The organism is Streptomyces sp. NPDC038280, assembly GCF_055600045.1.
Genome location: NZ_JBVJYZ010000019.1, coordinates 57,672 through 114,479, shown reverse-complemented (window position 1 = coordinate 114,479; position 56,808 = coordinate 57,672). Strand labels below are relative to the sequence as shown.

At 71.4% G+C, this 56,808-nt stretch carries 51 protein-coding genes and 1 riboswitch (1 of these 52 cut by a window edge); of the genes, 36 read left to right on the top strand and 15 right to left on the bottom strand.

Features of this window, described 5'->3' with window-relative positions; all coding sequences use genetic code 11:
- From ACZ7J0_RS29150 to ACZ7J0_RS29090, 13 genes are all read left to right on the top strand, one after another.
- Positions 1 to 23, top strand: the final stretch of a protein-coding gene (locus ACZ7J0_RS29150) for an aspartate carbamoyltransferase catalytic subunit (RefSeq protein ID WP_468713144.1). 955 nt of this gene lie to the left of the window's left edge; the window shows 23 of its 978 coding nt (coding positions 956–978); its start codon lies off the left edge, out of view; the stop codon is at positions 21 to 23.
- 3 nt (positions 24 to 26) lie between these two features.
- A complete protein-coding gene (locus ACZ7J0_RS29145) occupies positions 27 to 1,313 on the top strand; it encodes a dihydroorotase (protein WP_470892286.1) in 1,287 nt (428 codons plus the stop codon).
- Positions 1,310 to 1,879: a PH-like domain-containing protein gene (locus tag ACZ7J0_RS29140; protein ID WP_470892284.1), complete on the top strand. Its 570-nt coding sequence runs from the start codon at positions 1,310 to 1,312 to the stop codon at positions 1,877 to 1,879. The genes ACZ7J0_RS29145 and ACZ7J0_RS29140 overlap by 4 nt, the downstream gene beginning before the upstream one ends.
- Positions 1,876 to 3,018 (top strand): glutamine-hydrolyzing carbamoyl-phosphate synthase small subunit, encoded by a 1,143-nt coding sequence (gene carA, locus ACZ7J0_RS29135; RefSeq protein WP_468713139.1) that lies wholly within the window; start codon positions 1,876 to 1,878, stop codon positions 3,016 to 3,018. Before ACZ7J0_RS29140 ends, carA begins: the two co-directional genes overlap by 4 nt.
- The gene (gene carB / locus ACZ7J0_RS29130; protein WP_470892282.1) at positions 3,011 to 6,319 is read left to right on the top strand and encodes a carbamoyl-phosphate synthase large subunit; all 3,309 of its coding nucleotides are present in this window, start codon (positions 3,011 to 3,013) and stop codon (positions 6,317 to 6,319) included. The genes carA and carB overlap by 8 nt, the downstream gene beginning before the upstream one ends.
- Before the next feature lie 54 nt (positions 6,320 to 6,373).
- A complete protein-coding gene (locus ACZ7J0_RS29125; protein ID WP_470892280.1) occupies positions 6,374 to 7,483 on the top strand; it encodes a quinone-dependent dihydroorotate dehydrogenase in 1,110 nt (369 codons plus the stop codon).
- Positions 7,480 to 8,319: an orotidine-5'-phosphate decarboxylase gene (pyrF, locus tag ACZ7J0_RS29120; protein ID WP_470892278.1), complete on the top strand. Its 840-nt coding sequence runs from the start codon at positions 7,480 to 7,482 to the stop codon at positions 8,317 to 8,319. Before ACZ7J0_RS29125 ends, pyrF begins: the two co-directional genes overlap by 4 nt.
- Before the next feature lie 289 nt (positions 8,320 to 8,608).
- The gene (locus tag ACZ7J0_RS29115; RefSeq protein WP_451487703.1) at positions 8,609 to 8,932 is read left to right on the top strand and encodes an integration host factor; all 324 of its coding nucleotides are present in this window, start codon (positions 8,609 to 8,611) and stop codon (positions 8,930 to 8,932) included.
- Between the two features lie 37 nt (positions 8,933 to 8,969).
- Positions 8,970 to 9,533: a guanylate kinase gene (gene gmk, locus ACZ7J0_RS29110; RefSeq protein ID WP_470892276.1), complete on the top strand. Its 564-nt coding sequence runs from the start codon at positions 8,970 to 8,972 to the stop codon at positions 9,531 to 9,533.
- Between the two features lie 43 nt (positions 9,534 to 9,576).
- Entirely contained in the window at positions 9,577 to 9,849 is a 273-nt protein-coding gene (gene rpoZ / locus ACZ7J0_RS29105; protein WP_005319902.1) for a DNA-directed RNA polymerase subunit omega, read from the top strand.
- A gap of 91 nt (positions 9,850 to 9,940) precedes the next feature.
- Positions 9,941 to 11,185, top strand: coding sequence for a bifunctional phosphopantothenoylcysteine decarboxylase/phosphopantothenate--cysteine ligase CoaBC (gene coaBC, locus ACZ7J0_RS29100; protein WP_470892274.1), 1,245 nt, complete (start codon positions 9,941 to 9,943; stop codon positions 11,183 to 11,185).
- Between the two features lie 301 nt (positions 11,186 to 11,486).
- Complete coding sequence (gene metK / locus ACZ7J0_RS29095) at positions 11,487 to 12,695, top strand: methionine adenosyltransferase (RefSeq protein WP_470892272.1); 1,209 nt, start codon at positions 11,487 to 11,489, stop codon at positions 12,693 to 12,695.
- Positions 12,696 to 12,807: 112 nt separating this feature from the next.
- Complete coding sequence (locus ACZ7J0_RS29090) at positions 12,808 to 14,952, top strand: primosomal protein N' (RefSeq protein WP_470892270.1); 2,145 nt, start codon at positions 12,808 to 12,810, stop codon at positions 14,950 to 14,952.
- Positions 14,953 to 15,462: 510 nt separating this feature from the next.
- Here ACZ7J0_RS29090 and ACZ7J0_RS29085 read toward each other — a convergent pair.
- The gene (locus tag ACZ7J0_RS29085) at positions 15,463 to 15,999 is read right to left on the bottom strand and encodes a hypothetical protein (protein WP_470892268.1); all 537 of its coding nucleotides are present in this window, start codon (positions 15,997 to 15,999) and stop codon (positions 15,463 to 15,465) included.
- Positions 16,000 to 16,225: 226 nt separating this feature from the next.
- Between ACZ7J0_RS29085 and fmt the strand changes: the two genes are divergently transcribed.
- The 5 genes from fmt (at position 16,226) to ACZ7J0_RS29060 (ending at position 22,231) form a co-directional block, all read left to right on the top strand.
- Positions 16,226 to 17,170: a methionyl-tRNA formyltransferase gene (gene fmt, locus ACZ7J0_RS29080; protein WP_470892266.1), complete on the top strand. Its 945-nt coding sequence runs from the start codon at positions 16,226 to 16,228 to the stop codon at positions 17,168 to 17,170.
- Positions 17,171 to 17,207: 37 nt separating this feature from the next.
- Positions 17,208 to 18,629: an RsmB/NOP family class I SAM-dependent RNA methyltransferase gene (locus tag ACZ7J0_RS29075; RefSeq protein WP_470892264.1), complete on the top strand. Its 1,422-nt coding sequence runs from the start codon at positions 17,208 to 17,210 to the stop codon at positions 18,627 to 18,629.
- 153 nt (positions 18,630 to 18,782) lie between these two features.
- Positions 18,783 to 19,466, top strand: a complete 684-nt coding sequence (gene rpe, locus ACZ7J0_RS29070; protein WP_470892262.1) for a ribulose-phosphate 3-epimerase — start codon at positions 18,783 to 18,785, stop codon at positions 19,464 to 19,466.
- Positions 19,467 to 19,572: 106 nt separating this feature from the next.
- Positions 19,573 to 20,619, top strand: a complete 1,047-nt coding sequence (locus ACZ7J0_RS29065) for a sugar-binding transcriptional regulator (protein ID WP_468713092.1) — start codon at positions 19,573 to 19,575, stop codon at positions 20,617 to 20,619.
- A 169-nt stretch (positions 20,620 to 20,788) separates the two neighbouring features.
- Complete coding sequence (locus ACZ7J0_RS29060) at positions 20,789 to 22,231, top strand: GuaB1 family IMP dehydrogenase-related protein (RefSeq protein ID WP_470892260.1); 1,443 nt, start codon at positions 20,789 to 20,791, stop codon at positions 22,229 to 22,231.
- Between the two features lie 81 nt (positions 22,232 to 22,312).
- On the opposite strand, the gene ACZ7J0_RS29055 is transcribed toward ACZ7J0_RS29060, so the two are convergent.
- The 3 genes from ACZ7J0_RS29055 to ACZ7J0_RS29045 are packed head-to-tail and all read right to left on the bottom strand — an operon-like array spanning position 22,313 to position 25,214.
- Positions 22,313 to 23,314, bottom strand: a complete 1,002-nt coding sequence (locus ACZ7J0_RS29055; protein ID WP_470892258.1) for a GDSL-type esterase/lipase family protein — start codon at positions 23,312 to 23,314, stop codon at positions 22,313 to 22,315.
- Positions 23,311 to 24,105 (bottom strand): SDR family NAD(P)-dependent oxidoreductase, encoded by a 795-nt coding sequence (locus tag ACZ7J0_RS29050; RefSeq protein WP_470892256.1) that lies wholly within the window; start codon positions 24,103 to 24,105, stop codon positions 23,311 to 23,313. Before ACZ7J0_RS29050 ends, ACZ7J0_RS29055 begins: the two co-directional genes overlap by 4 nt.
- Positions 24,105 to 25,214, bottom strand: a complete 1,110-nt coding sequence (locus tag ACZ7J0_RS29045) for an LLM class flavin-dependent oxidoreductase (RefSeq protein WP_470892254.1) — start codon at positions 25,212 to 25,214, stop codon at positions 24,105 to 24,107. Before ACZ7J0_RS29045 ends, ACZ7J0_RS29050 begins: the two co-directional genes overlap by 1 nt.
- 330 nt (positions 25,215 to 25,544) lie before the next feature.
- On the opposite strand from ACZ7J0_RS29045, the gene ACZ7J0_RS29040 reads away from it, so the two are divergent.
- Complete coding sequence (locus tag ACZ7J0_RS29040; RefSeq protein ID WP_470892252.1) at positions 25,545 to 27,020, top strand: amino acid permease; 1,476 nt, start codon at positions 25,545 to 25,547, stop codon at positions 27,018 to 27,020.
- Between the two features lie 10 nt (positions 27,021 to 27,030).
- Positions 27,031 to 27,486, top strand: coding sequence for an Lrp/AsnC family transcriptional regulator (locus tag ACZ7J0_RS29035; protein WP_015032260.1), 456 nt, complete (start codon positions 27,031 to 27,033; stop codon positions 27,484 to 27,486).
- A 6-nt stretch (positions 27,487 to 27,492) separates the two neighbouring features.
- Here the strand turns inward: ACZ7J0_RS29035 and ACZ7J0_RS29030 are convergent, their stop codons facing one another.
- On the bottom strand, positions 27,493 to 28,047 hold the full coding sequence (locus ACZ7J0_RS29030; RefSeq protein WP_470892250.1) for a Repetin: 555 nt from the start codon (positions 28,045 to 28,047) through the stop codon (positions 27,493 to 27,495).
- Between the two features lie 273 nt (positions 28,048 to 28,320).
- Between ACZ7J0_RS29030 and ACZ7J0_RS29025 the strand changes: the two genes are divergently transcribed.
- Positions 28,321 to 29,118, top strand: a complete 798-nt coding sequence (locus ACZ7J0_RS29025) for a carbon-nitrogen hydrolase family protein (protein WP_470892248.1) — start codon at positions 28,321 to 28,323, stop codon at positions 29,116 to 29,118.
- A 56-nt stretch (positions 29,119 to 29,174) separates the two neighbouring features.
- Positions 29,175 to 30,881 (top strand): flavin monoamine oxidase family protein, encoded by a 1,707-nt coding sequence (locus ACZ7J0_RS29020; RefSeq protein WP_470892246.1) that lies wholly within the window; start codon positions 29,175 to 29,177, stop codon positions 30,879 to 30,881.
- A gap of 43 nt (positions 30,882 to 30,924) precedes the next feature.
- Here ACZ7J0_RS29020 and ACZ7J0_RS29015 read toward each other — a convergent pair whose 3' ends face one another.
- The 3 genes from ACZ7J0_RS29015 to ACZ7J0_RS29005 form a co-directional block, all read right to left on the bottom strand.
- The gene (locus tag ACZ7J0_RS29015; protein WP_470892244.1) at positions 30,925 to 31,614 is read right to left on the bottom strand and encodes a DUF5995 family protein; all 690 of its coding nucleotides are present in this window, start codon (positions 31,612 to 31,614) and stop codon (positions 30,925 to 30,927) included.
- A gap of 74 nt (positions 31,615 to 31,688) precedes the next feature.
- Positions 31,689 to 33,092, bottom strand: a complete 1,404-nt coding sequence (locus tag ACZ7J0_RS29010; RefSeq protein WP_470892242.1) for a uracil-xanthine permease family protein — start codon at positions 33,090 to 33,092, stop codon at positions 31,689 to 31,691.
- Positions 33,093 to 33,209: 117 nt separating this feature from the next.
- On the bottom strand, positions 33,210 to 34,424 hold the full coding sequence (locus tag ACZ7J0_RS29005; RefSeq protein ID WP_470892240.1) for an MFS transporter: 1,215 nt from the start codon (positions 34,422 to 34,424) through the stop codon (positions 33,210 to 33,212).
- Between the two features lie 67 nt (positions 34,425 to 34,491).
- Here ACZ7J0_RS29005 and ACZ7J0_RS29000 point away from each other — a divergent pair, with 67 nt between their 5' ends.
- Entirely contained in the window at positions 34,492 to 35,676 is a 1,185-nt protein-coding gene (locus ACZ7J0_RS29000; protein WP_470892238.1) for an ROK family transcriptional regulator, read from the top strand.
- Positions 35,677 to 35,853: 177 nt separating this feature from the next.
- On the opposite strand, the gene ACZ7J0_RS28995 is transcribed toward ACZ7J0_RS29000, so the two are convergent.
- Positions 35,854 to 38,226, bottom strand: a complete 2,373-nt coding sequence (locus tag ACZ7J0_RS28995; protein WP_470892309.1) for a chitinase C-terminal domain-containing protein — start codon at positions 38,224 to 38,226, stop codon at positions 35,854 to 35,856.
- A gap of 239 nt (positions 38,227 to 38,465) precedes the next feature.
- Positions 38,466 to 38,595, top strand: a riboswitch (FMN riboswitch).
- A 157-nt stretch (positions 38,596 to 38,752) separates the two neighbouring features.
- Here ACZ7J0_RS28995 and ribD point away from each other — a divergent pair.
- The 10 genes from ribD (at position 38,753) to ACZ7J0_RS28945 (ending at position 47,300) form a co-directional block, all read left to right on the top strand.
- Entirely contained in the window at positions 38,753 to 39,826 is a 1,074-nt protein-coding gene (ribD, locus tag ACZ7J0_RS28990; RefSeq protein ID WP_470892236.1) for a bifunctional diaminohydroxyphosphoribosylaminopyrimidine deaminase/5-amino-6-(5-phosphoribosylamino)uracil reductase RibD, read from the top strand.
- Between the two features lie 2 nt (positions 39,827 to 39,828).
- Positions 39,829 to 40,437, top strand: a complete 609-nt coding sequence (locus ACZ7J0_RS28985; protein WP_470892234.1) for a riboflavin synthase — start codon at positions 39,829 to 39,831, stop codon at positions 40,435 to 40,437.
- A 44-nt stretch (positions 40,438 to 40,481) separates the two neighbouring features.
- Positions 40,482 to 41,072, top strand: coding sequence for a nicotinamide mononucleotide transporter family protein (locus ACZ7J0_RS28980; RefSeq protein ID WP_470892307.1), 591 nt, complete (start codon positions 40,482 to 40,484; stop codon positions 41,070 to 41,072).
- On the top strand, positions 41,069 to 42,337 hold the full coding sequence (locus tag ACZ7J0_RS28975) for a bifunctional 3,4-dihydroxy-2-butanone-4-phosphate synthase/GTP cyclohydrolase II (RefSeq protein WP_470892232.1): 1,269 nt from the start codon (positions 41,069 to 41,071) through the stop codon (positions 42,335 to 42,337). The genes ACZ7J0_RS28980 and ACZ7J0_RS28975 overlap by 4 nt, the downstream gene beginning before the upstream one ends.
- Positions 42,338 to 42,374: 37 nt before the next feature.
- Positions 42,375 to 42,860 carry a 6,7-dimethyl-8-ribityllumazine synthase gene (gene ribH / locus ACZ7J0_RS28970; protein ID WP_469122891.1) on the top strand — a complete coding sequence of 162 codons (486 nt, stop codon included), beginning with the start codon at positions 42,375 to 42,377 and terminating at the stop codon, positions 42,858 to 42,860.
- 34 nt (positions 42,861 to 42,894) lie between these two features.
- Complete coding sequence (locus ACZ7J0_RS28965; RefSeq protein WP_468713056.1) at positions 42,895 to 43,167, top strand: phosphoribosyl-ATP diphosphatase; 273 nt, start codon at positions 42,895 to 42,897, stop codon at positions 43,165 to 43,167.
- A gap of 67 nt (positions 43,168 to 43,234) precedes the next feature.
- Positions 43,235 to 44,083, top strand: a complete 849-nt coding sequence (hisG, locus tag ACZ7J0_RS28960; RefSeq protein ID WP_470892230.1) for an ATP phosphoribosyltransferase — start codon at positions 43,235 to 43,237, stop codon at positions 44,081 to 44,083.
- Between the two features lie 16 nt (positions 44,084 to 44,099).
- Positions 44,100 to 44,552 carry a PH domain-containing protein gene (locus ACZ7J0_RS28955; protein ID WP_470892228.1) on the top strand — a complete coding sequence of 151 codons (453 nt, stop codon included), beginning with the start codon at positions 44,100 to 44,102 and terminating at the stop codon, positions 44,550 to 44,552.
- A 256-nt stretch (positions 44,553 to 44,808) separates the two neighbouring features.
- The gene (locus ACZ7J0_RS28950) at positions 44,809 to 46,212 is read left to right on the top strand and encodes a hemolysin family protein (protein WP_470892226.1); all 1,404 of its coding nucleotides are present in this window, start codon (positions 44,809 to 44,811) and stop codon (positions 46,210 to 46,212) included.
- Entirely contained in the window at positions 46,209 to 47,300 is a 1,092-nt protein-coding gene (locus ACZ7J0_RS28945; RefSeq protein ID WP_470892224.1) for a hemolysin family protein, read from the top strand. Before ACZ7J0_RS28950 ends, ACZ7J0_RS28945 begins: the two co-directional genes overlap by 4 nt.
- 4 nt (positions 47,301 to 47,304) lie before the next feature.
- Here ACZ7J0_RS28945 and ACZ7J0_RS28940 read toward each other — a convergent pair whose 3' ends face one another.
- On the bottom strand, positions 47,305 to 49,209 hold the full coding sequence (locus ACZ7J0_RS28940) for an AAA family ATPase (RefSeq protein WP_470892222.1): 1,905 nt from the start codon (positions 49,207 to 49,209) through the stop codon (positions 47,305 to 47,307).
- A gap of 373 nt (positions 49,210 to 49,582) precedes the next feature.
- Complete coding sequence (locus tag ACZ7J0_RS28935) at positions 49,583 to 50,212, bottom strand: uridine kinase family protein (protein ID WP_470892220.1); 630 nt, start codon at positions 50,210 to 50,212, stop codon at positions 49,583 to 49,585.
- 186 nt (positions 50,213 to 50,398) lie between these two features.
- On the opposite strand from ACZ7J0_RS28935, the gene ACZ7J0_RS28930 reads away from it, so the two are divergent.
- Both ACZ7J0_RS28930 and ACZ7J0_RS28925 read left to right on the top strand, forming a co-directional pair.
- Positions 50,399 to 51,787, top strand: a complete 1,389-nt coding sequence (locus ACZ7J0_RS28930; protein ID WP_470892219.1) for a peptidase C39 family protein — start codon at positions 50,399 to 50,401, stop codon at positions 51,785 to 51,787.
- A gap of 74 nt (positions 51,788 to 51,861) precedes the next feature.
- Complete coding sequence (locus tag ACZ7J0_RS28925) at positions 51,862 to 52,002, top strand: SCO1431 family membrane protein (RefSeq protein ID WP_470892218.1); 141 nt, start codon at positions 51,862 to 51,864, stop codon at positions 52,000 to 52,002.
- A gap of 34 nt (positions 52,003 to 52,036) precedes the next feature.
- On the opposite strand, the gene ACZ7J0_RS28920 is transcribed toward ACZ7J0_RS28925, so the two are convergent.
- The 3 genes from ACZ7J0_RS28920 to ACZ7J0_RS28910 are packed head-to-tail and all read right to left on the bottom strand — an operon-like array spanning position 52,037 to position 54,355.
- Positions 52,037 to 52,909, bottom strand: coding sequence for a hypothetical protein (locus tag ACZ7J0_RS28920; protein WP_470892217.1), 873 nt, complete (start codon positions 52,907 to 52,909; stop codon positions 52,037 to 52,039).
- A 10-nt stretch (positions 52,910 to 52,919) separates the two neighbouring features.
- Positions 52,920 to 53,843, bottom strand: a complete 924-nt coding sequence (locus ACZ7J0_RS28915) for a DUF6114 domain-containing protein (RefSeq protein ID WP_470892216.1) — start codon at positions 53,841 to 53,843, stop codon at positions 52,920 to 52,922.
- Entirely contained in the window at positions 53,834 to 54,355 is a 522-nt protein-coding gene (locus ACZ7J0_RS28910) for a DUF6230 family protein (RefSeq protein ID WP_470892305.1), read from the bottom strand. Before ACZ7J0_RS28910 ends, ACZ7J0_RS28915 begins: the two co-directional genes overlap by 10 nt.
- A gap of 170 nt (positions 54,356 to 54,525) precedes the next feature.
- Here ACZ7J0_RS28910 and ACZ7J0_RS28905 point away from each other — a divergent pair, with 170 nt between their 5' ends.
- On the top strand, positions 54,526 to 55,158 hold the full coding sequence (locus ACZ7J0_RS28905) for a TetR/AcrR family transcriptional regulator (RefSeq protein WP_470892215.1): 633 nt from the start codon (positions 54,526 to 54,528) through the stop codon (positions 55,156 to 55,158).
- 49 nt (positions 55,159 to 55,207) lie between these two features.
- Here the strand turns inward: ACZ7J0_RS28905 and ACZ7J0_RS28900 are convergent, their stop codons facing one another.
- Positions 55,208 to 56,491 carry a glycoside hydrolase family 18 protein gene (locus tag ACZ7J0_RS28900; protein WP_470892214.1) on the bottom strand — a complete coding sequence of 428 codons (1,284 nt, stop codon included), beginning with the start codon at positions 56,489 to 56,491 and terminating at the stop codon, positions 55,208 to 55,210.
- Positions 56,492 to 56,808 lie beyond the last annotated feature (317 nt).

Below are 56,808 nucleotides of genomic sequence, written 5' to 3'. Positions count from 1 at the left end.
ACGCGCGTACCGAGGAGAAGTAAGACATGAGCAAGATCCTGATTCGTGGCGCGAAGGTGCTCGGCGGCGAGGTGCGGGACGTCCTGATCGACGGCGAGACCATCGCCCTGGTCGGCACGGACCTCGACGCGGCCGACGCCCAGGTCGTCGACGCCGGGGGCCAGATCCTCCTCCCCGGCCTCGTCGACCTCCACACCCACCTGCGCGAGCCGGGCCGCGAGGACTCCGAGACCGTCCTGACCGGCACCAAGGCCGCCGCCAAGGGCGGCTACACCGCCGTGCACGCCATGGCCAACACCTTCCCCGTCGCCGACACCGCCGGCGTCGTCGAGCAGGTCTGGCGGCTCGGCCGGCAGTCCGGCTACTGCGATGTGCAGCCCGTCGGGGCCGTCACCGTCGGCCTGGAGGGCAAGCAGCTCGCCGAGCTCGGTGCCATGCACGACTCCGCCGCCGGAGTGAAGGTCTTCTCCGACGACGGCAAGTGCGTCGACGACGCGGTGATCATGCGCCGCGCCCTGGAGTACGTGAAGGCCTTCGACGGCGTCGTCGCCCAGCACGCCCAGGAGCCGCGCCTGACCGAGGGCGCCCAGATGAACGAGGGCGTCGTCTCCGCCGAGCTCGGTCTCGGCGGCTGGCCCGCCGTCGCCGAGGAGTCGATCATCGCCCGCGATGTCCTCCTCGCCGCCCACGTCGGCTCCCGCGTGCACATCTGTCACCTCTCCACCGCCGGATCCGTCGAGATCGTCCGCTGGGCCAAGTCCAAGGGCTGGAACGTCACCGCCGAGGTCACCCCGCACCACCTGCTCCTCACCGACGAGCTGGTCCGGACGTACAACCCCGTCTACAAGGTCAACCCGCCGCTGCGCACCGAGGCCGACGTCATGGCCCTGCGCGAGGCGCTCGCCGACGGCACCATCGACTGCGTCGCCACCGACCACGCCCCGCACCCGCACGAGGACAAGGACTGCGAGTGGGCCGCGGCCGCCATGGGCATGGTCGGCCTGGAGACCGCGCTCTCGGTCGTCCAGCAGACGATGGTCGACACCGGTCTCATCGACTGGGCCGGCGTCGCCGACCGGATGTCCTTCCGCCCGGCGCAGATCGGCCGCCTCGAGGGCCACGGCCGTCCCGTCTCGGCAGGTGAGCCCGCCAACCTGACCCTGGTCGATCCGGCATACCGTGGAGCCGTGGACCCCGCGGGCTTCGCCTCCCGCAGCCGCAACACCCCCTACGAGGGCCGCGAGCTGCCGGGTCGCGTCACCCACACCTTCCTGCGGGGCCGCGCCACGGTCGTCGACGGGAAGCTCGCGTGACATCTCTCCTCATCCTCGCCGCCGAAGAGCGCTCGGCGGAGGTGACCAACTGGGCCGGACGCATCGGCTGGGTGGTCGGCCTCGCGCTCTTCGTCGCTCTCGTCTACTGGCTGATGCGCCAGGGCTGGAAGTGGCGGGAAAGTCTCCAGTCGGGGCTTCCCGAGCTCCCCACCGCGCCCGAGGCGCCCGGCGCGGCGAAACTGAGCATGAGCGGCCGATACCACGGCTCCACGACCGCCGGGCAGTGGCTCGACCGGATCGTCGCCCACGGTCTCGGCAGCCGCAGCCGCGTCGAGCTGACCCTCACGGACGCGGGCGTGGAGGTCGTACGCCCCGGGGCGAGCGATTTCTTCATCCCCGCCGCGGCGCTCCGCGAGGCCCGCCTCGACAAGGGCATCGCGGGCAAGGTCCTCGCCGAGGGCGGCCTGCTGATCGTCACCTGGGCGCACGGCGACCAGCTGCTCGACTCCGGCTTCCGCTCCGACAGCGCGGCCGAGCACGCCGACTGGGTCGAGGCGATCAACTCCATGAACCAAGCAATCACGACGGAAGGCACCGCACGATGACGACCTCCACCCGGGGAGCTGCCGAAGCTCCCGCCGTACTCGTCCTGGAGGACGGCCGCACCTTCCGCGGCCGCGCCTACGGGGCCGTGGGGGAGACCTTCGGCGAGGCCGTGTTCTCCACCGGCATGACCGGCTACCAGGAGACCCTCACCGACCCGTCGTACCACCGCCAGGTGGTCGTCATGACGGCCCCGCACGTCGGCAACACCGGCATCAACGACGAGGACTACGAGTCGCAGCGGATCTGGGTCGCCGGTTACGTCGTGCGCGACCCCGCCCGCGTCCCCTCGAACTGGCGCTCCCGGCGCTCGCTCGACGAGGAGCTCGAGCGCCAGGGCGTCGTCGGCATCAGCGGCATCGACACCCGCGCCCTCACCCGCCATCTGCGGGAGCGCGGCGCGATGCGGGTCGGCATCTTCTCCGGCGCCTCCCTCGCCGACGACGCGGCGCTGCTGGCCCGCGTCAAGGAAGCCCCGCAGATGAAGGGCGCCGACCTCTCCGCTGAGGTCGCCACCAAGGAGACGTACGTCGTCCCCGCCATCGGCACCAAGCGCTTCACCGTCGCCGCCGTCGACCTCGGCATCAAGGGCATGACCCCGCACCGGATGGCCGAGCGCGGCATCGAGGTGCACGTGCTGCCCGCCACCGCCACCGTCGAGGACGTGTACGCGGTGAACCCGGACGGAGTCTTCTTCTCCAACGGCCCCGGCGACCCGGCCACCGCCGACGGCCCCGTCTCCGTCATGCAGGGCGTGCTGGAGCGCAAGACCCCGCTCTTCGGCATCTGCTTCGGCAACCAGATCCTCGGCCGCGCGCTCGGCTTCGGCACCTACAAGCTGAAGTACGGCCACCGCGGCATCAACCAGCCGGTGCAGGACCGTACGACCGGCAAGGTCGAGGTCACCGCGCACAACCACGGCTTCGCCGTCGACGCCCCGCTCGACAAGGTCTCCCAGACCCCCTACGGGCGCGCCGAGGTCTCCCACGTCTGTCTGAACGACCAGGTCGTCGAAGGCCTCCAGCTGCTCGACCAGCCGGCCTTCAGCGTCCAGTACCACCCCGAGGCGGCCGCGGGCCCGCACGACGCCGCGTACCTCTTCGACCGCTTCGTTTCCCTGATGGAGGGCCAGCGTGCCTAAGCGCTCCGATATCCAGTCCGTCCTGGTCATCGGCTCCGGTCCGATCGTCATCGGTCAGGCCGCCGAGTTCGACTACTCCGGCACCCAGGCCTGCCGCGTCCTCAAGTCCGAGGGTCTGCGCGTCATCCTGGTCAACTCCAACCCGGCCACGATCATGACCGACCCGGAGATCGCCGACGCCACGTACGTCGAGCCGATCACCCCCGAGTTCGTCGAGAAGATCATCGCCAAGGAGCGCCCCGACGCGCTGCTGCCCACCCTCGGCGGCCAGACCGCGCTCAACACCGCCATCTCCATGCACGAGCAGGGTGTGCTGGAGAAGTACAACGTCGAGCTGATCGGCGCCAACGTCGAGGCCATCAACAAGGGCGAGGACCGCGACCTCTTCAAGGGTGTCGTCGAGGCCGTCCGCGAGAAGATCGGCCACGGCGAGTCCGCCCGCTCGGTCATCTGCCACTCGATGGACGACGTCCTCAAGGGCGTCGACACCCTCGGCGGCTACCCCGTCGTCGTCCGCCCCTCCTTCACCATGGGCGGCGCCGGCTCCGGCTTCGCCCACAACGAGGACGAGCTCCGCCGCATCGCCGGCCAGGGCCTCACGCTCTCCCCGACCACCGAGGTGCTCCTGGAGGAGTCCATCCTCGGCTGGAAGGAGTACGAGCTGGAGCTGATGCGCGACAAGCACGACAACGTCGTGGTCGTCTGCTCCATCGAGAACTTCGACCCGATGGGCGTGCACACCGGCGACTCGATCACCGTCGCCCCGGCGATGACCCTCACGGACCGCGAGTACCAGCGGCTGCGCGACATCGGCATCGCGATCATCCGCGAGGTCGGCGTCGACACCGGCGGCTGCAACATCCAGTTCGCGGTCAACCCGGACGACGGCCGGATCATCGTCATCGAGATGAACCCGCGTGTCTCGCGCTCCTCGGCGCTCGCCTCCAAGGCCACCGGCTTCCCGATCGCCAAGATCGCGGCCCGTCTCGCCGTCGGCTACACGCTCGACGAGATCCCCAACGACATCACCGAGAAGACCCCGGCCTCCTTCGAGCCGACGCTCGACTACGTCGTGGTCAAGGCCCCGCGCTTCGCCTTCGAGAAGTTCCCCTCCGCCGACTCCACGCTGACCACGACCATGAAGTCGGTCGGCGAGGCCATGGCGATCGGCCGGAACTTCACCGAGGCGCTGCAGAAGGCCCTGCGCTCCCTGGAGAAGAAGGGCTCGCAGTTCACCTTCGTCGGTGAGCCCGGTGACAAGGCCGAGCTGCTGCGCGAGGCGGTCCGCCCGACCGACGGACGCATCAACACCGTCATGCAGGCCATCCGCGCCGGCGCCACCCAGGAAGAGGTCTTCGACGCCACGAAGATCGACCCCTGGTTCGTCGACCAGCTCTTCCTGATCAAGGAGATCGCGGACGAGCTGGGCGCCGCCGAGAAGCTCGAGCCCCAGCTGCTCGCCGAGGCCAAGCGCCATGGATTCTCCGACGCCCAGATCGCCGAGTTGCGCGGACTGCGCGAGGACGTCGTCCGCGAGGTGCGCCACGCGCTCGGCGTCCGCCCGGTCTACAAGACGGTCGACACCTGCGCCGCCGAGTTCGCGGCGAAGACGCCGTACTTCTACTCCTCGTACGACGAGGAGTCGGAGGTCGCCACCCGCGAGAAGCCCGCGGTGATCATCCTGGGCTCCGGCCCGAACCGCATCGGCCAGGGCATCGAGTTCGACTACTCCTGCGTCCACGCCTCCTTCGCGCTCAGCGACGCGGGCTACGAGACCGTGATGGTCAACTGCAACCCGGAGACCGTCTCCACCGACTACGACACCTCCGACCGGCTCTACTTCGAGCCGCTCACCCTGGAGGACGTCCTGGAGATCGTCCACGCCGAGTCGCTGGCCGGCCCGATCGCCGGCGTCGTCGTCCAGCTCGGCGGCCAGACCCCGCTGGGTCTCGCCCAGGCGCTCAAGGACAACGGCGTCCCGGTCGTCGGCACCTCGCCCGAGGCGATCCACGCCGCCGAGGACCGCGGCGCCTTCGGCCAGGTCCTCGCCGAGGCGGGCCTCCCGGCCCCCAAGCACGGCACCGCGACCACCTTCTCCGGCGCCAAGGCCATCGCCGACGAGATCGGCTACCCCGTCCTCGTACGCCCCTCGTACGTGCTCGGCGGCCGCGGCATGGAGATCGTGTACGACGAGGCCCGCCTGGAGTCGTACATCGCCGAGTCCACCGAGATCAGCCCCACCCGGCCGGTCCTGGTCGACCGCTTCCTCGACGACGCCATCGAGATCGACGTCGACGCGCTCTACGACGGCACCGAGCTCTACCTCGGCGGCGTCATGGAGCACATCGAGGAGGCCGGTATCCACTCCGGCGACTCGGCCTGCGCCCTGCCCCCGATCACGCTCGGCGGCTTCGACATCAAGCGCCTGCGCGCCTCCACCGAGGCCATCGCCAAGGGCGTGGGCGTGCGCGGACTGATCAACATCCAGTTCGCGATGGCCGGCGACATCCTCTACGTCCTCGAGGCCAACCCCCGTGCCTCCCGGACCGTCCCCTTCACCTCGAAGGCGACCGCCGTGCCGCTGGCCAAGGCCGCCGCCCGGATCTCGCTGGGCGCCACCATCGCCGAGCTCCGCGCCGAGGGCCTGCTGCCGAAGAACGGCGACGGCGGCACCCTGCCGCTCGACGCGCCGATCTCCGTCAAGGAGGCCGTGATGCCGTGGAGCCGCTTCCGCGACATCCACGGCCGCGGTGTGGACACCGTCCTCGGCCCGGAGATGCGCTCCACCGGTGAGGTCATGGGCATCGACTCGGTCTTCGGCACGGCGTACGCCAAGTCGCAGGCCGGCGCCTACGGCCCGCTGCCCACCAAGGGCCGCGCCTTCATCTCGGTCGCCAACCGCGACAAGCGCTCGATGATCTTCCCGGCGCGCGAGCTGGTCGCGCACGGCTTCGAGCTGCTCGCCACCTCCGGCACGGCCGAGGTCCTCAAGCGCAACGGCATCAACGCCACGGTCGTGCGCAAGCAGTCCGAGGGCGAGGGGCCGAACGGCGAGAAGACCATCGTCGGCCTGATCCACGACGGCGAGGTCGACCTCATCGTCAACACCCCCTACGGCACCGGGGGCCGCCTCGACGGCTATGACATCCGGACCGCCGCGGTCTCGCGCGGCGTCCCGTGCCTGACGACGGTCCAGGCGCTCGCCGCCGCCGTCCAGGGCATCGACGCCCTCAACCACGGGGGCGTGGGAGTGCGCTCGCTCCAGGAACACGCGCAGCATCTGATCGCGGCCCGCGACTAGCAGCCCACGAGGGGGACACCGGAAACGGTGTCCCCCTCCTCATGAGGACACCACATGTACACGTTCTTCTTCCGGCTGGTCTTCAAGCACATGGACCCCGAGCAGGCCCACCACCTGGCCTTCCGGTGGATCCGCCTCGCGGCCCGCGTCCCGGTGCTGCGGACCTTCCTCGCCGCCGTACTCGCCCCCCGCCACAAGGAACTGCGCACCGAGGCGTTCGGCCTGCGCATGCACGGCCCCTTCGGGCTCGCGGCCGGCTTCGACAAGAACGCCGTCGCCATCGACGGCATGTCGATGCTCGGCTTCGACCACGTCGAGATCGGCACCGTCACCGGCGAGGCCCAGCCCGGCAACCCCAAGAAGCGCCTCTTCCGGCTCGTGCCGGACCGCGCCCTGATCAACCGCATGGGCTTCAACAACGAGGGCTCCGCCGCCGTCGCCGCACGGCTCGCCGCACGCGTTCCGGTCTTCAGGACCGTCGTGGGCGTCAACATCGGCAAGACCAAGGCCGTCCCGGAGGACGAGGCGGCCGCCGACTACGTGAAGTCGACCGAGCGTCTCGCCCGCCACGCGGACTACCTGGTCGTCAACGTCTCCTCCCCGAACACGCCCGGTCTGCGCAACCTCCAGGCCACCGAGTCGCTCCGACCGCTGCTCACGGCCGTCCGCGAGGCCGCGGACCGCACGGTCACCGACCGCCGGGTCCCGCTCCTCGTCAAGATCGCACCGGACCTCGCGGACGAGGACGTCGACGCCGTCGCCGACCTCGCTCTGGAGCTGGGCCTGGACGGCATCATCGCCACCAACACCACCATCGCCCGCGAGGGCCTGGCCCTGAAGTCCTCGCCGTCCCTGGTCAAGGAGACCGGCGGACTGTCGGGGGCCCCGGTCAAGGCGCGCTCCCTGGAGGTCCTCAGGCGCCTCTACGCGCGCGTGGGGGACCGGATCACCCTCGTGGGCGTCGGCGGCATCGAGAACGCCGAGGACGCCTGGCAGCGCATCCTCGCCGGCGCCACGCTCGTCCAGGGGTACAGCGCCTTCATCTACGAGGGCCCCTTCTACGCCCGCGCGATCCACAAGGGCCTCGCCGCCCGCCTCGAGGCCAGCCCCTACGCCACCCTCGCCGACGCGGTCGGTGCCGAGACCCGAAAGGCCTCCCTGTGACCCTCGACTCCTTCGGCGCCCGTCTGCGCCATGCCATGGACACCCGGGGCCCGCTCTGCGTCGGCATCGACCCGCACGCCTCGCTGCTGAACGCCTGGGGCCTGAACGACGACATCCAGGGCCTCGAGACCTTCACGCGGACCGTGGTGGACGCGCTCGCCGACCGGGTCGCCGTCTTCAAGCCGCAGTCCGCGTTCTTCGAGCGCTTCGGCTCGAAGGGCATCGCCGTCCTCGAGCGGGCCGTCGCCGACCTGCGCGCCGCGGGGGGTCTGGTCGTCATGGACGCCAAGCGCGGTGACATCGGCTCGACCATGGCCGCCTACGCCGAGACCTTCCTGCGCAAGGACTCGCCGCTCTTCTCGGACGCGCTGACGGTCTCCCCGTACCTGGGCTACGGCTCGCTGCGCCCCGCCGTCGACCTGGCGCGGGAGAGCGGCGCGGGGCTCTTCGTCCTCGCGCTCACCTCCAACCCCGAGGGCGCCGAGGTCCAGCGGGCCGTCCGGGAGGACGGCCGCACGGTCGGGGCGACGATGCTCGCCCACCTCGCGGAGGAGAACGCCGGCGAGAGCCCCATGGGCTCCTTCGGAGCAGTCGTGGGCGCCACCCTCGGCGACCTGTCCTCCTTCGACCTGGACATCAACGGACCGCTCCTGGCCCCCGGCATCGGCGCCCAGGGCGCCACCCCCGCCGACCTCCCGGCGGTCTTCGGCGCCGCCGTGCGCAACGTGGTGCCCAATGTCAGCCGCGGTGTGCTGAAGCACGGTCCGGACGCGGCCGCGCTGCGGGACTCCGCCGCCCGGTACGCCGACGAGGTCAGGACGGCCGTGAACGGCTGAAGGTGACCGGATGCCGGACCCCGCCGGGACCGGTGGGTGGACAACCGGAAGATCGCTTGACGGAAACTTGGCTCAAATCCCGGTCTTTATGACCTAATTGTCCTGGTCGGTCGATGCTGACCAGGACTTTTAGTCTTTTCTCGCTGACTGGAGCGGCCATGGCCGCTAGTCTCCGTCGAGAGTCGGCGTTGCAACAGTCACTGGGTTGCCGCGTCGCTCCCCTGGTGTGGGGCGACCTCGTTCCTCACCGGTCCGTATCCGACAGTTCGACATCCGAGGTGACGTAGGCGTGGCTCTTCCGCCCCTTACCCCTGAACAGCGCGCAGCCGCGCTCGAAAAGGCCGCCGCGGCTCGCCGGGAGCGGGCCGAGGTCAAGAATCGACTCAAGCACTCCGGCGCCTCCCTGCAGGAGGTCATCAAGCAGGGCCAGGAGAACGACGTCATCGGCAAGATGAAGGTCTCCGCGCTCCTGGAGTCCCTGCCGGGCGTGGGCAAGGTCCGCGCCAAGCAGATCATGGAGCGCCTCGGCATCTCCGAGAGCCGCCGTGTGCGGGGTCTCGGCTCCAACCAGATCGCCTCCTTGGAGCGCGAGTTCGGCAGCACCGGCGCCTGAGTCCCGGGCACACCCGGGAAGCTGGAATAATCGCCGCATGGCTGCACACGTACGACCGCGGCTGACCGTGCTCTCCGGCCCCTCCGGGGTCGGCAAGAGCACGGTCGTCGCTCATATGCGCAAGGTCCACCCAGAGGTCTGGCTGTCGGTCTCCGCCACCACCCGCAAGCCGCGCCCCGGCGAGCGGGAGGGCGTCCAGTACTACTTCGTATCGGACGAGGACTTCGACAAGCTGGTCGCCAATGGCGAGCTGCTGGAGTGGGCCGAGTTCGCGGGCAACCGCTACGGCACGCCGCGCGGCGCCGTACTGGAGCGGCTGGACCGGGGTGAGCCCGTCCTCCTGGAGATCGACCTCCAGGGAGCGCGGCTGGTCCGCGAGTCGATGCCGGAGGCCCAGCTGGTCTTCCTGGCACCGCCGAGCTGGGACGAGCTGGTCCGTCGGCTGACCGGCCGGGGGACCGAGTCGCCCGAGGTCATCGAGCGCCGGCTCGGGGCCGCCAAGATCGAGCTGGCGGCCGAGTCGGAGTTCGACACCACCCTGGTCAACACCTCCGTCGAGGACGTGGCGCGTGAGCTGCTAGCCTTGATGGAAGTTGTTTGATCTTTTTCTGATCACCCCAGTAGTTTCTTCGGAAGGCTAGAGCGTGTCCTCTTCCATCACCGCGCCCGAGGGCATCATCAACCCGCCGATCGACGAGTTGCTCGAGGCCACTGACTCGAAGTACAGCCTCGTGATCTACGCGGCCAAGCGTGCACGCCAGATCAACGCGTACTACTCGCAGCTCGGTGAGGGCCTGCTCGAGTACGTGGGTCCGCTCGTGGACACCCACGTCCACGAGAAGCCGCTCTCGATCGCCCTGCGGGAGATCAACGCGGGACTGCTGACCTCCGAGGCCATCGAGGGCCCGGCCCAGTAGCGCATATCGCTTTTCACCACAGGCCCGGCGGAACATCCGCCGGGCCTGTGGTGTCTGATGGAGGGTGTCCGATGGAGGCGTACGAATCCGAATGCGGGGAGGCGCAGTGAGCGCGAGCGCGGGGGACAGGCCGAGGGTCGTCCTGGGGGTCACCGGCGGAATCGCCGCCTACAAGGCGTGCGAGCTGCTGCGGAGGCTCACTGAGTCCGGGCACGACGTACGGGTCGTGCCGACCGAGTCGGCGCTGCACTTCGTCGGCGCCGCCACCTGGTCGGCGCTCTCCGGCCATCCGGTCTCCACCGAGGTCTGGGCGGACGTCCACGAGGTCCCGCACGTACGGATCGGGCAGGCGGCCGACCTCGTCGTCGTGGCGCCGGCCACCGCCGACATGCTCGCCAAGGCCGCCCACGGACTCGCCGACGACCTGCTGACCAACACCCTCCTCACCGCACGCTGTCCGGTCGTGTTCGCGCCCGCCATGCACACCGAGATGTGGGAGCACCCCGCCACCCAGGAGAACGTGGCCACACTGCGCCGCCGAGGCGCCGTCGTCATCGAACCCGCGGTCGGCCGCCTCACCGGTGTCGACACCGGCAAGGGCCGGCTGCCCGACCCGGAGCAGATCTTCGAGGTCTGCCGGCGGGTGCTGGCCCGTGGCGTCGCCGAGCCGGATCTCCAGGGGCGCCACGTCGTGGTCAGCGCCGGTGGGACGCGCGAACCCCTCGACCCCGTCCGCTACCTGGGGAACCGGTCCTCCGGCAAGCAGGGATACGCGCTCGCCAAGGCCGCCGCCGCCCGGGGCGCCCGCGTCACCCTGGTCGAGGCGAACACCGGCATCCCGGACCCGGCGGGTGTCGACGTCGTCCACGTCGGTACCGCCGTCCAGCTGCGGGAGGCAGTCCTCAAGGCGGCCCCCGACGCCGACGCGGTGGTGATGGCCGCGGCGGTCGCGGACTTCCGCCCCGCCTCGTATGCCCCGGGGAAGATCAAGAAGAAGGACGACGGGGGAGCGCCGACCGTCGAGCTCGTCCGCAATCCCGACATCCTCGCCGAGATCTCCGCCGACCGGGCCCGCCCCGACCAGGTGATCGTCGGCTTCGCCGCCGAGACCGACGACGTCCTGGCCAACGGCCGCGAGAAGCTCCGTCGCAAGGGCTGCGACCTGCTCGTGGTCAATGAGGTCGGGGAGCGCAAGACCTTCGGCTCCGAGGAGAACGAAGCCGTGGTGCTGGCGGCGGACGGCGACGAGACGCCCGTCCCGTACGGCCCCAAGGAAGCGCTCGCGGAGACCCTCTGGGACCTGGTGGCACCGCGTCTCGCACCCCGGCCGGCCTAGAAAACCGCTGGAGCGCAGGTGAGAGCGCTCGGAAGGGATGGAATCGTGAAGATTCCAGACGAATTTCCGGTTAGCCTGAGGGCCGGACCAACTCGGTGATACCGGGCCTTCCGGTCGCCCGAGGGGGCCGTTCGCCGTACGGCGGGTGCCCCTTTCGCGGGTGATACGGCTCCCACCTTGCGAGACACCTGGTCCACCGGGCGAGAGCGCCCGATAAACTGTTCTCGGAACGACGCGGGGCGCAGCCCCCTGCCGGTCCTTCATTGATCAGCCAGCAGCCGCTGCAACCACAGGGAGCATTGTGTCCCGTCGTCTCTTCACCTCGGAGTCCGTGACCGAGGGTCACCCCGACAAGATCGCTGACCAGATCAGCGACACCATCCTCGACGCGTTGCTCCGCGAGGACCCCACCTCGCGTGTCGCCGTGGAGACCTTGATCACCACTGGTCTGGTGCACGTGGCCGGCGAGGTGACCACCAAGGCTTGGGCCGACATCCCCACCCTCGTACGCAACAAGATCCTCGAGATCGGGTACGACTCCTCGAAGAAGGGCTTCGACGGCGCGTCCTGCGGCGTCTCGGTCTCCATCGGGTCGCAGTCGCCCGACATCGCCCAGGGTGTGGACACGGCCTACGAGAAGCGGGTCGAGGGCGACGACGACGACCTCGACGCGCAGGGCGCCGGCGACCAGGGCCTGATGTTCGGCTACGCGTCCGACGAGACGCCCGAGCTGATGCCGCTCCCGATCCACATCGCGCACCGGCTGTCCCGCCGTCTCACCGAGGTCCGCAAGAACGGGACCATCCCGTACCTGCGCCCCGACGGCAAGACCCAGGTCACCATCGAGTACGACGGCGACAAGGCCGTCCGCCTCGACACCGTCGTCGTCTCCTCGCAGCACGCCTCGGACATCGACCTGGAGTCGCTGCTCGCGCCCGACATCCGCGAGTTCGTCGTGGAGCACGTCCTCAAGCAGCTCCTGGACGACGGCATCAAGCTGGACACCGAGGGCTACCGCCTGCTGGTGAACCCGACCGGTCGCTTCGAGATCGGCGGCCCGATGGGCGACGCCGGTCTCACCGGCCGCAAGATCATCATCGACACCTACGGCGGCATGGCCCGCCACGGTGGCGGCGCCTTCTCCGGCAAGGACCCGTCCAAGGTCGACCGCTCGGCCGCCTACGCCATGCGCTGGGTCGCCAAGAACGTCGTGGCCGCCGGCCTCGCCGCGCGCTGCGAGGTCCAGGTCGCGTACGCGATCGGCAAGGCGGAGCCGGTCGGTCTCTTCGTCGAGACCTTCGGCACCAACACCGTCGAGACCGAGAAGATCGAGAACGCCATCGCCGAGGTCTTCGACCTCCGCCCGGCCGCGATCATCCGCGACCTCGACCTGCTGCGCCCGATCTACGCCCAGACCGCGGCGTACGGCCACTTCGGCCGCGAGCTCCCCGACTTCACCTGGGAGCGCACGGACCGCGTGGACGCGCTGCGCAAGGCCGCCGGCCTGTAGTCACCGCTTCGCCACGAGAGCCCGGTACCCGGTGGGGTGCCGGGCTCTCGGCCGTTCCCGGGCTTCCCCCACGACCGCCACGGCTGTCAGTGGGGTCTGGTTGACTTTGGCTGTGAGCAGCGAGAACGAGACCCCCGAGCGCCCCGCGGGCGAGCCGCCGGAGCAGCTCGCGCTCATCAGGGAGACCGTCCGGAAGGCGAAGGTGCCCCGGGCGAAGCCACGGACGTGGCGGGGGGCGGCGCTGGCGAAGGAGCTGCCCGTCGCCCGCGTGGTCGTCAACAAGGGCGTGCTCCACCTCGATCAGTTCTTCGACTACGCGGTGCCCGAGGAGCTGGACGCGGACGCGCGGCCGGGAGTGCGGGTGCGGGTGCGGTTCGGCGCCGGGGCGCACCAGGTGCGCGACGGGCGGCGCGAGGGCGGACGGCTCATCGACGGGTTCGTGATCGAGCGGCGCGCCGACTCCGACTACTCCGGGCCGCTGGCCGCGCTCGCCGACGTCGTGTCGCCCGAGCCGGTGCTCAGCCCCGGCCTGCTCGGGCTGGCCCGCGCGGTCGCCGACCGGTACGCGGGCAGCCTCGCGGACGTGCTCCAGCTGGCGATCCCGCCGCGCAGCGCGCGCGCCGAGTCCAGGCCGTCGCCCGAGCCGCTGCCCGCGCCGCCCGCGCCGGAGCCCGGGACCTGGGGACGGTACGGAAAGGGGCCCGCGTTTCTGGCGGCGCTCGCGCAGGGCGGGGCGCCGCGCGCCGTCTGGAACGCGCTGCCCGGGCCGCACTGGGCCGAGGAGCTGGCCCGCGCGGTGGGCGCGACGCTGGCCTCTGGGCGTGGCGCACTGGTGGTCGTGCCCGACGGGCGGGCCGTCGCCCGCGTGGACGCGGCGCTGACGGCTCTCCTGGGGGAGGGGCGGCACGCCGTGCTCACGGCCGAGGCGGGGCCGGAGAAGCGCTACCGCGAGTGGCTCGCCGTCCGCCGGGGGGCGGTGCGGGCCGTCGTCGGGACGCGCGCCGCGATGTTCGCGCCGGTGCGCGATCTCGGGCTCGTCGCGATCTGGGACGACGGGGACTCCAGCCACAGCGAACTCCACGCGCCGCTGCCCCACGCCCGTGAAGTGCTGCTGCTGCGCGCCGCCCACGACAAGTGCGCCTTCCTGCTGGGCAGTACGAGCTGCACGGTGGAGGCGGCGCAGCTGGTCGAGACCGGGTGGGCGCTGCCGTTGGCGGCGGACCGGGAGCAGATACGGATCGCCGCGCCGCTCGTGCGGACCGTCGGCGACACGGACCTGGCGCGTGACGAGGCGGCCAGGGCGGCGCGGCTGCCGTCGCTCGCCTGGAACGTCGTACGGGACGGCCTGAAGAGCGGGCCCGTACTCGTCCAGGTACCGAGGCGCGGCTATGTTCCGAGGCTCGCCTGCGAGAGGTGCCGCACGCCCGCGCGCTGCCGGCACTGCGCGGGGCCGCTGGAGGCGCCGGAGCAGCAGGACCTGCGCTGCGGGTGGTGCGGGCGGGGGGAGCCCGGCTGGCACTGCTCCGAGTGCGGGGGGACGCGGCTGCGGGCCCAGGTGGTCGGCGCGCGGCGCACGGCGGAGGAGCTGGGGCGGGCGTTTCCGGCGGTGCCGGTACGGACGTCGGGCCGGGACCATGTGCTCGACACCGTGCCGGGGCGGCCGGCCCTCGTCGTCAGCACACCGGGCGCCGAGCCGGTCGCCGAGGGCGGGTACGCGGCCGCGCTGCTTCTCGACGGCTGGGCGATGCTCGGCAGGCCCGATCTGCGGGCCGGGGAGGAGGCGCTCCGGCGCTGGATCGACGCGGCGTCCCTGGTGCGCGGACAGGCAGAGGGCGGAACGGTCGTCGTCGTGGCCGAGCCGACGCTGAGGCCCGTGCAGGCGCTCGTGCGGTGGGACCCCGTCGGACACGCGCAGCGCGAGCTCGCGGAGCGGGCCGAGCTGGGCTTTCCCCCGGTGTCCAGAATGGCGGCGGTGAGCGGACGCCCGGAGGCCCTGGCCGCGTTCCTGGCGGCGGCCGAGCTGCCCCCCGACGCGGAGGTCCTGGGCCCGGTCCCCCTCCCGGTCACCCGCCCGGGCGGGCCCCGCCGCCCCGGCGACACCCCTCCGGGAGAACTCTGGGAACGCGCCCTGCTCCGCGTCCCCCCGGGCAGCGGGGCGGCCCTCGCGGCCTCCCTGAAGGCGGCCCAAGCGGCCCGGATGGCCCGGGGCGCGGGCGAACCCCTCCGAATCAGGGTGGACCCCCCGGACATCGGCTGAGGGGCCGACAGGGGCCGCCTGCGGCGGACTTGCCCCTGACCCGCTCCTTCCCGCACCGGGCTGCGCCCCGGCCCCGCCGGGGACCGTGCGGCGGGGCGGTCGTCCGGCCTCGTAGTCCCGTGGCACATCGAGCTTTCGCCGCAGGCCGTGCGGGCGGCAGCCGGGGCTTCGCCCCGGGGCCGGCCTCGTCGGCCCCTTGGGCTTGCGCCGCCGGTCGTGCCGGCAGTTGCCGCCCGGGCTACGGGGCCGGCGGCGCTCCGCACAAGCGCCGGCCCATGTGCGGGGTTCACGTGCGACCAGCGCACGCACTGCCGCCGCTCGCCCGTCCGTCGGGGGCTTCGCCCCGGCGTGCCCGTCACCACGCGGCTTCGCTCGTGGCGGCGAGCCGACGCCGGGCACCGCGCCGCGCTGCCGGCGGCTTCCGCCCTGTCAGGGGGCGTGCCCAATCGTCGCGGCACACCACAGCCGCCCACCGCACCCCGTACGGCAAGGCGGCCAGGGCGCCGGGAGTCAGCCGTTGCGGGGGCCGGGGAAGGCGTTGGGGCGGAGGTCCTCGCGGAGGGACTGGGTGGTGGCCGTGGGCTGGGGAGGCATCGAGCGGGCCGCCGGGACCGCGGGGACGGGCGGGACGGGGAGGGTGCGGGTCGTGCCCGGCTCCGGGGTGCGGTCGGGGTCCACCACGGTGCCCGCGGGCTGCACCGCGCGCCGCGCGCCGTACCGGCGGTGGACCGCCTGCTTCGTGACCCCGAGCGCCGAGCCCACCGCGTCCCACGAGAAGCCCAGCGAGCGGTCGAAGTCCACCGCGGCGGTCACCAGGGTCTCGACGCTGTCCCGCAGTTCCTGGGCGAGGCGGACTGTCGGGGCCGGAGCCCTGCCGTACACGACGAAGCCCGTCGACGGGCCGGAGCGGCGCGGACGGTAGACATTGCCCAGCTGGGCCGTGAGCGTGCGCAGAGCGTCCACCTGCCGGCGGACCCGCTCGATGTCCCGCACCAGCAGGTGCAGGCTTGCCCGGGCTTGGGCGTCGTGCGTTGCGTGGTCGGCCATTTACAAGCCTCTCGAACCGGCGTTGAAAAGGATCGGGCCGCACCGGGGCGGCCCGTTTTGGTCAATCTCACTTGACCAACGCTCCAGCCGTCGTTGTGGTCACGCTGTGGGGGCGTATGCGCATATGCGCGGGGCGCACACCCATACGTACGCCCCCTGGCGCCCCGGCCCATAGACTGGTGCGCTGCCCGCAACCCGCCCCGAACAGACAGGCAGTCAGCCAACGATGAAGCTCGTCTTCGCAGGCACCCCCGAGGTCGCCGTACCCGCCCTGGACGCCCTGCTCGCCTCCGGGCGGCACGAGGTGGCCGCGGTCGTCACCCGTCCCGACGCGCCCGCCGGGCGCGGCCGCAGGCTGGTCGCGAGCCCGGTGGCCGAGCGGGCGGAGGAGGCGGGGATCGAGGTCCTCAAGCCGCACCGGCCGCGCGACGAGGAGTTCCTCGCCCGGCTGCGCGAGATCGCCCCCGACTGCTGCCCGGTCGTCGCCTACGGCGCGCTGCTGCCCAAGTCCGCCCTCGACATCCCGGCCCGGGGCTGGGTCAACCTGCACTTCTCGCTGCTGCCGGCCTGGCGCGGCGCCGCGCCCGTCCAGCACTCCCTCATGGCCGGCGACGAGGTCACCGGCGCTTCGACGTTCCTGATCGAGGAGGGGCTGGACTCCGGGCCGGTGTACGGAGTCGTCACCGAGGACGTGCGCCCCACCGACACCAGCGGCGACCTGCTCACCCGGCTCGCCTTCGCCGGCGCCGGGCTGCTGGCCGCCACCATGGACGGCATCGAGGACGGCACCCTGAAGGCCGTCCCGCAGCCGACCGAGGGCATCACCCTCGCCCCGAAGATCACCGTCGAGAACGCCCGGGTGGACTGGACGGCGCCGGCCATGCGCGTCGACCGCGTCGTCCGCGGCTGCACCCCCGCGCCCGGCGCCTGGACCGTCTTCCGCGGCGAGCGGCTCAAGCTGATCCAGGCCGCCCCCGTCCCCGACCGCGTCGACCTGCGGCCCGGTGAGCTCGCCGTCGGCAAGAACAACGTCTACGCCGGCACCGGCTCGCACGCCGTCGAGCTGCTCTGGGTCCAGCCCCAGGGCAAGAAGCCGATGCGGGCCGCCGACTGGGCGCGCGGAGTGCGGATCGCCCCGGGGGAGAAGGTCGGCGCCGCGGACGTAGGCTGAGAGGGTTCAACCTCTCACTTCGTCAGCGGAGCACCTTTTGAGCGAGCAGGCACGTCGCCGTCCCCCCACGCCGCACCGGCGCCCCAAGAAGGATCCCGTCCGGATCCTCGCCTTCGAGGCGCTGCGGGCCGTCGACGAGCGTGACGCCTACGCGAACCTCGTCCTGCCCCCGCTGCTCAAGAAGGCCAGGGACAAGGGCGACTTCGACGGCCGGGACGCGGCGCTCGCCACCGAGCTGGTGTACGGGACGCTGCGGCGCCAGGGGACCTACGACGCGATCATCTCGGCCTGCGTCGACCGGCCGCTGCGCGAGGTGGACCCGCCGGTGCTGGACGTACTGGCGCTCGGCGTCCACCAGCTCCTGGGCACCCGCATCCCCACCCACGCCGCGGTCTCCGCGAGCGTGGAGCTGGCCCGGGTGGTGCTCGGCGACGGGCGGGCGAAGTTCGTCAACGCGGTGCTCAGGAAGGTCTCGCGGCAGGACCTGGACGCCTGGCTCGAACAGGTCGCGCCGCCGTACGAGGAGGACGCCGAGGACCACCTCGCCGTCACGCACTCGCACCCCCGCTGGATCGTCTCCGCCCTGTGGGACGCGCTCGGCGGCGGACGCGCGGGCATCGAGGACCTCCTGGAGGCCGACAACGAGAGGCCCGAGGTCACCCTCGTCGCCCGGCCCGGGCGCTCCACACCGGACGAGCTGCTCGAGGTCCTGGGCGAGGAGTCCGGGCTGCCCGGGCGCTGGTCCCCGTACGCGGTGCGGATGGCGGAGGGCGGAGAGCCCGGCGCGCTGGCCCCGCTGCAGGAGAACCGCGCGGGCGTCCAGGACGAGGGCAGCCAGCTCGTCGCGATCGCCCTCGCCAACGCCCCCCTCGAGGGTCCCGACGCCCGCTGGCTCGACGGGTGCGCCGGCCCCGGCGGCAAGGCGGCCCTGCTGGGCGCGCTCGCCGCCGAGCGCGGCGCCGCGCTCCTCGCCTCCGAGAAGCAGCCCCACCGCGCCCGGCTCGTCGAGCGGGCCCTGGCCGGCAACCCCGGTCCGTACCAGGTCATCACCGCCGACGGCACCAGGCCGCCGTGGCGCCCCGGGTCCTTCGACCGGGTCCTCATGGACGTCCCCTGCTCCGGCCTCGGCGCCCTGCGGCGCCGCCCGGAGGCCCGCTGGCGCCGGCGTCCCGAGGACCTGGAGAGCTTCGCCCCGCTCCAGCGCGGGCTGCTCACCGAGGCCCTGCAGGCCGTCCGGGTGGGCGGAGTGGTGGGCTACGCGACCTGCTCCCCGCACCTGGCCGAGACCCGGGCCGTCGTGAACGACGTACTGAAGAAGACGGACGGCGCGGAGCTGATCGACGCGCGGCCGCTCATGCCCGGCGTGCCCGCGCTCGGCGACGGGCCGGACGTACAGCTGTGGCCGCATCTGCACGGCACGGACGCGATGTACCTCGCGCTCGTACGGCGCACCGCCTGACCCTCCCGCCCAGGACGGGGAAGGCGGACGGGGCCCTCGGAAAGCCGGGATTGCCCGGACTGTGGGGGTCCCGTCGGGCATCGCTGCCGAACGAACCCGCTCCGAAACCGCTTCGCGGCAAAGAAGTGGCCAAGAGCATGGCAGGCTTGGCACATGGCCCAGATCTACCCCAGCATTCTGTCCGCAGACTTCGCCCGCCTCGCCGAGGAGGCCAAGGCCGTCGAAGGTGCCGACTGGCTCCATGTCGATGTGATGGACAACCACTTCGTGCCCAACCTGACCCTGGGTGTGCCGATCGTGGAATCGCTCAGCCGGGCGACCCAGACGCCGCTGGACTGCCATCTCATGATCGAGGACCCGGACCGCTGGGCGCCGCAGTACGTCGAGGCGGGCGCCGGTTCGGTCACCTTCCACGTCGAGGCGGCGGCCGCGCCCGTGCGGCTGGCGCGGGAGATCAGGGCCAAGGGCGCCCGCGCCTCCATGGCGCTGAAGCCCGCGACGCCCATCGAGCCGTTCGAGGACCTGCTCCCCGAGCTCGACATGCTGCTCATCATGACCGTGGAGCCGGGCTTCGGCGGCCAGGCGTTCCTGGACATCATGCTGCCGAAGATCCGCCGCACCCGTGAGCTGATCTCCAAGCACGGCCTGGAGCTGTGGCTGCAGGTCGACGGCGGCGTCTCGGATTCCACGATCGAGCGGTGCGCCGAGGCCGGGGCGGACGTCTTCGTCGCGGGGTCGGCCGTCTACGGCGCGCAGGACCCCGCGCAGGCCGTGCGCTCGCTGCGGGACAAGGCGGACCGGACGATCGCCGCGGCACCCTGGGCATGCGCCCACTGAGCCGGGGTGACGCCGTGCGACCGCCGGGCCACGGGCAGATGAACGCAGCCCAACAGGACTGATCAAGGACCGTCGCATCTGACAGGATGAACGGCGAGTCCAGAGTGTGAACAGCAGTGAGGAGATCGCGGTGTCGGGTATGTCGGCGGGACGGTCAGCCCTGCGGATGGGACCCGCGGAGCTGGTGCAGGCGGCGGCCATGGCCCGCCGTTTCTACCTCGAGGGCAAGTCCAAGATCCAGATCGCGGAGGAGTTCGGCGTCAGCCGCTTCAAGGTCGCGCGGGTCCTGGAGACGGCTCTCGAGCGCGATCTCGTACGGATCGAGATCCGGGTGCCCGCCGAGCTGGACGCCGAGCGCTCCGACGCGCTCCGCGCCCGCTACGGCCTCCGCCACGCGGTCGTCGTCGAGTCCCCGTCCGAGGGCGAGGACGAGTCACCGGACCCGGAGAACCTCGGTGAGGTCGCCGCCGACCTGCTGGGCGAGCTGGTGAACGAGGGCGATGTCCTCGGACTGGCCTGGGGCCGTTCCACCATCCACATGGCAGCCGCCCTCGACCGGCTTCCCCCCTGCACCGTCGTCCAGCTCACGGGCGTGTACGACGCCGGGACCGCCGAGCGCGGCTCGGTGGAGGCCGTCCGGCGGGCCGCCCAGGTCTCCGGCGGAGAGGCCCACCCCATCTACGCGCCGATGCTGCTGCCCGACCCGGCCACCGCGGCCGCGCTGCGCAACCAGACAGGGATCGCCCGGGCCTTCGAGTACTTCGACAAGGTGACGGTCGCGGCCGTCTCCATCGGGTCCTGGGAGCCGGGCATCTCCACCGTCCACGACATGCTCTCGGACGAGGAGCGCGCCCACTACGCCTCCCTCGGTGTGGCCGCCGAGATGTCGGCGCACCTCTTCGACGCGCAGGGCCGCCGGGTCGGGCGCGACCTGGGGGAGCGGTGCATCACCGTCGAGGCGGACCGGCTGCGCCGGATCCCCGAGGTCGTGGCGATCGCGGGCGGTCAGCGCAAGGCGGCGGCGATCGGGGCCGTCCTGAGGTCCGGCCTCGTCACCAGCCTCGTCACCGACACAGCGGCGGCCGACTTCCTGCTGACGGAGTCCGAGCCCGGCCCGCGTCCGGCGCTCGAGCGGGCCGACCCGGACGAGTGAGCCGGCGGGGGCGAAGCCCCTTTTGGAGGATTCGACAAGAGGAACCCCCCAAGCCCTGGACGTTCGGCCGGGGCCGCATGGGCGTGCGGGCGTGGGACAATGAACTACGTGCTTTTTCCCCTGGCTGAAATGCCTAGGGGCCACTCCGAACGACTGGGATGTTCAGCACGTGCGTTTCCTCAATGACGTCAAGCCGCCGTACGACCTCACGTACGACGATGTGTTCATGGTGCCGAGCCGCTCGGCCGTCGGTTCCCGCCAGGGCGTGGACCTCTCCTCGCCCGATGGCACCGGTACGACGATCCCGCTGGTCGTGGCCAACATGACCGCCATCGCCGGCCGCCGCATGGCCGAGACCGTAGCCCGCCGTGGTGGCCTCGTCGTCATCCCCCAGGACATCCCGATCGAGGTCGTCACCGACGTCATCTCCTGGGTCAAGAGCCGCCACCACGTGCTCGACACCCCGATCGTGCTGGCTCCCCACCAGACCGTCGCCGACGCGCTGTCCCTGCTCCCCAAGCGGGCGCACGACGCGGGCGTCGTCGTGGACGAGGACCAGCGGCCGATCGGTGTCGTCACCGACGCCGACCTGTCCGGCGTGGACCGCTTCACCCAGCTGTCCGAGGTGATGACCCGCGAGCTGCTGCTGCTCGACGCGGACATCGACCCGCGCGACGCCTTCAACAAGCTGGACCAGGCCAACCACCGCTACGCCCCCGCCGTGGACAAGGACGGCCGTCTCGTCGGCATCCTGACCCGCAAGGGCGCGCTGCGCGCGACCCTCTACACCCCGGCGGTCGACGGCCGGGGCAGGCTGCGCATCGCCGCCGCCGTGGGTATCAACGGCGATGTCGCGGGCAAGGCCAAGCAGCTCCTCGACGCCGGCGCGGACACCATCGTCGTGGACACCGCGCACGGCCACCAGGAGTCCATGATCTCCGCGGTCAAGGCCGTCCGCGGCCTCGACCCCCAGGTCCCGATCGTGGCGGGCAACATCGTCGCCGCCGAGGGTGTGCGCGACCTGATCGAGGCCGGCGCGGACATCATCAAGGTCGGTGTCGGACCCGGCGCCATGTGCACCACGCGCATGATGACCGGCGTCGGCCGCCCGCAGTTCTCGGCCGTGCTCGAGTGCGCCGCCGAGGCGAAGAAGTACGGCAAGCACGTCTGGGCCGACGGCGGTGTCCGTCACCCGCGCGACGTCGCCATGGCGCTCGCCGCCGGTGCCTCCAACGTCATGATCGGCTCCTGGTTCGCCGGCACGTACGAGTCCCCGGGCGACCTCCAGCAGGACGCGAACGGCCGGTTCTACAAGGAGTCCTTCGGCATGGCCTCCGCCCGCGCCGTCCGCAACCGCACCAGTGAGGAGTCGGCCTACGACCGCGCCCGCAAGGCGCTGTTCGAGGAGGGCATCTCCACCTCGCGGATGTTCCTCGACCCGACCCGCCCGGGCGTCGAGGACCTGATCGACTCGATCATCGCGGGCGTCCGCTCCTCCTGCACCTACGCCGGTGCGGGCTCGCTCGCCGAGTTCGAGGAGAAGGCGGTCGTCGGCATCCAGAGCGCCGCCGGATACGCCGAGGGCAAGCCGCTGCACGCCAGCTGGAGCTGACCCTTCCGCAGGCAGGACGGGCTCACGACGGTCCCCGGGAATCTTTCCGGGGACCGTCGTCGTTTCCGCGCGCCTTCCTCGTCAATCGGCTCGGCCGACGAAGCCCGCCGCGCGCAGCGCCCCCGCGACCGCCTCGGCGAGCCGGGCGTGGCCCGCGTCGTTCGGGTGGAGGCCGTCGGCGAGCTGGTCCGGGGTGAGGAGGCCCCCGCCCGGCAGGAGGGCCAGCCGCGCGTCGCCCGCCGCGATGAGGTCCCGGACCGCCTCCTCCATCGCCGTACGCAGCTCGCCCAGCGTCGCCGCGAGGGCGTTGCCGGTCGACTCGGCGTCCGGACGCAGGACGGGGGAGACGAGCAGCAGGGGGGTGTCGGGGTGGCCATGGCGTACGAGGGTGATGAAGGCCCGGGTCGTCTCGTACAGCAGCGGCGCCGAGTACGGGACCCGGGACCAGCAGTTCGTGCCGAAGGCGAGCGTGAGCAGATCGGCGGGGAGCGCCGAGAGCTGCTCGGCGACCGGGAGCTCGCCCCGGGCCGCGCCCGCGTAGCCGAGGTTGACGGTGTCCAGGCCCAGCGCGCGGCCCGCGACGGCGGGCCAGGCGTGCGCCGGGCGGGTGGACCACCAGCCCTCGGTGATGGAGTCGCCGTGCACCACCCAGCGGGGTCGTGCGGGGGCGGGCTCCACCGCGCCCCCGACGGCCCGTACGCCCAGGATCACCGGAGCCTGTGCCTCCGGCGGATGGACGGTGAACGGTCCGGTGCCGTCCGGGAGCCGTATCGTGATCGCCGCTTCCTCGGCCGGTTCGGTGAACGACTCGGCGAGGCACCGGCCGTCGTGCCACAGCGAGAAGCAGTGCGCCAGCTCCCGCATGGCGTCGGCCGGCCCCGGCACGGCCGCGCGATAGCGGATCTCCACGGCCCGGGTGCCGGGCGCGGCCGTGAACTCGAGCCGTACCCCGATCGGCAACTCCGCCCGTTCGGCCGTGTCCCACGGGAGCCGGGCCATGTCGGCGGGGTCCGCGCGTACCGGCCGGCCCTTGTCCAGCCAGGCCGTGCCGCGCAGAAAGGGGCCAGGGTCCAACCAGCTCATCGAGGGCCTCCGATCGTCGGGTACGGGAACTTCACCCCTACCCCGCCATCCACCACCAACGTCTGCCCGGTGACATAGGAAGACATCGGCGAGGCCAGGAAGTGCAGGGCCGCGGCGATGTCGGAGGTCGAGGCGACCCGGCCGAGCGGCGCGTTCGCGGCGTTCCGGCGGCGGCCCTCCTCGCCGAGGAGCTCCGCCACCCGGGGCGTCCACACGACCCCCGGGGCGACCGCGTTGACCCGCACCCCTCGGGGCCCCAGCTCCACGGCCGCCGACCGCACGAGGGACACCAGGCCCGCCTTCGCCGCCCCGTAGGCGGCGTGCAGCGGCGCGCCGGTGAGGCCGGAGACGGAGGCGACGAAGACCAGCGGGCCCCCACCGGACGCGGCGACGGCCTCGCCGCCGTACTGGACGGCGAGCCACGCGTGCCGCAGCACGACGGCGAAGTGCCAGTCCCAGGCGGCGTCGTCCAGGTCCATGAGGTCGGCGTACCGCGCCATCCCGACGATGTCGACGACGCCGTGCACCGCGCCCAACTGCCGTGAGGCGTCGGCGAAAAGCGCTTGAACGGACTCCCGGTCCGTCACGTCGCAGACGTACGGCACTCCGCCCGTCTCGCGTGCGACGGCCTCGGCGCGGTCCTCCTCGACGTCGACGCACAGGACCCGCGCGCCGACGGCCGCGAGCGCGTGCGCGGTCTGCCGCCCGATGCCGTTGCCCGCGCCGAGCACCACGAAGGCACGGCCGTCGAGCCGGTGCAGCTGGGCGTAGTCCGGTACCAGCTCCGCCATCAGCGCGGCCGGGGTGTGTACGACGCCAGCTCCGGGATGACTTCCTTCCCGAGGATCTCGATCGTGCGCAGGATCTCCCGGTGCTCCAGATAGCCCCACTGGACGTAACAGATCAACTGGTCGACGCCCAGGTCCGCGTAGCGCTTGGCCTTCCGTACGATCGTCTCCGCGTCACCTATGAGAATCATGTCCCCGTCGCTGAACTCCCTGACGGGGACGTTCCCTTCGAGGATCGGGGCGAGCAGCGGAAAGGCCTTCGCGCGCTCCCCGGGCGGCAGATGGGGCAGTTCCCAGTCGAGGGTGAACCGGGCGAGATTGCCGTACCACCAGGCCACGGAGTCCCACACGCGCTGCCCCGGCCGTTCCGCGGCGTGGACCAGGGTGTAGGCGCTGACCCGGTTCGTGGTGACGTCCGTGAGCGGGGACGCGGTGCGCGCGGCGGCGCGGTAGGCCGTCACCTGACGGGCCATCGCCTCCAGCGGCTGCATGATCGAGAACGACAGCAGACCGAGCCCGGCCGCCCCGGCCACCTCCGCCGAGCCGGGCGAGGTGGCCGCCATCCAGCACGGCGGATGCGGGTCCTGCACGGGCTTGGGGGTGACCATGCGCCGGGGGAAGCTGAATCTCGGGGACTCGTACGCGAAGTACTCCTCGCGCCACATGGCCGTGACGATCTCGACCGCCTCGCGCCAGTCGGCCCGCGACTGCTCGCGGTCCACCCCGAACGCGGCCTGTTCCATGGGGGTGGACCGGCCCGTGCCCCACTCGACCCGGCCGCCCGACAGCACGTCCACCGTGGCGACCTTCTCAGCGATCCGCTGCGGCGGAGTGAAGCCGAACGGGGTGAGGGTGACGCCGAAGCCGAGCCGGATCCGCTCGGTCAGCCCGGCCAGATGCCCCAGGAGCACCTCGGGAGCGGGGCAGTGCGAGCGGCCCTCACGGAAGTGGTGCTCCACCGCCCAGACCGTACGGAACCCGGCCCGGTCGGCGAGTCTGATCTGCTCGACGGCCTCGCGGTACGCGCGCTGCTCGGCAGCGCGCTGCCCGTGCGGATGCGGTCCGTCCCACGGTCTGGGGACGTCGATCTCGTACAGCACATCCAGCTCCATGGCGGTGGAGCGTGGGTCATCGCGCACCAAGAGTCAATGCACACGACACCGGGTCCGGAGAAGGGCCTCAGCACCCCCGATGTGTCGATTCGTGCGGCGGGGCGCAATGTTTCCCCGTCTGTGCCGCAAGTGCGCAATGATCAATCACTCATGCGCAACAACGCTGCATTAACAAGTGCGATGCCCTGGCCTTAGGCTCAAGCCTCGTACCAGGAGTGGCGGCGACCGTCTGCTCGGCGGTTCCCCCTTCCCCCGTGGGCTGTGTCACAGCGCCCGCGTACCGCCGCAGGTCGCTTCCGTTCGATCCGCAGCGATGAAGGAGCCACCGCAGTGCTCGACCAAGGCACAGCCGCGCCCGCCACCGAGGGTCCGGCGCCCAAGGCGTCCGGGCTCTCCGCTCTCACCCGGCGAAAGCCCGTGGAAAGGCTGGTCGCAGAGGGTGGGCAGGGTGAGGGCGGCAGCCTTCGCCGCTCGCTCTCCATGTGGCAGCTGACCATGATCAGCATCGGCGCCACCCTTGGCACCGGCATCTTCGTGGTCCTCGGCGACGCCGTCCCGCAGGCGGGCCCCGCGGTCACGCTGGCGTTCGTCATCGCCGGCCTCACCGCGCTCTTCTCGGCCCTGTCGTACGCGGAACTGGCGGGCACCATCCCGGTCGCCGGCTCCTCCTACTCGTACGCGTACGCAACGATGGGCGAACTCGTCGCCTGGGTCTGCGGCTGGTGTCTGGTCCTCGAGTACGGCGTGTCGGTGGCCGCCGTGGCCGTCGGCTGGGGTGAGTACCTCAATGAGCTGCTCGACGGCACGATCGGCGTCACCATCCCCGACGTGCTCTCCTCGGCCCCCGGCGAGGGCGGCATAGTCAACCTCCCCGCGCTGATCGTGGTGCTCCTCGCCATGGTGTTCCTGCTGGGCGGCGCCAAGGAGTCGGCCCGCGCCAACACGATCATGGTCGCGGTGAAGATCGGCGCGCTGGCCCTCTTCTGCACCATCGGCTTCATGGGCTTCAAGTCGGGCAACTACGCCGACTTCATGCCGCTCGGTATGGCCGGTGTCAGCGCCGCGGGCGCCAGCCTGTTCTTCTCGTACATCGGCTTCGACGCCGCCTCCACCGCCGGCGAGGAAGCGAAGAACCCGCAGCGTGACCTGCCGCGCGCGATCATGCTGTCGCTGATCATCGTCACCGCGCTCTACGTCCTGGTCGCCGCGGTCGCCGTGGGCGCCTGGAACTGGAAGGACTTCGAGGGCTCCGAGGCCACGCTCGCCGCGATCATGAACGATGTCACCGGCCACGCCTTCTGGGGCACGCTCCTCGCCGCCGGCGCCGTCATCTCCATCGCGAGCGTCGTGCTCACCGTGCTCTACGGCCAGACCCGCGTCCTCTTCGCCATGTCCAGGGACGGCCTCGTCCCCAAGGCGTTCGGCAAGGTCAGCAGGAAGACCGGCACGCCGCGCGTGAACACGGTGATCGTCTCGCTCTTCTGCGGTGTGCTCGCGGCCCTGATCCCGCTGGGCAAGCTCGTCGACGCCACCAGCATCGGCACGCTCTTCGCCTTCGCCCTCGTCAACATCGCGGTCGTCGTGCTGCGCCGGACGCGGCCGAACATGGCGCGCACCTTCAAGGTGCCGCTGGGCTGGCTCTTCCCGGTGCTGGGCTTCTTCTTCTGCGTCTACAACATGTTCAGCCTCGACTCCACCACCTGGACCGTCTTCGGTGTCTGGATGGCGGTCGGGCTCGTGTTCTACTTCGGATACGGCATGCGCCGATCCCGTCTGGCCTCGGCCGAGGCCTCAGCAGAGAAGTGATCCACCCGTAGTGCGACTCAATGACCTCGACGAACGCATCGTCCACGCCCTCGCCGAAGACGCCCGCCGCTCGTACGCCGACATCGGCTCGCTCGTCGGACTCTCCGCCCCGGCGGTGAAGCGCCGGGTGGACCGGCTGCGGGCCGAGGGCGCCATCACCGGATTCACCGTAAGGGTGGACCCGGCGGCGCTCGGCTGGGAGACCGAGGGGTTCGTCGAGATCTACTGTCGCCACAACACCTCGCCCGACGACATCCGCCGCGGGCTGGAGCGATACCCCGAGGTGGTGTCCGCGTCGACCGTCACCGGCGACGCGGACGCCGTCGTCCAGGTCTTCGCCTCCGACATGCGCCACTTCGAGCGCGTCCTCGAGCGCATCGCGGGCGAGCCCTTCGTGGAGCGCACCAAGTCGGTCCTGGTGCTCTCGCCGCTCCTGCGGCGGTTCTCCTCGGGCTCGCCCGCGTAGCACCTCTCATTCGCCCGGATAGGGCACCTGCCAGGGCAGCACCCTGAGGTCGCCGGAGCCGGCCTTGAGCTTCTCGAACGGCGCCGAGCTGGTGCACGGCGGCACCGAGTCCTTGGACGGGTCGTTCGACATCGCCCAGGTGTAGCCGAGCCGGTCCCGCGTGCCCACGTCGTGCACCGAGATGCCGATCCGCTTGCCCAGCGAGGGCTTCAGCGCGCCGTCCGCCCGGGTGACGACACCCGTGACCACGGCGACCTTCCCGCCCGTCATCAGACAGTCGACCTTCACGTCCGCCGACGCGGCGAAGTCGCCCATGTAGTGGCTGAAGCTGAAGGTGCCCGTGGCCTTGCGAGGATCCGCGTTGTCCTTCGCCGCCAGGTGGGCGTCGAACGAGAAGGAGATGTCGTCCCCGGCCGGCCGGTACAGCTTTCCCCTGCCGGTGAGCGAGGCGGCCTCGCGGGCCCCTCCGTCGCCATCCCCCGAGGCGACGGCGGAGCCCGCGGCACCCGCGCTGATCAGCACGGCGGAGCAGAGTGCGACCAGCTTCGTACGGCGGTTCATGAAAGTCCTTTCGCAGGTGAACCGGACAGCCACCACTCTGCCGAGAGGCCCCGCGCACCACATCGCGTCAGAGGACGAGCCCCCCTCCGCCGCGCGGCGGGGACGCGCTACGACCTCCGGGGGAGGCGCACGCAATGAATCATCGCCGCTCCCAGACACCGCGCAATGGATCGACGGTCGGTCCGCAACGGTCGCGCCTTGTCCGGGGAGGAGCCCGAACCGTACCGTTTTGACGTCTCCCCTCACGCTTCCTTCACCGACAGAGGTCTGCCGATGCCGTCGCTGCGCACCGCCCTGCTCCAGAGCTCCGGACAGCCCGGTGATGTGGCCGCGAACCTCAAGGTGCTCGACGCGGCGGCCGGCCGCGCCGCCGCCACCGGCGCCGGGCTGCTGGTGGCCCCGGAGCTCTTCCTGACCGGGTACGCGATCGGTGAGGACGTCCCCCGGCTGGCCGAGCCCGCCGACGGCGCCGGCGCGGCCGCGATCGCCGAGATCGCCGTACGGCACGGGCTCGCGATCATCTACGGCTACCCGGAACGCGACGGCGAGACCCTGTACAACGCGGCGCAGCTGATCGGCGCCGACGGCACCCGCCTCCTGAACTACCGCAAGACGCATCTCTTCGGTTGCTTCGAGCAGACCTGGTTCACCCCCGGTGACCAGCCGGTGGCCCAGGCCGAGCTCGGCGGTCTGAAGCTCGGCGTGATGATCTGCTACGACGTCGAGTTCCCCGAGAACGTCCGGGCGCACGCCCTCGCCGGCACCGACTTCCTCCTGGTGCCCACGGCGCAGATGCACCCCTTCCAGTTCGTCGCCGAGTCCGTCGTCCCGGTCCGCGCCTTCGAGAACCAGATGTACGTGGCCTATGTGAACCGGACCGGACCCGAGGGCGAGTTCGAGTTCGTCGGCCTCTCCACGCTGGTCGGCCCCGACGGCACAGCCCGCGCCCGGGCCGGCCGCGGCGAGGAGCTCGTCGTCGGCGACGCCGATCCGGAGTTCCTGCGCGCCTCCCGCGAGACCAACCCGTATCTGCGCGACCGCCGACCCGGCCTGTACACGTCCCTGATCTGAGCCCCGCTTCTCCTCCGCCTCCCCCTTCAGCTTTCCGTGCAAGGAGTCCGTACCCCATGACGTCCACGGTGCCCACCGCCGTCCAGCACACCGACGCGCAGCCGCCGATCACCATGTTCGGTCCGGACTTCCCGTACGCCTACGACGACTTCCTGGCCCACCCGGCCGGGCTCGGTCAGATACCCGCGACCGAGCACGGCACCGAGGTCGCCGTCATCGGTGGCGGTCTGTCCGGGATCATCGCCGCGTACGAGCTCATGAAGATGGGCCTCAAGCCCGTCGTCTACGAGGCCGACCAGATCGGCGGCCGGCTGCGCACGGTCGGCTTCGAGGGATGCGACCCCTCCCTGACCGCCGAGATGGGCGCGATGCGCTTCCCGCCGTCGTCCACCGCGCTCCAGCACTACATCGACCTGGTGGGCCTGGAGACGAAGCCGTTCCCCAACCCGCTCGCGCCCGAGACGCCGTCGACCGTCGTCGACCTGAAGGGCGAGTCGCACTACGCGACGACCGTCGACGACCTGCCGCAGGTCTACCGCGACGTGATGAACGCGTGGAACGCCTGCCTGGAGGAGGGCGCCGACTTCTCCGACATGAACCAGGCCATGCGTGAGCGCGACGTCCCGCGCATCCGCGAGATCTGGGCCAAGCTCGTCGAGAAGCTGGACAACCAGACCTTCTACGGCTTCCTCTGCGACTCCGAGGCGTTCAAGTCCTTCCGCCACCGCGAGATCTTCGGCCAGGTCGGCTTCGGCACGGGCGGCTGGGACACCGACTTCCCGAACTCCATCCTGGAGATCCTGCGCGTCGTCTACACCGAGGCCGACGACCACCACCGGGGCATCGTCGGCGGCTCCCAGCAGCTGCCGCTGCGCCTGTGGGAGCGCGAGCCCGAGAAGATCGTGCACTGGGCCCCGGGCACCTCGCTGTCCACCCTGCACGAGGGCACCCCGAAGCCCGCCGTGACCCGCCTGCACCGCACCGCCGGGAACCGGGTCACCGTGACCGACGCCTCCGGTGACATCCGTACGTACCAGGCGGCGATCTTCACCGCCCAGTCCTGGATGCTGCTCTCCAAGATCGCCTGTGACGACTCGCTCTTCCCGATCGACCACTGGACGGCGATGGAGCGCACCCACTACATGGAGTCGTCCAAGCTGTTCGTGCCGGTGGACCGGCCGTTCTGGCTGGACAAGGCCGTCGACAGCGAGGGGAACCCGACGGGCCGCGACGTCATGTCGATGACGCTGACGGACCGGATGACGCGCGGTACGTACCTGCTGGACGAGGGCCCGGACAAGCCGGCCGTCATCTGCCTGTCGTACACCTGGTGCGACGACAGCCTGAAGTGGCTGCCGCTGTCGGCGAACGAGCGCATGGAGGTCATGCTCAAGTCGCTCGGCGAGATCTACCCCAACGTCGATATCCGCAAGCACATCATCGGCAACCCGGTGACGGTGTCCTGGGAGAACGAGCCCTACTTCATGGGCGCCTTCAAGGCGAACCTGCCGGGGCACTACCGCTACCAGCGGCGTCTGTTCACGCACTTCATGCAGGACCGGCTGCCCGAGGACAAGCGGGGCATCTTCCTCGCCGGCGACGACATCTCCTGGACGGCCGGCTGGGCCGAGGGCGCCGTGCAGACCGCGCTGAACGCCGTCTGGGGTGTCATGCACCACTTCGGCGGCGAGACCGACGCCACCAACCCGGGCCCGGGCGATGTGTACGACGACATCGCGCCGGTGGAACTTCCGGAGGACTGAGCCACGTTGGGGGTGTGGGGCGGTAGCACTGGTGTGAGAGCGTTCAGCCGCACAGTGTGAGCGGCGTCAGCAGCATCCGCCCCACCAGACCCATGGAGCGGTCGAGGCGTTCAGCGAACTCCTCGGCCAGCTCCGGCACTCCGCCCAGCTCCCACAAGGAGCGCGCCGCGAACCACGCCCCGTCCCTGGCGCGGTCCAGGCTCCAGCAGCCGAGCAGATGCGTGAGCGGGTCCGCGATCTCCAGCAGATCCGGGCCCGGCATCAGTTCCTCGCGGATGCGCTCCTCCAGGAGGACGAGGAGATCGCCCACCCGGTCGAAATCCGCCTCCAGGTCCACCGGCCGGCACTCCAGCGCGCGACAGGTGTCGACCACCGCCCGGGCGAGGTCGTGGCCGATGTGCGCGTTGATCCCGGCCAGGGCGAACTGCAGCGGGCGTACCCCGGGATGACGCCGGTACTGGAACAGCGGCCGCCAGCAGGCGGGCGCGGGGAGGCCCCCGGCGGCCGATTCCACGGCCGAGAGGTAGCGCTCGGCGAAGAGCACGTCGAGCGTGACGGCGGCGTGCCGGTCGCGGAAGAACCCGGCGTCGACGCACCGGTCGAACTCCTCGGTGACCGAAAGATAGACCCGGTTGAAGACGGCGACGCCGTCGTCCGGATGCCACCCCGCACCGAAGGCGCGCATCCGCTCCAGTACCGAGTCGACCGCTGTGCACTGCTCGATCCACGCCATGGGGGCAGCGTCGCAGCCGCTGGGCTCCCGGGGGGTCCCGCCGAGCCCGGCTTCCCCAGAACGGGGGAACGCCCCTACGGTCCCGCGACCGGCTTCTGGTTCTCCTCCTCGCTGTCGTACTGCGAGGTGCCCGCGTCCAGCAGGGGCTCCTGAGCCTTCAGATGGGCCGGGGCGAACGCCCGCAGGACGTGGTAGCCGGTGATCACCACGAGCGTGCCCAGGGCGATCCCGCCCAGCTCGAAGGTGTCCGTGAAGGTGAGCTTCACGCCGCCGACGCCGATGATGATGCCCGCCGCGGCCGGCACCAGGTTCAGCGGATTGCGCAGATCCACCCCGGAGTTGATCCAGATCTGGGCGCCGAGCAGGCCGATCATGCCGTACAGGATCACGGTGATGCCGCCGAGGACCCCACCGGGGATGGCGGCGACCACCGCGCCGAACTTGGGGCAGAGACCGAAGAGCAGCGCGAACCCGGCGGCGGCCCAGTAGGCGGCGGTCGAGTACACGCGGGTGGCGGCCATGACGCCGATGTTCTCCGAGTACGTGGTGTTGGGCGGGCCGCCCACCGCGGTCGACAGCATCGAGGCCGCTCCGTCCGCGGCGATGGCCGTGCCCAGCTTGTCGTCGAGCGGGTCGCCGGTCATCTCGCCGACCGCCTTGACGTGCCCGGCGTTCTCCGCGATGAGTGCGATGACGACCGGCAGCGCGACCAGGATCGCCGACCACTCGAAGCTCGGGCCGTGGAAGGACGGAAGTCCGATCCAGTCGGCCTTCGTGACGCCGGAGAGGTCGAGCCGCCAGTGGTCGGTGACGCGACCGTCCGCGCCCATGGAGTGGATCCTGCCGAAGACCAGGTCGAAGATCCATGAGATGCCGTAGCCGAAGATCAGACCGAGGAAGATCGCGATCCGGGACCAGAACCCGCGCAGGCAGACCACGGCCAGCCCGGTGAACAGCATCACGAGCAGCGCGGTCCACTGGTCCTGCGGCCAGTAGGTGGCGGCCGTGACCGGCGCCAGGTTGAAGCCGATGAGCATGACCACGGCGCCGGTCACGATCGGCGGCATCGCGGCGTGGATGATCCTCGCGCCGAAGCGCCGCACCGCGAGACCGGCCAGGAACAGCACCGCGCCGACCACGAGCACCGCGCCCGTGACGGTGGCACTGGTTCCGCCGGAGGCGCGGATGGCCGCGGCCACGCCGACGAAGGAGAGCGAACAGCCCAGATAGCTCGGGACGGTGCCCCGTGTGGCGAGCAGAAAGATGATCGTCGCGACGCCCGAGAGCATGATCGCGAGATTGGGGTCGAGACCCATGAGGACCGGAGCGACGAACGACGCGCCGAACATGGCCACCACGTGCTGGGCGCCGAGCCCGATCGTCCGGGGCCAGGACAGCCGTTCGTCCGGTCGTACGACAGCCCCGGGAGCGGGTGTGCGTCCGTCGCCGTGCAAGGTCCAGCGCACGCCGAGGTTCATGGGCCGCTCCAGTTCTCCGTGTCCGTCGGCCTGGCGTGGCCGAAAACGATCAGCGCCATGGTAGTGCGCCCCTGGTGGAGGGGGCTCTGCGCGCCGAGCCGACGGCCCGGGGGAGCGTCAGGTCCGGCGCTCGGAAGCGGGAACGCCCGCGGGGATGGCCTTCGCCGGCTGCCGGGCACCGGCGCGCAGGACCCCGGCACCCACCACGAGACCGAACGTCAGCAGGGTCACCAGGCTGAACGACACCACCAGCGAGGTCGCGTCCGCCAGGCCGCCGATCGCCGAGGGGGCGATGAGCCCCGAGGTGTACGTGATGGTCGCGACGCCCGCGATCGCCTGGCTGGGGTGGGGGCCGCTGCGCCCGGCCGCCGCGAACGCCAGCGGGACCACGACGGCGACGCCCAGACCGATCAGACCGAATCCGGCCATCGCGACCGCCGGGTGCGGGGCGAGGACGACCAGGACCCCGCCGGCGGTCGCGACCACCCCGCCGACGCGCACGGTCCGTACGGCTCCGAACCGGTCGACGACCTTGTCGCCCACCAGCCGCGCCACCGCCATCGTCAGCGCGAAGGCGGTCGTGGAGGCGGCCGCGAGGCCCGCCGACGTACCGAGCCGGTCCTCCAGATAGACCGCCGACCAGTCCAGGCTCGCGCCCTCGGCGAACACCCCGCAGAATCCGATCGCCCCGATGACCAGCGCCGACCTCGGCGGCAGTGTGAACCGGGGCGGCGGCTCCTGGTCGGGAGCGCCGCGCAGGTCCAGGACTCCCTGGCAGAACACCGCGCCCAGTACGGTCAGGACGGCGGCCGCGAGCAGGTGGTGCAGCCGGGCGTCCGCGCCGAGGTGAGCGGCGAGGGTGCCGCCGGCCGAGCCGATCAGGGCGCCCGCGCTCCACATGCCGTGCAGGCTGGACATGATCGACTTGTCGATACGGTTCTCGATCTCGACGCCCAGGGCGTTCATGGCGACATCCGACATGCCGGCCGTCGCGCCGTAGACGAGCAGCGCCCCGCACAGCCCGTAGATGTTCGGGGCCAGCGACGGAAGCGTCAGCGACAGCGTCCACAGCGCCAGCAGACCGCGCAGGGCCGCGCGCGAACCGAAGCGGTGGCTGACCGCGCCCGCCAGCGGCATCGCCAGGGAGGCGCCGATCGCCGGGAAGGCGAGGGCGAGGCCGAGCTGGCCCGCGCTGACGCCCGCGTGGTCCTGGATCCACGGAATGCGGGTGGCGAAGCTGCCGGTGACCGCGCCGTGGACACAGAAGATCGCGGCCACGGCGTAGCGCGCCCGCCTCAGCTGCTGGGGGGCGTACGCCCCGGTGGTCGACATGCGGCGTAAACTATCAGGGACCCTGCCTGATAAATAGACGGCAGGGTGATCTGGAAGGATCCCCGGCATGCAGTCCGCATCCCCGAGCACCGCACGGGCCATCAACGACCGCCTGGCCCTGCGATTCCTCCAGCGGGAGGGGCCTTTGACAGCGGGTCAGCTCAAGACGCTGACCGGACTCTCCCGCCCCACCGTCGCCGACCTCGTCGAGCGGCTGCAGGGAGCGGGCCTGATCCGGATGGTGGGGGAGGCGGGTGCCGAACGGCGGGGGCCGAACGCGCGGCTGTACGGCATCGTCGCCGACCGCGCCCATCTGGCGGCCCTCGACGTGCGGACGCGGAGCGTGTCCCTCGTCGTCGCCGATCTGCTCGGCGCCACCCTCGCCGAGGCCACTCTGGCCGTCGACTCCGACGCCGGGACGGAACCGGCCGTCGAGCAGGCAGCCGCGCTGCTGGAGCGCACCGCTCGCGAGGCGGGGGCGGGGCGTCTGCACAGTGTGGGCATCGGCGCGCCCGGGCTCATCGACCCGGCGACGGGGGAGCTGCGGGACTCCACGGGGCTGCCCGAGTGGCACCGCCGGCTCGTCGCGGCCCTGCAGGAACGTCTCCCCGCCACGGTCCTCGTGGAGAACGAGACCAACCTCGCGGCGGTGGCGGAACAGCGCCTCGGCGCCGGCCGGGACCGCGAGGACTTCGTGCTGCTCTGGCTCGACCAGGGCGTGGGCGCGGCCGTCGTGCTCGGCGGCGCCCTGCGGCGGGGGGCGTCCGGCGGCGCGGGTGAGATCGGCTTCCTTCCCGTCCCGGGGACGGGCGGCCTGCCGTCGGCCACGGGCTGCGACGGGGGGTTCCACGCGCTGGTCGGAGCCTCGGCGGTCCGCGAACTCGCCGCGGAGTGCGGCCTCCGGGGCGACGCCGAGCAGACCGTCCGGCACGCCGCGGAGTCCTGCGGGAGCCGCGGGAGCGCACCCGGTGCTCGCGAAATGGCCTTCCTGGACGCCTTCGCCGACCGGCTGGCCGTGGGCGCGGCGGCCGTCGTCTCCGTCCTCGATCCCGGATGCGTGATCCTCGGCGGCGGGATCGGCCACGCCGGCGGGTCGCCCCTCGCCACCCGCGTCGAGTCCCGCCTCGCGGCCCTCTCCCCCCTGCGCACCCTCGTCCGCCCAGCGTCGCTCGACGGCACGGCGGTCCTGCGCGGCGCCCTCCTCACGGCCCGGGAGTCGGCCCAGGACGCCCTTTTCGGTCCGGGCGCCTGACCGGGACGCGGCCCGAAACGACGCGGCGGGACCAGCGGCCGGGAAGGGACGGGCCCCGGGACCCGGCGGCGGCAAGGGCCGTTGGACCGCCGCCGGGCGTCTTGTGCGGCGGCTGCCGAGCGCCTCGCGCTGGGCGCCCCGCCCCCCCCCGCCCCGTACGACCGCGACTCAGGCGGGTCAGCAGGCGCCGAGGTCCTGCCACACGCCCCATTCACCCGTGGTCCCGGGCTCCTCGCCCTTCGTCCACCACTTGGCCTTCCAGGTGTGCGCCTTGTGGGACACGGACGTGCCGCCGCCGTACTCCGCGGTCGCGCTCCACGCCGGGGCCGCGCAGCTGCCGCCCGGGGTCGTCGGAGTCGGCGTGGGAGTAGGCGTGGGAGTAGGCGTGGGAGTAGGGGTGGGAGTAGGGGTCGGCGTCGGGCCGGTTCCGGTGCCCGGCTCGACCACCTTGGCGCCGCGCGTCAGGTCGCCGGCCAGGGCGTAGGTCCTGCCGCCGAAGGTCACCGTCCAGTTCGACGGCGTGGACGTCGGCAGGTAGTAGACGAAGTCCAGCTCCACCGAGGCTCCCGGCGCGAGGGTCTGCCAGGACGGGAGCTTCAGCGAGACACGGTTGTAGTCGCCCTTGAGCCCGCCCACGTTCGAACCCGTGTGGTCGCTGCGGACGATCGTCGTCCCGAAACCGGACTGGTCCTTGGCGTTGGCCGGCGCCGAGGTGGAGTAGTCGAACTGGAACTCCGTACCGCCCGGCAGCGCCGTCTTCGTGTTGTTGGTGATCTTCAGCTTGGGACTGATCGGGTAGTTCGAGTCGCCGAGCGGGAACTGCCCGAACTCCACCCCCACGTCGACCGCGTCCGTCGGGAGCGTGACCGTCGAGCGCTGGGCGCCGTAAGGCGAGGCCGCCTTGAACTTCTGGTACATCGCGTCGGTGAGCGTGGAGCCCGTCTCGTACTGGCCCTTGGCCGCGTTGTACGCGTAGTCGCCCGCCAGCTCCCACACCATCGTGCCGCCGATGCCCTTCGCGACCACGTAGTCGGCCTTGGCCTTCACCGACTGCTCGTCCTCGGTGGAGAGGAAGACCTTCTTCTCGGCGTTCCACAGCCACGGCGCGACCAGCGTCGCGTCGTACTTGCGGGCGTAGGTGCCCGTCAGCCGGGTGGTCGCGGGGAAGCCGTACTTCGTGACGTAATCGCCGACGATCCCCTTCTCCAGGTTCTTCGCGTGCCACATCGGGTTGGAACCCGCCGGGGACTCCGCGCCGTTGGTGTCCTTGTCGTGCCAGAGGTTGTCGATGCCGACGGCGCCGTCACCGCACTTGGTCAGACCCGCGCCCGCCGGGCACGTCGTGGTCGCCGCCTTCCCCCACAGCCCGTCCGTGCCGCCCTGCACGTTCTTGAAGCCGCGGGTGTAGTACGGCAGTCCGATGTTGATGCGCCCGGCCGGCATCGAGCCGCGGAAATAGTGGTAGGCCCAGTCGGTGTTCAGATACCCGATTCCGCCGTACTGGGAGGTCGAGTAGACGCCCGCGGCCGCCAGTTCGGCGTCCTTGCCGTCGTCGAAGAGCGAGGCGTTCGGACCCACGTACTCGTTCCAGGCACCGTGCAGGTCGTAGGACATGATGTTGACGTAGTCCAGGTACTTCTGCATCTGGAACGTCTCCATGCCGCGCAGCAGATAGCCGGACGAGGGCGCGGCGACGGTCAGCATGTAGTGCCTGCCGTCGGCGGCGCCCGCCCGGTCGAGCTTCTCGCGCAGCGTCCTCATCAACGCGGCATAGCCCTTGACCAGGCCCGCGCGGCGCCCGTTGGAGAGGGCGTGGTCCAGCGGGTTGCCGGCGTCCTTCATCGTCGTCGGGTACTCGTAGTCGATGTCGACGCCGTTGAAGCCGTACTTCTTGACGAAGGAGACGGCCGAGTCCGCGAACGTGTCGATCCCGGCCTGGTTGACCGAACCGTCGGCGTTGGTGGCCATCGAGTAGAAGCCGCCGGAGTTCACCCGGTTGCCGCTGTCGTCGAAGTAGCCGCCGGTCTCGGCCCAGCCGCCGACCGAGATCAGCGTCTTGACGTCGGGGTGCTGCTTCTTGAATTTGTTCAGCAGATTGAAGTGACCCTTGTACGGGAGGGCCGGGTCCATCTCCGCGCCGGCGACACCGGGCCAGGTCATCCCGGTGGCGGCGTTGTTCGCGCCGTCCGTGCCGACCGACAGCTTGTTGGCGCCGTCGATGTGCCCGAACGCGTAGTTGACGTGGGTGACCTTGTCCCACGGGATGTCCGAGGCGAGGTAGGCGGGGGTGCCGTCCTTGCCGGTGCGCCAGCCCGTGAAGTAGCCGATGACCCGGCGCTGGTGGTCGGCGCCCATCTTCTCGCGGCCCTCGGTGTCGTAGACCGAGCAGTACGGGACATCGACGCCGGGAGTCCTGTAGAGCCCGTCGGGACGACAGGACTCCTGGTCGGCGGCGTGGGAGACGCCGCCTGCGAGCGAGCTGAGCAGCAGCCCGGCGACGGCCGCGCCGGACGCGAGCAGCACCGCTCTGGTACGGGTGGGGGACAGCACGATCTGTTCCTCCTGGGAGGTGGGGCGGAACACAACTGGCAAGGCGATTGCTTGTGTTGGGCCCCGGTGTGCGCACACCCGGCCCCGTACCTCGGAGGTGACACGGAGATTAAGAGGACTAGACCAGTGCGTCAATAGGTCTGGACCAGTTGAAGGCCCTCGACTACTGTGAGCCAACCCACAGCTACTCGCCCTGATGGCCGACGATCAGTCGTGGCACACTGGCCCTGTATCAGCAGCAGCGCACTCCGGGGTCGGTGTAATTCCGAACCGGCGGTATAGTCCGCGACCCGTCCGCATCCAGCGGCCGGTTGACCAGGTGAAATTCCTGGACCGACGGTGAAAGTCCGGATGGGAGGCAGTGCGCGGCGGGTGTTCCTTTCCGGACGTCGGCCGTCTTTTGCTGGCCGCCGCGCTCGTCGGCGACCGGTGAATCCGGCCTCGGCTTCCCCGTGAAGTGGCGTACCCGCTCTCTGTCGTCATCGACAGGCCCCGGAGTCCGTGCCCGAAGAGGCAGGAGGACCCGGTGGGCACCACAGCCGACATGGACGCCATGCGCCGAGCCATCGCGCTCGCCGCACGCGGACTCGGCTCCACGAGCCCCAACCCGGTGGTCGGGTGCGTCCTCGTCGACGCCTCGGGACACCAGGTCGGAGCCGGTTACCACCAGCGCGCCGGTGGACCGCACGCAGAGGTCCACGCCCTGCGTGAAGCGGGCGGCCTCGCCAGGGGCACAACCGCGTACGTCACCCTCGAACCCTGCAACCACACCGGTCGCACCGGCCCCTGCGCCCAGGCTCTGATCGAGGCCGGCGTCAGCCGTGTCGTGTACGCGGTCGCGGACCCGAACCCGCAGGCCACCGGTGGCGCGGACACGCTCCGCGCGGCCGGGATCCAGGTCGAGCAGGGCGTCCTCGCCGAGGAGGCCGAGGCGGGCAACATCGCCTGGCTCACCTCCGTACGCCGCGGCCGGCCGTACGTCCTGTGGAAGTACGCGGCCACCCTCGACGGACGGATCGCGGCGAAGGACGGCACCAGCCGCTGGATCACCTCGCCCGAGTCCCGCGCCGACGTCCACCGGCTGCGCGCCGAGGCGGACGCCGTGATCGTCGGCTCCGGCACCGCCCGCGCCGACGACCCCCACCTCGCCGTACGGGACATCCCGGGAGCCACCCAGCCGCTGCGCGTGGTCGTCGACACCGAGGCCACCGCCGTGAAGCCCGGCGCCCGAGTCCTGGACGACACCGCGCCCACCCTGGTCGCGGTCGCCGAGGACGCGGTCACCGACCTGCCCGACGTCGTCCGGCTGCCCCGCGCCGACCGGGGGCTCTCCGTACCGGCCCTCCTCGCGCACCTCCACGAGCGGGGCGTCCGCTCCGTACTCCTCGAAGGCGGCCCGACCCTGGCCGGCGCCTTCGTCGCCGCGGGAGCCGTCGACACCGTCGTCGGCTATCTCGCCCCCGTCCTCCTCGGCGCGGGCCCCACCGCCCTCGCCGACGCCGGAATCTCCACCATCTCCGATGCGCTGCGTCTCGACGTGACCGAGACCGTCCGCATCGGCCCCGATCTGCGGATCACCGCCACCCCCAAGGGAGCCTGAGCGTGTTCACCGGAATCGTCGAAGAACTGGGTGAGGTCACCGCCGTCGAGAACCTCGGCGACGCCTCCCGCTTCCGTCTGCGCGGCCCCGTCGTCACCGACGGCGCGAAGCACGGCGACTCCATCGCCGTCAACGGGGTCTGTCTGACCGTCGTGGAGTTCGGGAACGGCGAATTCACCGCCGACGTGATGGCCGAGACCCTGCTGCGCTCCTCGCTCGGCGCGCTGGAGGTCGGCTCCCGGGTCAACCTGGAACGGCCGATGGCCGTCGGGGACCGCCTCGGCGGCCACATCGTCCAGGGCCATGTCGACGGCACCGGCACCATCGTCTCCCGTACCCCCTCCGAGCACTGGGAGATCGTCAGGGTCTCGCTCCCCGAGCACCTCTCCCGGTACGTGGTGGAGAAGGGCTCCGTCACCGTCGACGGCGTCAGCCTGACCGTCGTCGAGGCAGCGGACGACTACTTCACCATCAGCCTCATCCCCACGACCCTCGCCCTGACCACGCTGGGCATCAAGAAGCCCGGCGACCCGGTCAACCTCGAGGTCGACGTCATCGCCAAGTACGTCGAGCGGCTGCTCGGCGCCAACGCCAAGGAGAACGTCAAGTGAGCTGGCTGAACTCCGAGGCTTTCAGCGCCTTCGGGCAGCACATCATGTGGTCCGACATGATCGGCAACACGATCGGACTGATCGCGCTGGCGCTCGGCTGGCGGCGCTCGATACTGACCTGGCCGGCCCAGCTGCTCTCCGGCGTCATCCTCGTCGGGGCCTACGCCTCCGCCCACCTCAGTGGTGGCGTCGGCAAGCAGCTCCTGGTCATCGGTGTCGCCGCGTGGGGCTGGCGCCAGTGGACCCGCGGCCGGCAGCAGGCGCAGGACGGCACGATCGCCGTCCGCTTCGCCACCTGGAAGGAGCGCGGACTGCTCCTCGGAGGTGCCCTGCTCGGCACCGCCGCCGTCGGCGGCCTGTTCACCCTCTACCCGTCGCTCTCCTGGAGCCCCTGGGCCGACGCGTACATCTTCGTCGGAACGCTCGTCGCGATGGTCGCCCAGGCACGCGGACTGGTCGAGTTCTGGTTCGCCTGGCTCCTCGTCGACCTCGTCGGTGTCCCCCTCGCCTTCAGCAGCGGCCTGGCCTTCTCCGGCCTCGTCTACGTGATCTACTTCGTCCTCGTCATCTGGGGTATGCGCGACTGGTGGCTCCGGTCCCGCACCGCTCCCGCTCTGGAAGGAGCACCCGCATGACATCCCTCCCCGTCTGGGACGCCACCGACCTCGCCCTCGACCCCGTCGAGCAGGCCATCCGGGACATCGCCGCCGGCCGTCCCGTCGTCGTCGTCGACGACGAGGACCGCGAGAACGAGGGCGACCTCGTCATCGCGGCCGAGAAGGCCACCCCCGAAATAGTCGCCTTCATGATGAGCGAGTGCCGCGGCCTGATCTGCGCGCCCATGGAGGGCGACGAGCTCGACCGCCTCCAGCTCCCGCAGATGGTCGACAACAACACCGAGTCGATGCGGACCGCGTTCACCGTCTCCGTCGACGCGGGCCCCGCCTACGGTGTCACCACCGGCATCTCCGCCGCCGACCGCGCCACCACCCTCCAGCTGCTGGCCGGAGGCGTGGCCGAGGCCGGCGACTTCGTCCGGCCCGGCCACATCTTCCCGCTGCGCGCCAAGACCGGCGGCGTCCTGGTCCGCAACGGCCACACCGAGGCCGCCGTCGATCTGGCCCGCCTCGCCGGGCTGCGCCCGGCCGGCGCGATCGTCGAGATCGCCGGCGAGGACGGCGTGATGCTGCGCCTGCCCGAGCTCGTCCCCTTCGCCCGCAAGCACGGTCTGACGATCATCTCGATCGAGGACCTCATCGCCTACCGCCGCTCCGCCGAGCCGACGGTCCGCCGCGAGGCCGAGGTGAACCTGCCCACGGCACACGGGCAGTTCACCGCCTTCGGCTACCGCTCCACGGTCGACGGCGTCGAGCACGTCGCCCTTGTCCACGGGGACATCGGCGACGGCGAGGACGTCCTGGTCCGGGTCCACTCCGAGTGCCTGACCGGCGACATCTTCCACTCGCTGCGCTGCGACTGCGGCCCCCAGCTCCAGGCGTCCATGGAACGGATCACCGAGGCCGGCCGCGGCGTCGTGGTCTACCTTCGCGGACACGAGGGACGGGGCATCGGCCTCCTGTCCAAGCTGCGCGCGTACGAACTCCAGGAGCGCGGCCACGACACCCTGGACGCCAACCTGGAGCTCGGTCTGCCCGCCGACGCCCGCGACTACGCGGCCGGCGCGCAGATCCTCGCCGACCTGGGCGTCCGCAGCCTGCGGCTGATGACCAACAACCCCGAGAAGATCACCGCGCTGGTCCGGCACGGACTGACCGTCGAGGGCCGCGAGCCGATGCCCGTCCAGGCCGGTGAGCACAATCTGCGGTACCTGCGCACCAAGCGCGACCGGATGGGGCACGACCTGCCCTGGCTCGACGCGTCCACCTGCGGCAACCAGTAACCACCCCCCATACACCCGAACAGCACCGAGGAGAGACGTGAGCGGCAAGGGCGCACCCGAGCTGAGTGTGAAGAACTGCGGCGACCTCCGGGTCGCGGTCATCGCGGCGCAGTGGCACGAGAAGATCATGGACGGACTCGTCAACGGCGCGCTGCGCGCCCTGCACGAGCTCGGCATCGACGAGCCGACGCTGCTGCGCGTCCCCGGCAGCTTCGAGCTGCCGGTCGTGGCGAAGGTCCTCGCCGGACGCGGCTACGATGCCATCGTCGCCCTCGGCGTGGTCATCCGCGGCGGAACCCCGCACTTCGAGTATGTCTGCCAGGGCGTGACGAACGGCCTCACCCAGGTCTCGATCGACACCGGCGTACCCGTCGGATTCGGCGTCCTGACCTGCGACAACGAGGAGCAGGCCCTGGACCGGGCCGGCCTTGAGGGCTCCAACGAGGACAAGGGCCACGAGGCGGTCACCGCCGCCGTCGCCACGGCCGCCACGCTGCGCACCGTCAGCGAGCCCTGGCGCTGAGCAACGAACTCCACCCCGTACTCTTAGGACCATCATGGCGAACAAAACCTTCGAAGAGCTCTTCACCGAGCTCCAGCTCAAGGCCGAGAACGGCGACCCGGCCACCTCCCGCACCGCGGAACTGGTGGACAAGGGCGTCCATGCCATCGGCAAGAAGGTCGTCGAAGAGGCCGCCGAGGTCTGGATGGCCGCCGAGTACGAGGGCAAGGAAGCCGCCGCCGAGGAGATCTCGCAGCTGCTCTACCACGTCCAGGTGATGATGGTCGCCCGCGGGATCTCGCTCGACGACGTCTACGCCCACCTCTGAGCACCACCCCGTCACACACCACCACCCAGCAACTCCCCGGCACTCCCACGCGAAGGAAGCTCACCTCATGCTGCGCATCGCCGTCCCCAACAAGGGTTCACTGTCCGGACCTGCGTCGGCGATGCTCCATGAGGCCGGCTACCAGCAGCGCAAGGAGTCCAAGGAGCTGGTCCTGGTCGACCCGGAGAACGAGGTCGAGTTCTTCTACCTCCGCCCCCGCGACATCGCCATCTACGTCAGCTCCGGCAAGCTCGACATCGGCATCACCGGACGTGACCTGCTGCTCGACTCCGGCGCCAGCGCCGAGGAGATCCTGCAGCTCGGCTTCGCCCGCTCCACCTTCCGCTACGCCACCAAGCCGGGCACGGCCAAGGGCCCCGCGGACTTCGGCGGGATGACGATCGCCACTTCGTACGAGGGCATCGTCGCCAAGCACCTCGCCGACCAGGGCATCGACGCTTCCGTCGTCCACCTCGACGGTGCCGTCGAGACCGCGATCGAGCTCGGTGTCGCGCAGGTCATCGCCGATGTGGTGGAGACCGGCACCTCGCTGCGCAACGCCGGTCTCGAGGTCATCGGCGAGCCGATCCTCAAGTCCGAGGCGGTCGTCATCCGGCGCACCGGATCCCCCGCCGACGACCCGAAGGTGGGCCAGTTCCTGCGCCGCCTCCAGGGCGTCCTGGTCGCCCGCAGCTACGTGATGATGGACTACGACTGCCGCGCCGAGCACCTGGAGCAGGCCGTCGCGCTCACCCCGGGCCTGGAGTCGCCGACGGTCTCCCCGCTGCACAACGAGGGCTGGGTCGCCGTGCGCGCCATGGTCCCCGCCAAGGAGGCGCAGCGGATCATGGACGACCTGTACGAGCTCGGTGCCCGCGCCATCCTGACGACGGCCATCCACGCCTGCCGGCTCTGAAGGACCGGGACCACCGATGTCAGAGACCTCCCTCCCCGCCCTCCCGGTCACCTTCCGGCCGACCCGCACCCGGGCCGTGCTGCTGACCGTGGGGACGGCGATGTTCGCCGTCATCACCGCCGTCGCGCTCATGCTGGAGAAGCTCGGCCCGGGGGAGCGCGCCAGCTTCATCCTCACGGCGGCGGTCTTCTTCGGCGTCCTTGCGCTGCTGAGCCGCCCCAAGGTCGTCGCGGACGACAGCGGCGTCACCGTGGTCAACATCACCCGGACACGCCGACTGGCCTGGGCAGAAATCCTGCGCGTCAACCTGCGCCCCGGCGACCCCTGGGTGTTCCTCGACCTCAGCGACGGCACCAGCATGCCCGCACTCGGCATCCAGCCCGGGGTGGCCAAGCAGCAGGCCATTCGGGACGCCCGCGCGCTGCGTGCCCTCGCGGACAGCCGCGGCACCGGCGCCGAGAACCAGTAGCTCCCGCCCGAGCCCACCGACCCCGCCGTCCGCCCGGACAGGACCCCAAGGTCCCCCGGACGGGCGTCGACCCCCTGCCGTGGCCGGCGCCGCCGTGATTACTCTTGTCACGGTGGCGCCGAGCGCGCCCCGCTCCGCACCAACCCGGCCACGCACCGAGGCCCGCGGGGCACCTGCGACCCGAGGAGTGACTCCCTCCAGCAATGGACGGATCGTCCGGTAGTACCTGCGCCGCCCCCTCCCAGGAGGCGGCGGCATGATCATCCCCGTTCTGCTGCTCGCCGCGGCATTCCTTCTGATTCTCGCCAACGGCTTCTTCGTGGCAGCCGAGTTCGGCCTCGTCACCGTCGAACGCGCGGACGCCGAGCGGGCCGCCGCCGGCGGCGACCGCCGCGCCCATGGGGTCGTCAAGGCCCTCCGGGAGCTGTCCTTCCAGCTTTCCGGCACCCAGCTCGGCATCACCCTCACCTCCCTCGTCACCGGCATGCTCGCCGAGCCCGCCCTCGCCGGGCTCCTCCACGGACCGCTGACCGCCACGGGCCTGCCCGCCGGCGCCGTCTCCGGTATCGCCGTGGTGATCGGCATGCTGCTCGCCTCCGCCGTCCAGATGGTGATCGGCGAGCTCGTCCCGAAGAACTGGGCGGTGTCCAGGCCCCTCCAGGTGGCGCGGTTCGTCGCCGTCCCGCAGCAGCTGTTCTCGTCCGCGTTCCGCCCGGTGATCACGCTGCTCAACACGGTCGCCAACCGGCTCGTCAGGCTGCTCGGGGTCGAGCCCACCGAGGAACTGGCCTCCGCCCGGACGCCGGGAGAGCTGGTCTCCCTGGCCCGCCACTCGGCCCAGGCCGGCGCCCTGGAGCAGGACACCGCCGACCTGTTTGTCCGCACCCTCACGCTCGGCGGACTCACCGCCCAGCACCTCATGACCCCGCGGGTGAAGGTCAGCGCGCTCCGGTCCGACGCGACCGCCGCCGACGTCCTGAACCTGACCCGGGCCACCGGGCTCTCGCGGTTCCCGGTCTACCGGACCCGGATCGACGAGATCGTCGGCATGGTCCACCTCAAGGACGCGCTCGCCGTGCCCCGGCACGAGCGGCTGCGCGCCCCCGTGGGCCCGATCTCCGTTCCGCCGCTGCTCGTCCCCGAGTCCCTCCCGGCCCAGCAGCTCCTGGAACGGCTGCGCGCCGAACAGCCCATCGCGGTCGTCGTCGACGAGTACGGCGGCACCGCGGGCGTGGTCACCCTCGAGGACATCGTCGAGGAGCTCGTCGGTGAGGTCCGTGACGAGCACGACGGTGACGGCGACGCCCGTCCGGAGCTGGCCGCCGTCGCCGCCGAGGACGGCCACGCCGCGTGGGAGGCCGACGGCAGCTGCCGCGTCCACACGCTGCGCCGGATAGGACTCGACGTGCCCGACGGACCGTACGAGACCGTCGCCGGGCTCGTCGCCGATCTGCTCGGTCGCATCCCCGCACCCGGTGACCGGGCGGAACTGCCCGGCTGGCGGCTGTCCGTCCGCCAGGTGGACCGCTACCGCGCGGAGCGGGTCCGCCTGGTGCGCACCACCGGCGCCCCCGCCACGGACACCCCGCACGCTCCGGAGACCTCGGACACCCGCGCCACCGGCACCCGGCGCGCCCCTGTCGCGGAGGCGGCCCGATGAGCGTGCTCCAACTCCTCTTCGCGGCCCTGCTGGTGATCGCCAACGGGTTCTTCGTCGGCGCCGAGTTCGCCCTCGTCTCCGTGCGCCGCAGCCAGATCGAGCCGCTCGGCACCAACCGGGCCCGGCAGGTGCTGTACGGCCTGGAGAACCTGCCGCAGATGATGGCGGCGGCCCAGTTCGGCATCACCGTCTGCTCCCTCACCCTCGGCGCCGTCGCCGAGCCGACCGTCGCGCACCTCCTGGAACCGGTGTTCCACGCGGCTCACCTGCCGCAGGGGCTGATCCACCCGCTCGGCTTCGTCCTGGCCCTCGCCCTGGTCGTCTTCCTCCACCTCGTCATCGGCGAGATGGTGCCCAAGAACCTGGCCATGGCGGCCCCGGAGCGGACCGCGCTGCTGCTCAGCCCCGGTCTGGTCGGCTTCGCCCGGATGTGCCGGCCGGTGACCACCTCGCTCGACGCCTGCGCCCGGCTGGTCCTGAAGCTGTTCCGGGTCGAGCCCAAGGGTGAGGTGGAGGCGGTCTTCACCAGCGACCAGCTCGGTCGGCTGGTCGAGGACGCCGGTCAGGCCGGACTCCTCGACCCCGGCGAGCAGGAGCGCCTGGAGGACGCGCTGGAGCTGGGCAGCCGCCCGGTGACGGATGTGCTCATCGGCCGGTCCGCGCTGGTCACGGTCACTCCGGCGGTCACCCCGCGCCAGGTCGAGGAGTTGACCGTGCGCACCGGCTACTCCCGCTTCCCGGTGTGTGCCGAGGGCGGCGGGACCTTCATGGGCTTTCTCCACGTCAAGGACGTGCTGGACCTGGAGGACGGTGAACGGGCCGTCCCCCAGCACATCTGGCGCCCGATGGCGACGCTGCGCGCCGAGCTGCCGCTGGACGACGCGCTGACCGTGATGCGGCGCGCGGCCACGCACCTGGCGCAGGTGGCGGACGCGTCGGGCCGGGTACTCGGCCTGGTCGCGCTGGAGGACGTCCTGGAAATGCTGGTGGGCGAGGTCCGCGACCCCGCCCACCGCGCGCACCGCCCCTCGGCCCCCCTCGTCACCGAGCCGCGCTCGGCCCCCGCGGAGGGGGTCCTGGCGCGCTGACGGTTCAGATCCCCGGCGGTTCCTGCGGGCCGCGGTCCACCGGACCGCGGCCCGACAGCACTTCGCCGTAGGCCTGCATCAGATCCGCAAGCCGGAGCGTGGCGAGATCGTCCCGGGTCGGCTCCACCGCGTACCCCGACAGCCGCAGATCCCGGTAGGCGCACGACTTCTCGTACAGCGTGCGCAGGAAGCGGCCGTTGCCGAGTTCGTCGATCCACCCCTGGTCCACCACATGGCCACTGATCGAGCGCAGCTCGTCCAGGGCCTCCTCGTCCCACCGGTCGCCGTTCTCCGCGGCCAGCACCTCACCGATCGCGGTGAGCTCCAGCGGGCGGTACGAGGGGAAGTCGACCCGGGTCGTGAAGCGTGACGAGAGCCCGGGGTTGGTGGCGAGGAGCCGGTCCATGCCCTCCGGATAGCCGGCCAGGATCACCACCAGATGGTTCCGGTTGTCCTCGGCGCGTTTCAGCAGCACCTGCAGTGCCTCGTCGCCGTAGGCGTCGCCCTTGCTGTAGCCGGTGTTGGACAGCGCGTACGCCTCGTCGACGAACAGCACCCCGCCGAGCGCCGAGTCGATCAGCTCATTGGCCTTGACCGCCGTCTGGCCGAGGAACTCGCCCACCAGATCGGCGCGTTGGGCCTCGACCAGATGGTCCCCGCCGAGCAGTCCGAGGGCGTAGAAGACGCGGCCGAGGATCCTGGCGACGGTGGTCTTCCCGGTGCCCGAGGGACCGGAGAAGACAAAGTGACGTTTCGGCGGCTGTACGGGGAGCCCCTGGCCGGCTCTGAGCCGGGCCATCTCCAGCTGCGCGGACAACGCCTTGACCTGCCGCTTCACCGGCTCAAGGCCCACCATCCGCTCCAGCTCGGCGAGGGCGGCGGCCAGCAGGACCGGGTCGGTGGGGCTGGCCGGGAAGCGCGGTGGCGCGGGCTGAACGGGGATCACGGCCTTCTCCCGCACCCGGTCCGGCGGCGCGGGCGGGGCCGGCGGCCCAGGAGCCGCGACCGGCGGCTGCGCGTCGGTGCTGAGCCGCAGACCCTCCCCGATCGGGGCGTCGAGGTCGGTCTGTCCGTCCGCCGTGTCCTGGCCGAACCCCGCCAGGGAGACGGCGGCGAGCCCCGCGGCGTCGTCGGTGCCCTCGAAGCCGTCGTACTCGGTGATCGCCGCGAGCCGGGCCGAGGTGTCCATGAAGGCCGGGTCGATCCGGTGCACGGCCCGGTACAGAGGGAGGGCCGCCGCGCTGCGGCCGGTGCCCTCATGGGCGCGGGCCAGCCAGTACCGGAGCTCCTTGCGCTGCGGCTGCTCACTGCGGCAGCGCATCAGCGCGGCGGAGAGCAGCGGCTCGGCCTGCCCGTACATTTCGAGCCGCACCCGGGCCATGCCGCCGAAGAGACCCGCCTCGATGCCGAGGAGCGGATCGTCGACAAGCGGTTCGGTGTGCCGTACGAGCTGCTCCCAGTCCTTGACCAGGTACGCGCGGCAGGCGTGCAGAAAGCGGACATGCGGATCGGCGTCGACGGGCGGAAGCCCGGCGAGCGCCCGGTCCAGCTCGGGGACATGGCGCCCGTCCAGCCAGTGCGAGGCGTGCGCCAGCAACAGATCGCGCGGGCTCTCGAGCACCGGCTGTACCCACCAGCCCAGCCAGTACCAGGAGTTCAGGGTGCGGCGGTGCCGGGAGCGCTGTTCGCCGAAGCGGTCCCGGTTGCGGTACATGCGCAGCAGAGCGGTCGTCGTATCGACCCGTAACGCGTGCAGTCCGAGCCAGGCGTCCGCCATCGCGGGATCGTGCCGCACTGCGGTCCTGAACTCCTCCTCGGCCTGCGGATACGCGCCCATCGTGTAGGCGTCGACGCCGCGCAGCCAGGCGAGGTCGGCCGGGGCCTGTGCGCCCTGCGTGCCGATGTCCATCGGGTCCCCCACAAACCGTGCCCCCGTTGCTGTCCCGCCGGGCGGGCGCCCGCCGGAGCCGTACCCAACAGCGTTCTCGTGGACGGGCTTTGACCGCACCGAGCAGCATCGTACCTGCGCAGGGGGTGTGCGCTTAAGGGCTCGGCGCAGCCCGGCATCCGCTCCGGTGACGGTGACCCAGGGTGATCGTGGGGGGTTCCGCAGCGGGCGATGAGGGAGGGAAGGGGCAGAACGAAGCCCCCGATCACGGGGGAACAACCGGGGGCTTCGCGTCCGCGGCGGCTTCGAAAAGCCGCACATTGAGAACGTAAGACCTGTACGCCCCGTCGGTCAAGCAGAGTTGAGGGCTTCACGGAAGGTGAAGTCCGACTGGTCAGTATGGCGGCGAAACATCGTCACGGGGAGTGATGAAGTGGTGCGGGGCTGCGGTCGCAGAAGGTCCGGGCAGCCACTCGTATCCCTCCTGGCACTCCCGTACCAGCGCATCGGCGAACGGGCGGGACGGGTCCTCGGCGAAATGGCGGGTCTCCGCCATCGTCCAGCCGTCCCAGAACGCGGACTGCGCAGGTCCGTCCCGGTGGCGCCCCCGCGCCCAGGACTCCTCGGGGCCGCGTTCCATCCACAGCAGCCGGGCCAGACGGGGCCGCAGCGCGCGCCGGCCGGCGCCCACTCCCTCGACGAGCACGACGGGCGCGGGCGGCAGCTCGCGCGGCGGCCCGAAGCGCCGCAGATTCCAGTCGTACGGGTGATAATGCGCGCTTTCACCCCTCGACAGCGGCTCGAGGACCTGCCTCCGCATCCTGTCCGTCCACGAGAACAGCTCCTCGTGCGTCGCCAGGTCGTCCAGCCGCAGGACGGGCGCACCACCGAGCGCCGCCGCGAGCCGGCCGGCGAACGTGGACTTGCCCGAGCCGGCGTGACCGTCGACCGCGATCAGCCGGACAGGACCGCACGAGGGGGGCAGCCCGTGGAGTTCGGCGGCACGGCGAGCGAGGTGGTCCATGGCGTCCACCCTACGAGGCGGTGTTTCGGGCGGTCGGCGCAGCCGCAGGTCATGCCACTGGTCGAGACCAATATTGGTCGCGCGGCACACCGTCCAGGCGCTGGCAGGAGCCGCCCGCGAACCGCGATAGTTGCCCCACGCCCGCCGTCCGACGCCTCATCCGTTCTCGATCGGGGGTCACCGCCCATGACCAGTTCCACCCCACGCAGAACCGTGCTGGCCGCCGCGCTGGCAGCCGCCGCGGGCTCGGTCACGGCCACGACGGCCCCGGCCGTCGCCGCGACCCGCGCCCCTGCTCCGCCCGAGGGGGAATCCGCGGGGCCGGCGCGCGCACCCGACAGCGCGTGCCTCGTCGACAACCGCTTCTGGACCACGTACAGGCACTGGCGCTGTGGCGTCGCGGCCGGAACCGGCGCCATGGCCGGGCGCCGCCCCGGCCTGGTGATCACGACCCCGAGGGGGCGGCTCGACTACACCGACCCCCACACCGGCAAGACCTCCGCCTGGGAGTACGCGACCTGGACCTCGCCGACGCACACCCCGTCGGTCCCGGCGAGCGAGGTCATCGCCTCCTGGAACGCGCACGCGCCCGCCGGCACCTGGATCCAGGTCGACCTGTGCGGCACCTACTCGGACGGCACCTCCACGCCCTGGTACGTGATGGGGCGCTGGGCCGCCGGGGACGGTGACATCCGCCGTACCTCCGTCGACGACCAGACCGACGGCAGGAGCACCATCTGGACGGACACCTTCTCGATCGACGCCGCCGCGGGCGGCCTGCGCCTGGTCGCGTACCGGCTGAGGCTCACCCTCCACCGCAAGCCGGGCACCACCCTCACGCCCACGGTGTGGCGGGTCGGCGCGATGGCGTCCGACATCCCGGACCGCTTCACGGTCCCGGCGTCGGTGCCCGGGCTCGCCCGGGAGCTGACCGTTCCGCGGTACTCGCAGAACACGCATGTCGGCCAGTACCCGGAGTACGACAACGGCGGTGAGGCGTGGTGCAGCCCCACCTCCTCGCAGATGATCGTCGAGTACTGGGGCCGCCGGCCCGCCGCCGCCGACCTGGCCTGGGTCAACCCGGCCTTCGCCGACCCGCAGGTCTGCCACGCGGCCCGCCACACCTTCGACCACCAGTACGACGGCTGCGGGAACTGGCCCTTCAACGCCGCCTACGCGGCGACGTACGAGGGCATGAGCGCGGTCGTGACCCGGCTGGGGTCGCTCACCGAGTTGGAGACCCTGATCCGCGCGGGCATCCCGGCCATAACGTCCCAGTCCTTCCTCACGAGCGAGCTCACGGGCGCCGGCTACGGCACCTCGGGGCATCTGATGACCGTCATCGGTTTCACCGCAGACGGGGACGTGATCGCCAACGACCCGGCGTCACCCAGCAACGACGCCGTGCGCCGCGTCTACCGCCGTCGCGAGTGGGAGAACATCTGGCTGCGGACCAAGCGGTACAACGCGAGCGGCAAGGTGGTCTCGGGCACAGGAGGTGTCTGCTACCTCTACTGGCCCGCCTGCCCCACGGCTGCCCAGCGCAGGGCCCTGGCCTCCGTCGGCATCCGCTGAGCGTCCCGCGAGGCCAGGGGGCCGTGACCAACGTCTCGCCCCCGGGGCCGTGTTCCCCTGGCACTGTGGAAGGCATGACCGCTACCACCGCTTCCGCCGCGCGGCCCACCACCGGCGGCCCCGAGGAAGACGGCCCCAAGGTGTTGGAGCACATCCTGGGCTGGACACTCGTCGTCGTTCTGGCCGTGTTCGTCACGCAGGCCGGCCTCATGTGACCGTGCGGGCCGGGGCGACCGGCCCGCACGGAAGTCAGCCCTGCCCGGGGTCTGCCCGCCAGTGCCGGTCCGGGACGCCCACCATCCCGTACAGCCACCGCACCGGAGTGCGGCGCGGCAGCAGCACCGAACCGGCCAGGAGCGCGAACAGTGCGAGGCCGAGCGGCCCGCCGAGCAGCCGCGTCAGCACGCTCGCGCCGAGCGCGCCGAGGAACGGCAGGCCGTACACCCCCGCCGCCGCGATCCCGACCGCGATCACCCGCGGGACCCGGCGGTCCTCGTCGGCGCCCGGCAGCCGCCACCCCTCCACCAGCCAGCCGATCTCGGTGAGCAGCATCGTGCCGATGACGGCCGCCCCCAGCACCAGCAGGGCGAGGAAGGTGCCCGAGGTGAGGAAGTCGAGCACGTGGTTGACGACGCTGTCGTCCGCCCAGTGCGCGTACGCCTGCGCGTCGGTGCTCAGAAGGCGCCGGTAGCCGTTGCCGTCCCAGCCGTGGATCAGCGTGCCGAAGAGCAGGAAGTGGCCGCCGACGGTCTGCAGGTACGCCCAGTACCCGGCGCCCACCAGGATGAGCGCCCGGGCGGCGAGGAAGCCGAGCAGAGTGCTGACGACGATCCCGCCCGCGTACAGCAGCACGAATCCGGCCCAGAGCCCGTCGTGCGCGGGCGCCACGTGCATCGTCGCCCAGGACGGGTTCTGCCAGAGCAGGAAGAGCCCGGTGGGCACGAGCAGCACCGCCGCGAAGAGCAGTGTCAAGGCCAGGTACGGGTTGGCGGCGTGGCTGCGGGTGCGGACGCCCTCCTCACGCACCGAGCGCTCCCACCACTGGAGCTGTCGGCCCGCCGAGAGCGCGAAGGTGGCGCCGATCGCGTACGCCCAGAAGAGCGCGGCCTGGATCTGGATCATGACGTCTCCCTCATGAGGCCGAGAGCGTCAGCCCGTTCGCCTCGATCAGGTCCGAGGTGACCAGGGCCTGTTCGGCGGTGACATCCGTCATGAAGACGAACGGGGGGACGACCGGCGGCACCGGAAGCCCTTCGGGGGTGAAGGTCAGGCAGAGCAGCCCCTCCAGGCACCCGCTGAACCGCGTGAGATAGAGCGTGACGTCCCCACTGAGGTCCAGGGAGTCGGCGCCCAGGGTGAGTTCGTCGCGTCCGTCGCGGGTGGTGAGCCGGTAGTCGGTCAGCGACGCCGACCGCATCCGCAGCACCATGACCTTCACCGGCCCGCCGGCGCTCCGGACCTGGCGTACGCCTGCGAGGGTGAAGCCGTGCGGCGCGAAGCGGCTGCTGGTCACCGTCGGGGGAGTGCGCGGCACCTCGGGCGTGACACCCTCGCCCGCCTGCGGCGGCTGGCCGCCGAGCGTGGCGAGGAGGACGAGCGGCAGGCCCACCGCCAGGGTCCGCGGCCCCTGTGTCTTCACGGGAAGGCCGTCCTCCCGCTCCTGTACGCGCGTCCAGCCGACGCCCATCGCGCTGCCCGCGATCCCGAGAGCCATCCCGACCAGGAACCCGCCGAGATTGGTCGCGGCGAAGGAGAGCACGGAGAGGATCAGCGCGTGGACGGACACATAGAGACGGGCCTGCGGCAGGAACCACAGGAAGAGGCCCGCGGTGATCAGGCCGAGTCCGATCGCGATCGCCGCGATACCGCCGATTCCCAGACTGACCAGCACGGTCAGCGGCGAGAGCGGCACCAGGAGCAGTTCGGCGCCGCCGAGGACCAGGAGCAGTCCGGCCCAGAAGGGCCGGGTCCGCCGCCAGGCGCGCAGCCGGCGGCGGAGGTCCGGCAGCGGCAGCCGCTCGTCGAGCCACTTCGCGCGCGGCCGGGTCAGAAGCACTTCTTGCCGCCGATGCTCACATCGACCTTCATCCCCTTCAGCCGGAAGTCCCCGCCGGTCGCGGACCAGGCGTGCGACTTCACGCCCAGGACCTCGATGTTCCCGGCCTGGAGACCGAATTTCCCGCGCTCGCCCTTGACCCCCTCCACGTCGTCGAGGGTGGAGGCGTCCCGGCCGATCTGCGCGGTGCCGAAGCGGGCGTCGCCGACCAGGTCCTCGCCGTCGATCACCAGATTGCTGGCGGTCACCTCACCGGCCTCGCCGCCGGCCGTCAGTTTGAAGACGACCTTGCCGACGGGGGTGTCCACCTCGGCGGCCTGGCAGATGTCGCTGAGCCGGGCGTCGCCGATGCCGAGCAGTGCCACCGGATGGCCCTTGCCGTCGGCGGACCGGTCGGTGTGGACGTACGAGGCGAGGCCCTGACTCGTCAACTTGCCGGACGAGACCTGGAAGCTCGAACCGGAAACCGCGAAGGAGGCGGCGAGCGCCCCTTCGGCCATCACCGACGCCATGACGCCGACCGCGAGCACGGCCGGAAGGGCCACGGCGGCGGTCTTCTTCCAGGACGTTCTTCCTGTGCTGTGCCGGGGCGTCAACGCCCCTGAAGATGCGCTCACTTGACCCTCCCGTACGTCTGCCATACTGCGGGGACTGTCGTGGCAGTGGGAGACTAGGGCTCAATTTGAATAATAGTCAACAGCGCGGGACGACCGAACGATCCCAGGCGCGGCGCTCCGAACTCATCGCAACAGGGCGGAAGTTGTTCGCCGACACGTCGTACGACGCGCTGTCCGTGGATGACATCGCCAAGCACGCCGGAGTCGCCAAGGGGCTGATCTACTACTACTTCAAGAACAAACGCGGCTACTACCTCGCCATCGTCGAGGAGTCGGTCGCCGATCTGGTCGCCCGGGCCTCCAGCGACACCGAGCTGCCGCGCCGTGAACGCGTGGAGCGCACGGTCGACGCCTATCTGCGCTACGCCCAGAACCATCAGGCGGCCTATCGGACCATCGTCACCGGGGGCGTCGGCTTCGACACCCAGGTGCAGGCGATCCGTGACGCGGTCCGCCAGGAGCTGATCGCCACCATCGCGGAGGGCGCCTACGGCCGCCGGGAGATCCCCCGGCTGGCCCGGCTCGCGCTCCTCGGCTGGCTCAGCAGTGTCGAGGGCATCACGCTCGACTGGCTGGAGGACCAGGAACCCGACCGGGCGACGGTGTGCGCGCTGCTGGTGAAGTTGCTGAGCAACACCCTGGCCACCATCGAGGAGTACGTGCCGGAGTGCCCGGCGCCTGAGCCGGCCGGCGCATGACGAAGGGGCGGGGACCCCCTCGTGGCCCCCGCCCCCCCCTAGGACGGCCTCAACTGATCGCCTTGATCAGCTCCCCGGCCGAAGTGTCACCGCTGAGCTCCCAGAAGAAGGTGCCGCCCAGCGCCTGCTGGTTCTTGTAGGTCATCTTCCCGGCGATGGTCGCCGGGGTGTCGTAGCTCCACCAGTCGGTGCCGCAGTGCGCGTACGCCGTCCCGCCGACGATGCCTCCCCCGGACTTCGTCGGGGAGATGCCCCCAGCGGGGCACTTGGTCTTGAGGACCTTGTAGTCGTCGATGCCCTGCTCATATGTCCCCGTCGCGGGCCCGGTCGCGGCGCCGCCCGGCGCCTTCTGCGTCACGCCGGTCCAGCCGCGCCCGTAGAAGCCGATGCCGAGCAGCAGTTTCCGCGAGGGGATGCCGAGGCTCTTGAGCTTCTTGATCGTGGCGTCCGTGTTGAAGCCCTGCTGCGGGATGCCGCTGTAGGACGTCAGAGGGGAGTGCGGGGCCGTGGGACCCTTGGCGGCCCAGGCGCCGAAGAAGTCGTAGGTCATCGGGTTGTACCAGTCCACGTACTGCGCCGCGCCCGCGTAGTCCGTGGCGTCGATCTTGCCGCCGCTGCTCGCGTCCGCGGTGATCGCCGCCGTCACCAGGTTCCCGCCGCCGAACTTCGCGCGGAGCGCGGCCATCACCTTCTTGAAGGCGTCCCGGCCGCTGGTGTCGCAGGAGAGGCCGCAGGCGTTGGGGTACTCCCAGTCGATGTCGATGCCGTCGAAGACATCGGCCCAGCGGGGGTCCTCGACCAGGCTGTGGCAGGACTGGGCGAAGGCCGCCGGGTTGCGGGCCGCCTCGGTGAACCCGCCGGACCAGGTCCAGCCGCCGAACGACCAGATCACCTTGAGGTTCGGATGCTTGGCCTTCAGCTTGCGCAGCTGGTTGAAGTTGCCGGCCAGCGGCTGGTCCCAGGCGTCGGCCTTGCCGTCGACGGACTGGGCGGCGGTGTACGTCTTCTGGTAATCGGCGTACGCGTCGCCGATCGCGCACTTCCCGCCCGTGACGTTGCCAAAGGCGTAGTTGATGTGGGTCAGCTTGGCGCCGGACCCCGAGGTCTCGATGTTCTTGACGTGGTAATTGCGGTCGTAGACACCCCAGTTGGTGAAGTAGCCGACGACCTTCGAGCCGGCCGCCCGCGCCGCGGCCGGGGCGGCGGGCGCTTGCGACTGCGACGTCGCTCCGGCCGTCGCGCTGCCGGTGAGGCCCAGCAGTCCCGCGCCGAGGACGGCGGTGCAGGCGGCGGCGACGAGGGTGCGGAGGCGGGGCGAGTGGGGTCCGTGCATGGTGTCTCCTCGTGGGGGAGGGAGAGCGAGTGGGGGCATGCGGGAGGACGTGGCATGAACGCGGCAACGCGTCCGTGGGGAACCGTAGAAGGACTAGACCAGTGGGGTCAATGGTGCGGACCAATTTCGAGGCGCGTTCGAGCCGTGCCCTGTCCGATACGTCCACCCCGTGACGGGAGCCCGCCGATCGGGCATACTCAACCCGCCACAGCCGCTGGTCAGCCACTTCCGTGATCCGGGAAGGCAGCATCGGCGCAGTAGTGAGACCCGGCGGCGCCGCCCAACCCTTCGCGCGCGCCCGCCGTAGCGCCCGACAG

Coding starts and splice junctions, on each gene's coding strand:
- ACZ7J0_RS29085 (WP_470892268.1), bottom strand. CDS start 15,999: ATGGCCGACCACGCAACGCACGACGCCCAAGCCCGGGCAAGCCTGCAC.
- ACZ7J0_RS28920 (WP_470892217.1), bottom strand. CDS start 52,909: ATGATCCAGATCCAGGCCGCGCTCTTCTGGGCGTACGCGATCGGCGCC.
- ACZ7J0_RS29000 (WP_470892238.1), top strand. CDS start 34,492: ATGCAGTCCGCATCCCCGAGCACCGCACGGGCCATCAACGACCGCCTG.
- ACZ7J0_RS28930 (WP_470892219.1), top strand. CDS start 50,399: ATGACCAGTTCCACCCCACGCAGAACCGTGCTGGCCGCCGCGCTGGCA.
- ACZ7J0_RS28945 (WP_470892224.1), top strand. CDS start 46,209: ATGAGCGTGCTCCAACTCCTCTTCGCGGCCCTGCTGGTGATCGCCAAC.
- hisG (WP_470892230.1), top strand. CDS start 43,235: ATGCTGCGCATCGCCGTCCCCAACAAGGGTTCACTGTCCGGACCTGCG.
- coaBC (WP_470892274.1), top strand. CDS start 9,941: ATGCGGGGAGGCGCAGTGAGCGCGAGCGCGGGGGACAGGCCGAGGGTC.
- carA (WP_468713139.1), top strand. CDS start 1,876: ATGACGACCTCCACCCGGGGAGCTGCCGAAGCTCCCGCCGTACTCGTC.
- ACZ7J0_RS29030 (WP_470892250.1), bottom strand. CDS start 28,047: ATGAACCGCCGTACGAAGCTGGTCGCACTCTGCTCCGCCGTGCTGATC.
- ACZ7J0_RS29010 (WP_470892242.1), bottom strand. CDS start 33,092: ATGAACCTCGGCGTGCGCTGGACCTTGCACGGCGACGGACGCACACCC.
- ACZ7J0_RS29025 (WP_470892248.1), top strand. CDS start 28,321: ATGCCGTCGCTGCGCACCGCCCTGCTCCAGAGCTCCGGACAGCCCGGT.
- ACZ7J0_RS28975 (WP_470892232.1), top strand. CDS start 41,069: ATGACATCCCTCCCCGTCTGGGACGCCACCGACCTCGCCCTCGACCCC.
- ACZ7J0_RS28925 (WP_470892218.1), top strand. CDS start 51,862: ATGACCGCTACCACCGCTTCCGCCGCGCGGCCCACCACCGGCGGCCCC.
- ACZ7J0_RS29050 (WP_470892256.1), bottom strand. CDS start 24,105: ATGGCGGAGCTGGTACCGGACTACGCCCAGCTGCACCGGCTCGACGGC.
- ACZ7J0_RS28900 (WP_470892214.1), bottom strand. CDS start 56,491: ATGCACGGACCCCACTCGCCCCGCCTCCGCACCCTCGTCGCCGCCGCC.
- ACZ7J0_RS28935 (WP_470892220.1), bottom strand. CDS start 50,212: ATGGACCACCTCGCTCGCCGTGCCGCCGAACTCCACGGGCTGCCCCCC.
- ACZ7J0_RS28910 (WP_470892305.1), bottom strand. CDS start 54,355: ATGGCGTCGGTGATGGCCGAAGGGGCGCTCGCCGCCTCCTTCGCGGTT.
- ACZ7J0_RS28955 (WP_470892228.1), top strand. CDS start 44,100: ATGTCAGAGACCTCCCTCCCCGCCCTCCCGGTCACCTTCCGGCCGACC.
- fmt (WP_470892266.1), top strand. CDS start 16,226: ATGAAGCTCGTCTTCGCAGGCACCCCCGAGGTCGCCGTACCCGCCCTG.
- ACZ7J0_RS29015 (WP_470892244.1), bottom strand. CDS start 31,614: ATGGCGTGGATCGAGCAGTGCACAGCGGTCGACTCGGTACTGGAGCGG.
- ACZ7J0_RS28980 (WP_470892307.1), top strand. CDS start 40,482: ATGTGGTCCGACATGATCGGCAACACGATCGGACTGATCGCGCTGGCG.
- rpe (WP_470892262.1), top strand. CDS start 18,783: ATGGCCCAGATCTACCCCAGCATTCTGTCCGCAGACTTCGCCCGCCTC.
- ACZ7J0_RS29055 (WP_470892258.1), bottom strand. CDS start 23,314: ATGAGCTGGTTGGACCCTGGCCCCTTTCTGCGCGGCACGGCCTGGCTG.
- ACZ7J0_RS29125 (WP_470892280.1), top strand. CDS start 6,374: ATGTACACGTTCTTCTTCCGGCTGGTCTTCAAGCACATGGACCCCGAG.
- ACZ7J0_RS29145 (WP_470892286.1), top strand. CDS start 27: ATGAGCAAGATCCTGATTCGTGGCGCGAAGGTGCTCGGCGGCGAGGTG.
- gmk (WP_470892276.1), top strand. CDS start 8,970: ATGGCTGCACACGTACGACCGCGGCTGACCGTGCTCTCCGGCCCCTCC.
- ACZ7J0_RS29005 (WP_470892240.1), bottom strand. CDS start 34,424: ATGTCGACCACCGGGGCGTACGCCCCCCAGCAGCTGAGGCGGGCGCGC.
- ACZ7J0_RS28965 (WP_468713056.1), top strand. CDS start 42,895: ATGGCGAACAAAACCTTCGAAGAGCTCTTCACCGAGCTCCAGCTCAAG.
- ACZ7J0_RS29045 (WP_470892254.1), bottom strand. CDS start 25,214: ATGGAGCTGGATGTGCTGTACGAGATCGACGTCCCCAGACCGTGGGAC.
- ACZ7J0_RS28940 (WP_470892222.1), bottom strand. CDS start 49,209: ATGGACATCGGCACGCAGGGCGCACAGGCCCCGGCCGACCTCGCCTGG.
- ACZ7J0_RS28950 (WP_470892226.1), top strand. CDS start 44,809: ATGATCATCCCCGTTCTGCTGCTCGCCGCGGCATTCCTTCTGATTCTC.
- ACZ7J0_RS29020 (WP_470892246.1), top strand. CDS start 29,175: ATGACGTCCACGGTGCCCACCGCCGTCCAGCACACCGACGCGCAGCCG.